This is a genomic window from Caballeronia pedi (assembly GCF_001544915.2).
GTDB lineage: Bacteria > Pseudomonadota > Gammaproteobacteria > Burkholderiales > Burkholderiaceae > Caballeronia > Caballeronia pedi.
In genome coordinates, this window is sequence record NZ_FCOE02000023.1 from 1 (window position 1) to 57208 (window position 57208).

The following is a 57208-nucleotide window of genomic DNA, read 5'->3' on the forward strand; positions in this document are numbered from 1 at the left end:
GAACGGACGCTTGGTTTCGCGACGCCGCGTTCTACGCGTGCGAGACGCTTTCCGGACATGTCGCGGGCGCATCGATCTCGGCAGCGCGCCAGCGGCTCGCGGCGACCGTCAACGGGCTCGAACTGCTGCTGAGCCAGCTGACCTACGATCACACGCGGCCCGACATCATCCGCCGGGCGCGCGCATTGCAGGGCCGCATGCAGATCTTTCTGCCGCTGATTTCGTCGATGGCGGATCCGCTCATCGAACTCATCGACAAGCACGGCACGCATCCGGAAGGGCTCGAAGCGCTGCTCAAGGACGTGGCCGCGTGGGTGGGCTCGCCGGTGCCGCGCGCCGTGCAGGACATCGAGAACGATCGCGCGCCGGATGCGCTGCGCGAACGCATCCATGCGATGCGTCCGTCCGTCGAGGCGCTGGCAAGCGCGGACGGCGCGCTGCTGTCGAATGCGTTGTGGCGTCTCGGCCAGGTCATCGACGTCTGGCAGGACATTCGCGCGTTGCGCGCCGCGATTCTCAACGAAACCAGCGAATGGCGGCCGCATTTCCGCCACTGGCGTCTCGGCGGCACGGCGCGCTTTTTCGATCGCGGCATGATGCTCTTTTCGACGGGCGTCGCGGTGAGTGCGATCATCGTCGCGTGCGGACTGTGGATCGAATCGGGCTGGAACGATGGCGCCGGCGCCGTGACGCTCGCCGCCGTCGCGTGCTGCTTCTTCGCCGCGCTCGACGAGCCCGCGCCGCAAGTGTTCACGTTCTTTCTCGCGACCTGCATGAGCGTCGTGTTCGCCGGCCTCTATGTGTTCGCCGTCCTGCCGCACGTACACGACTTTCCAATGCTCGTGCTGATTTTCTCGGTGCCGTTTCTGATCATCGGCACGCTGATTCCGCGGCCGCGCTTCACGCTCGTGACCATGTTGACGGCCGTGAACACCGCGACGTTCATCAGCATTCAAAGCGCCTATGAAGCGAACTTCTTCGTGTTCATCAACAGCAATCTCGCGGGCGTCGCGGGGCTGCTGTTCGCGTTCATCTGGACGCGCATGACGCGTCCGTTCGGCGCGGAACTGGCCGCCGCGCGGCTCACGCGTTCGGCCTGGGCGGATATCGTGCTGAGCGCGTCGTCGGCGGAAGTGATCGAGGATCAGCGCAATCTCTATGCGCGCATGCTCGACAGACTGATGCAACTCCTGCCGCGACATGCCGCGACGGACTCGCATCGTCATCCGTCGATCGAGAGCTTCCGCGATTTCCGCGTCGCCCTCAATGCGCTCGATCTGCGCCGCACGCGCCGCAAGCTGCCGGTCGAATTGCAGAGCTCCGTCGACATCGTGCTCGACGCATTGCGCCATTACTTCGAGATGTGCATCGCGCGGCGCGCGCGTCAGCCGGTGCCTGCCGAACTCATTCGCAACATCGATACGGCGAGCGCGCAGGTCACGTCGCGCGCCATCACGAACGCGCAGGATGTTATCGCGGAGAAATGGCTGCGCGATACCTTGCACGCGCTGGTCGGCATGCGCCTGTCGCTGCATCCGCCCGCAACGCCACCTTCACCGGACAGCCATACATGATCGGCGAAATCGACATTCTCGGCGTGTTCGTGCCCGCCGTGCTCGTGCTGATGTTCATCGCCTATCTGGTGAATCTGGCGATCCGCACCGTGCTCGCGCGCGTCGGTTTCTATCGCTTCGTGTGGCACCGTTCCATTTTCGATCTCGGCATCTATGTTCTGGTGCTGGGTGTTGTCGTCATCGTTTCGCAGCGGCTCATCTCGTGAAAAAAACCTGGTTCTCTCTCGGGCAGATTCTGCTTACGCTCATCGTCGTCGCGATTGCGTGCGTCGTGTTGTGGAAGCTCGTCGACTACTACATGTTCGCGCCGTGGACGCGCGACGGCCACGTGCGCGCCGACGTGATCCAGGTCGCGCCCGACGTGTCCGGCCTCATCACCGACGTAAAGGTGGTCGACAATCAGCAGGTCAGGAAAGGCGACGTGCTCTTCGTGATCGATCAGGCGCGCTATGCACTGGCGTTGCGCAACGCACAGGCCACCGCCCAGCAACGCCGCGCGACGCTCGATCAGGCACGCCGCGAAGATGCGCGCAATCGCGCGCTCGGCAATCTCGTCGCGCGTGAAGTCGTCGAGGAAACGCATTCGCGCGTCGAGCAGGCGACCGCCGCGCTCGCCGATGCCGATGTCGCGATCGATACCGCGCGTCTCAATCTGCAACGCACGGAGATTGTCAGTCCCGTCGATGGTTATCTGAACGATCGCGCGCCGCGCGTCGGCGAATTCGTGTCGGCGGGGCGCGCGGTGCTCTCGGTCGTCGACATGCATTCGTTCCGCGTCGATGGCTACTTCGAGGAAACGAAGCTGGGCGGCATCGATATTGGTCAGCCTGTCGATATCAAGGTGATGGGCGAACCAGGCATTCTGCGTGGACACGTGCAGAGCATCGTCGCGGCGATCGAGGATCGGGATCGTCAGCAAAGCGCGAGTCTGCTGCCGAACGTGAATCCCGCGTTCAGTTGGGTGCGTCTCGCGCAGCGCATTCCGGTGCGCGTGACGCTCGATGAAATTCCGGCGGACTTTCGCATGATCGCGGGCCGCACGGCGACGGTGTCGGTGCGCGGCATCGGGCCGAAGATCGGCAAGCGCGCGGCGTCGGAGACGTCTCCGGCATCCGCGCCCGCACCGACTTCGAGCGTGTCGGGCGCGTCGCAATGAAAGCCATCGCCATCGCTGCTTCGTCGGCTATCGCGCTGATCGGCTGCACGACCGTCGGACCGAACTACACGCTGCCCGAAAACGCCGCGCGCAACGCGCCCTATGCGAACGCCGCCATCGACGGCGCGGATCAGGCGCCCGTCACGCAGGGCACGGTGCCTGCGAAATGGTGGCGTCTCTATGACGATCCCGTCGTCGATCAGCTCGTCACTCAGGCGCTCGCATCGAATACCGATCTGCGCGTGGCCGCCGCGAATCTCGCACGCTCGCGCGCCGAAGTCGAATTCGCGAATCAGCAAGGCGGTTTCTCGGGCAAGACATCGGCGGCGTTTCAGCGCGCGCAGGAATCGGCGGAGCAGTATCTGTTGACGGAGAAACTTCCAGTCGTCAATGAAGGCGTGCTCGATCTTTCGATCTCCTACGAAATCGATCTGTTCGGCAAGCTCAAGCGCGGCGCCGAAGCGGCGAACGCCGACGATGAAGCCGTCGAAGCCGCGCAGGATCTCGCGCGCGTCACGGTAGTCGCGGATGTCGTACGCGCGTATGTCGAATCGTGCTCGGCGGCGGAAGAACTGGAGATCGCGCGCAAGTCGCTCAACCTGCAGAAGCAGCGCGTGCAGCTCACGCAACGTCTGCGCGACGCGGGCCGCGGCAATCAGTCGGAAGTCACGCGCGGACAGACGCAAGCCGATACCCTCGCCGCCGACATCCCGCGCTTCGTCGCGCGCCGCCGCGTCGCGCAATATCGGCTCGCGATGCTGCTCGCGCGCGCGCCCGCCGACTTGCCGAAAGCCGCCCTCGCCTGCAAGAAGCTGCCGAAACTGCGCGCGCCGATCCCCGTCGGCGATGGCGCCGCGCTGCTCAAGCGCCGCCCCGACGTGCGTCAGGCGGAGCGTCAGCTTGCGTCATCGACGGCGCGCATCGGCGTCGCAACGGCGGCGTTGTATCCATCGGTGAGCCTCGGTGCGTCGGTGGGATCGGTCGGCATCGCGGAAGATCTGTTCGGCGCGAACACGAACCGCTGGGCGTTCGGGCCGCTCATCAGCTGGAGCTTTCCGATCAACGGTCAGCGCGCCCGCGTGCATCAGGCCGAAGCGGCGACGAGCGGCGCGCTCGCGCGTTTCGACGGCGTCGTGCTCAAGGCGCTGGAGGAAACGCAGAGCAGCCTCGCAACCTATGCATCCGACACCACGCGCGCCGACGCGTTGCGCACCGCCTACAAGTCCGCGATTCAATCGGCGGATGAGACCAATCGTCTGTATCGGGCGGGCCGCGAGTCCTTCCTCAACGATCTCGACGCGACGCGCACGTTGACCGGCGTCGCGGCGCAGGTGGCGGCGGCCGAAAGTCAGGTCGCGATCGATCAGGTGAACCTGTTCCGTGCGCTCGGCGGCGGCTGGGAAACCGACGAAGCCATCGCGCAGAATGCGAAGGAAAAATGAGGCGAAACGTGCGCGCCAGCGAATACCGGTTCGTTACCGTCTGGAGAATCGCAGCGCCGCTTCAATGCGTGTGGGACGCCATCCACGATCCGGCGGCGTGGCCGCAATGGTGGACGTGTGTCGAACGCGTGATCGAAGTGGAAAGCGGCCCGGACGATGGCGTCGGCGCGTTGCATCGATATACGTGGAAGGGACGCTTGCCGTATCGCGTGCGCTTCGACATGCGTGTCACGCGCGTCGAGCCGCTCGTATCGCTCGAAGGCGAGGCGAGCGGCGATGTCGAAGGCTTTGGGTGCTGGCGGTTTTCATCGCAGAATGATATTGCCATCGTGCGATACGAATGGCGCGTGCGTACCGGCCGTGGGTGGATGAATCTGCTCGCGCCCATCGCGCGGCCGCTGTTCAGATGGAATCACGATTACGTGATGCAGCAAGGCGGCGAAGCGCTTGCGCGGCGGCTCGGCGCGCGGCTCGTGGGCATCGATCATGGCGGCCCGGATAGCTGAGTTATCGCCCCTCAACCCCACCCTTCCAGCCGCAACGTCGAACGCACGAGCCGTTCTTCCTCTTTTTCGATTTCCGCGAGACTCTCGCGCACGCTCTTGACGTGCAGGCTCGCCGCGCGACGCGCCTGCTCCGGCAGCTTGCCGGTTACGGCATTGTATAAACGCGCGTGCTGACGATCGATCAGACGCTTCTGCGGCTCTCGGTGATAGAGATTGTTCACCGACGCGAACACGGCGCTCAGCATCAGATCGTTGAGCATGCCGAGCGTGTGCACCAGCACCGCATTGTGCGATGCCTCGCAGATCGCCAGATGAAACGCGTGATCGAGCCGCGCATGCGTCGATGCGTCGGTGTCGTGGATATCGGCGGCGGCGAGTTCTTCGTAGCGACGCCGGATCATGATGTGATCGGCTTGCGTGCCGCGCAGCGCGGCAAGACGCGCCGCCTCCGCTTCCAGCATCTCGCGCACTTCCAGCAGATCGTAGAGCGTGCGCGGTTGCGATCCGAGCAGATGCATCATCGGCGTCTGCGCAGGCTCGGCCGTCAGTCTCGCGACGATCGAACCCTTGCCTTGCGAGGTTTCGATCAGTCCCCTCGCCCGCAGAACCTTCAGCCCCTCGCGCAGCGCGGTGCGCGAGACGCCGAGCTTTTCGGTCAGCCGCCGTTCGGACGGCAGGGTCTGCCCGACCTTCAGCACGCCGTCGACGATCAGCGCCTCGATGCGCTCGACGACCACGTCCGCGAGTTTTCGTCTGCTTTCTTCCGCTTCCATCATTGCGCCCGTCACTGGTATTACCAGCTTGAAATGCTAGCACGGCGATGGTCAAAGCGCCTCAGTCTCCTGCAATAGCAGTCACGTTTCTGTCGATAAACACCAATCCTATCGATTCAAGAAACTGGTAATACCAGTGGAAAAACAATCGACATGGCTGCGCAGACCCGGAAGAATCGCCAAAAAACACACGTGGCCACGGAGACATCGCATGACCTACGCCTACGACGAACGGCTCGACGGGCCGCTCGCCGATCACGACAAATCCGTGATCGTGCGCGATCTGCACGCGCTGCTTCCCGATCTGCAATTGCTGCACGCGAAGGAAGACCTGCGTCCCTTCGAATGCGACGGCCTTTCCGCCTATCGCATCACGCCGATGCTCGTGGCGCTGCCCGCAACCATCGACGAGGTTCAGACGCTGCTCAAATACGCGAACGCGCATGGCGTGCCGGTGGTCGCGCGCGGCGCGGGCACGGGTCTTTCAGGCGGCGCGTTGCCGCTCGAAAAAGGCATTCTTCTGGTGATGTCGCGCTTCAATCGCATCCTCGATATCGACGCGCAAGCCTGCACCGCGCGTGTGCAACCGGGCGTGCGCAATCTCGCGATCTCGCAGGCAGCCGCGCCGCACGGCCTCTATTACGCGCCCGATCCGTCATCGCAGATTGCGTGCTCGATCGGCGGCAATGTCGCGGAAAACGCGGGCGGCGTGCACTGCCTCAAGTACGGGCTTACGGTCCACAACATCCTTCGCGTGGAGGTCGTGACGATCGACGGTGAACGTCTCACGCTCGGCTCCGAAGCGCTCGACGCGCCCGGCTTCGATCTGCTTGCGCTCATCACCGGATCGGAAGGCATGCTGGGCGTAGTGGTCGAAGTGACCGTCAAACTCCTGACGAAGCCACAAAGCGCGAAAGTGCTGCTCGCGAGCTTCGACGACATCGAGAACGCCGGCGATGCCGTTGCGCAGATCATCGCGGCAGGCGTGATTCCCGGCGGCCTGGAAATGATGGACAACCTCGCGATCCGCGCCGCCGAGGACTTCATTCACGCAGGCTATCCCGTCGATGCACAAGCGCTGCTGCTCTGCGAAGTCGATGGCGCGGAATCGGATGTCGACGAAGATTGCGCGCGCGTCGACGCATTACTGCGCACGGCGGGCGCGACCGAGATTCGCCTCGCCGCCAACGAAGCGGAACGTCAGCGCTTCTGGGCGGGCCGCAAGAACGCCTTTCCCGCTGTAGGCCGCATTTCGCCCGATTATTACTGCATGGACGGCACGATTCCGCGCCGCGAACTGTCGCGCGTGCTGCGCGGCATCGCGGATCTGTCGGTGCAATACGGACTGCGCGTCGCCAACGTGTTTCATGCGGGCGACGGCAACATGCATCCCCTCATTCTCTTCGATGCCAATGCGCCCGGCGAGATGGACCGCGCCGAAGCCATCGGCGCGCGCATTCTCGAACTGTGCGTGGAAGTGGGCGGCAGCATCACGGGCGAGCATGGCGTCGGCCGCGAGAAGATCAACCAGATGTGCGCGCAGTTCAACAGCGACGAACTCACGTTCTTTCATGCCGTGAAGGCCGCATTCGATCCCTCGGGCTTGCTGAACCCCGGCAAGAACGTGCCGACGCTGCATCGCTGCGCGGAGTTCGGCGCGATGCATGTGCATCACGGCGCCCTGCCTCATCCCGAACTGGAGCGCTTCTGATGCGACGCGACCTCATTTCCATCGACGACAGCGCGCGACTCGTCGATCAAGTGCAATACGCGATCGCACGCAAGGCGCCACTGCGCATACGCGGCGGCGACAGCAAGGCGTCGCTCGGCACGCCCGTGCATGGTGACGAGATCGACACGCGCTCGCATCGCGGCATCGTGAGCTACGAGCCGAGCGAGCTCGTGATCACCGCACGCGCGGGCACGCCGCTCGCGGAACTGAACGCGATCCTCGACGAAGCCGACCAAATGCTGCCCTGCGAGCCGCCGACATTCGGCGAAACCGCGACGCTCGGCGGCGTCGTCGCGGCGGGACTGTCGGGACCGCGCCGTCCGTGGGCCGGATCGGTCCGCGATTTTCTGCTCGGGTGCCGCATCGTCACGGGCGAAGGCAAGCATCTGCGCTTCGGCGGCCAGGTGATGAAGAACGTCGCCGGATACGATGTATCGCGCTTGATGAGCGGCAGCTTCGGATGCCTCGGGCTGATCACGGAAGTCTCGTTGAAGGTACTGCCCAGGCCGCGCGAAATAAAGCACCTTTCTCTCGCGCTCGAAGCTGGCGAAGCGATGCGCGAGCTCGCAACATGGCGCAAGTCGGCTTTGCCGGTGACGGGTGCATGCCACGTCGATAACCGCCTGCATGTGCGTCTCGAAGGCGGCGCGGGCTCGGTGCGCGCGGCGGTGGACCGCATCGGCGGACAACATCAGGATGCGCAGTTCTGGTCCGATCTGCGCGAACAGCGTCTGCCCTTCTTCAGCGACGAGCGTCCGTTGTGGCGTCTGTCCCTGCCGAACGATACGGCGCTCATCGACATGCCCGGCACAGTCGTGCTCGACTGGGGCGGCGCGCAGCGCTGGCTCAAGAGCGATGCGAACGCCGACGTCATTCGCGGCATCGCGAGCGCGGCGGGTGGCCACGCCACGTGCTTCATGCCGACTGCCGCAGCCGATCCGTTTCATCCGCTCGCCGCGCCGCTCATGCGCTTTCACCGGCAACTGAAGCAACGCCTCGATCCGCACGGCATATTCAATCCCGGCCGCATGTACGCGGACTACTGACGCTTTCCCCGACAGGCACCCCATGCAAACGAATCTCAGCGACGAAGCCAGAACGCTCGCACGCGCGAAGGAAGCCGAAGACATCCTGCGTTCGTGCGTGCATTGCGGCTTCTGCAATGCAACGTGCCCGACCTATCAGTTGCTGGGCAACGAACTCGACGGCCCGCGCGGGCGCATCTATCTCATCAAGCAGATGCTCGAAGGCGAACCCGTCACCGACAAGACGCAGTTGCATCTGGACCGCTGTCTGACCTGCCGCAATTGCGAAACGACGTGTCCTTCGGGCGTCACGTATCACGCGCTGCTCGATATCGGCCGCGCGGAACTGGATCGCCGCGTGCGGCGTTCCGCACGCGAGCGCATGTTGCGCAAGGGTCTGCGTGTTGTGATACCGCGCCCCGTCGTGTTCGATACGCTCCTGAAGGCGGGTCGTCTCGCGCGTCCGTTGATGCCGCATGCGCTGCAGCAGAAGATTCCGGCGAAGACTATTGCGGCGAAGTCGCGGCCGACGGCAAGACATGCGCGCCGCGTGCTGATGCTCGAAGGATGCGTGCAGCCTTCGCTGTCACCCAACACCAATGCCGCAGCCGCGCGCGTGCTCGATCGTCTCGGCATCAGCGTCATCGATGCGCCGCGCGCGGGCTGTTGCGGCGCGACCGACTATCACCTCGACGCGCAGGAAGCGGGGTTGATGCGTGCGCGCCGCAATATCGACGCATGGTGGCCCGCCATCGAAGCAGGCGCGGAAGCGATCCTGCAGACCGCGAGCGGCTGCGGCGCGTTCGTGAAGGAATACGGACACTTGCTGCGCGACGATCCGCACTATGCTGCGAAGGCTGCGCGCGTGAGCACATTGACGCGCGATCTCGTGGAAGTGCTCGGAGCCGAACCGCTCGATGCGCTTCACGCCGGCGAGCGCCGCCGTATCGCGTTTCATTGTCCCTGCACCTTGCAGCATGCGCAGAAGCTCGGCGGCGCGGTGGAAGCGATTCTCGCGCGTCTGGGCTACGACCTCACCGCCGTGCCCGATGCCCACCTGTGCTGCGGATCGGCGGGAACGTATTCGATCACGCAACCCGCGTTATCGACGCAACTGCGCGACCGCAAGATGGATGCGCTCGAAAGCGGCGCACCCGAGATGATCGTCACCGCGAACATCGGTTGTCAGACGCATCTCGCGGGCGCGGGTCGCACGGGCGTGCGTCACTGGATCGAACTGGTCGAAGACGCGATGCGATAACGCGTTCACGTCGCAAACGGCGCGTCGCGATCGAGCAGCACGCTGCGCATGAAATGCAGGCGCGCAAGCATCCGGCGCATGTGCGGAATGTCGTGAGTCGAACCGCCCATCGTTTCGATGATTCGCATCGCATGCTCCGCCTGCTTGTCGATCGCGCGAATGGCTTCGTTGCGATGAGGTTTTGATGGCATGTCGAAGAGCATCATAAGAGTTCGCATCGTCGCCTCTGTGGATGCATGCCAGTCCGCGCGCACGATGCGGATCGCCTGTGCATCGCGACTTTCCGCTCGAAGCTCGATCGACGCATGCCCGACTTCGAGCACGGCCAGAATCCACGCCAGCGCTTCAAAATACTGCGCATTCGATTGCGGCAGGAGCGCGCGAATCTGCGCGGTGATATCGTGCGTGCCCGACTGGAAAATTTGCTTGAGGTCTTCCAGCGGCGCAGCACATGCAACATCGATCTGATGTCGCAAGTCGCGGATCAACGCCGCGATACGCCACGGCTTCTCGGCGGGATACACGAACGCGTACGCTACCGCGCAGGCCAGCATCGCAAGCGTGAGCGCGATGCCGTCGTTCAGCAGCGGCTCGGGCGCATAGCGGATCACGCGGTCCGGTCCGCCGAGCACGCAGAAGAAGATGCAGAAGCTCAGGCCGAAGCCCGTAAACTTCGGACGCGTGGCGAGAAACGCACCGAGCCCGAGCAAGGGTGTCAGCACGAAGCACAACAGCGGAAAGCCTTCGATCGCCGGATAGACGTAGCAGAGCACGAGATAGCCGGCCAACGTGGCCGTTGCCGCGCCCGAAGCCATCTGCAACGAGAACCTGATCGGCGTCGGTGAATTCGATCCCAATGCGCAGACTGCCGCCGCGCCGATGATCGAATAGCCGCCGCTCGGCCAGTCGCTCGACAGCCACAATGCGCCGATCGTGCCGAGCACGGCGCATGTCATCAGAAACGTCACGACGATGACGTTCCTGTTCGTCACGAAGACGCGCTTCAGTTCCGTCTCTTCAAATACATGCTTCTGGAAAACGAGCGAAACAAAGGTCTCGGCATAGTTCGAACACGCCGCCACATAGCCGGACAACAATTGAACCGCGGTATCGAAATCGAGCAGTTGTTGCTGGTTCGCCGTGCGTTCGAGCGCCTTGCGATCGGCTTCGACGCGTTCGACAAGCTGCACGCGAAACCTCGCAACGAGCGCGGCTCGACGAGAGAGGAAGGCATCATCGACGAGACCGGCATCGCACTTCACGATCAACAGATTCGCCAAATCCGCGCAATAAGACGCGACGAGATCGGTCGCGTGGCATCGACGACACGTCTCGACCATCGATACGAAGCGATGCAACGCATGCAGTCGCGTGCACAGTTCCATGAACGCGTTGTTGAGTCGCGCAAGACGCCGAGAGCGTGAACGCACCTCCGGGTCTTCGAACGAAGCGAACGCGCGCGTCGCTTCGAAGCCGACCACGCTGTCGATGAACTCGCCATACTTCAGCCGAAATCGGTCCCGGTCGATTTCACCGCGCAACGCCTGCGCCGCGAAGTTGGAGAACGAAACGAAACGCTCGCGACGAATATGCTTCAGCCGCGTCGACGACCATTGCGGCAGCACGATCGCACTGATCACGCCGCAGCAGACGATGCCGAGCAGCACCGCAACGGAGCGATTCAGCGCAGCGATGAAGAGCCCGTTCGGATCAGACACGCTCGGAATGCCGATGAGCGCCGCCGTGTACCCCGCCAGCACGAACGCATACCAGCGAAAGTTTCGATAGCGCAGCGCTGCGGCCGTACACAGCGAAACCCAGAGCGTCATCGCGCCGATATAGAGCGGCGGCTGTTGCGGAAACAGCGCCCCGAGCAAGACCGCGACGATCGTCCCGATGATCGTGCCGAGCATCCGGTACACGCTCTTCGACAGCACCATGCCGCTTTGCGGTTGCATCAGCACGAACACGGTCGCCATCGCGGTGCGTGGCGTGGGAATTTCGAGCTTCATCGCAATGCCCATCGCGAGGAAGGCTGCGCTCAGCGTCTTCGCGAGATGCAGCCACACGAGGCCATCGGTAGCGGCCCAATGAGCAAGGTGCACGCGCAGGCCGGAGCTTCGCGAATAGCTCGCGTCCATGTGTCGTGCCTCGCCTTACAGCGCGCGCTGCACGCGGGCCATGAAATGCCCCGGCGTCGCGCCTCGATCGACGACGACGGTGCATGTCGTGCCCGCAGTCAACTCGACGCCTTGTGGCACGCTGTCGATACCGATACGCACCGGCACGCGCTGCGCGAGACGCACCCAGTTGAACACGGGATCGACGTTGGCGGTGAGGTCCATGCTCTGCGGATTCTCGCGATCGTAGATACCGCGCGCGATGCTTTCCACATGACCTCTCAGCAACGTACCGCTCATCAGACGGATAGCCACTGCGCGGCCGACTTTCACTTCCGGCAGTTTCGTTTCCTCGAAATAGCCATAGACCCAGAAGGAATTGCGATCCACGACCGCGAGCTTCGGCGTGGCGATGGTCGCGTAGTCGCCCTGCCATGTGTTCAGGTTCGTCACGTAACCATCGACTGGAGACACGACGCGCGTGCGCGAGAGATTCAATCTGGCCGCATCGAGCGCGGCAAGCGCCTGATCGTAAGCGGCCTTTGCCGCGTCCGCCTGAAAGCCCGAATTCTGCTTCACTTCCTCGGAGACGACTTCGTTCTCCAGCGCCGCGCGGCGCTTCGCGTCATCGCGGCGGAGCGCCAGTTCCGCCCTGCTCGCGGCGACTTTCGCCTCGGCCTCGTCCACCGCGATCCGATAGTGCGACTGATCGATCTGCATCAGGAGATCGCCCTTTCTGACGAACTCGTTGTCATGCACCGGCACGCCGACGATCATGCCCGATACATCCGGCGCGATGGTGACGACGTCCGCGTGGATGCGCCCATCGCGCGTCCACGGCGCATACATGTAGTGATCCCACAAGGTCTTGCCGATGAACGCGGCCATCAGAAAGAACGCCATCGTCGCGAAGACGCTCCAGATTCGCTTGACCTTCATCACGCCCTCTCATCGATGACACATGCGAAGCCACGCCGCACAGCGATGCGCGCGGCGCGGCTCATCACGGAAGACTCACACGCTCAAAGCCCGAGTTCGCTCAGGCCCGGATGATCGTCAGGCCTTCGACCGAGCGGCCAATGAAACTTGCGCTCGCTTTCGGTGATCGGCACGTCGTTGATGCTCGCGTGACGATGATTCATCAGGCCGTCGAAGCCGAATTCCCAGTTCTCGTTGCCGTAGGAACGAAACCAGTTGCCAGCATCGTCGCGCCATTCATAGGCGAAACGAACGGCGATGCGATTCCCGCCGAAGGCCCACAATTCCTTGATCAACCGATAGTCGAATTCCTTGCGCCATTTCCTGTCGAGAAACGCGCGCACATCCTCGCGGCCGTGCACGAACTCCGCGCGGTTGCGCCATTGCGTGTCGCGCGCATAGACGTGAGACACGCGATCTGGATCGCGCGAATTCCAGCCGTCTTCAGCCTGCCTCACTTTCTCGATGGCCGTCTCGCGCGAGAACGGAGGAAGCGGCGGACGAGACTCCGAAGTGTTGACCATGACGCCGCTCCCTTACTTGCGAATGAATGAGAGCAGGTTCTCGTTGACCGCATCCGCGTGCGTCGTGCACATGCCGTGCGGCGCGCCGGGGATGATGGTGAGCGAGCCATCGGGAACGATCTTGGCGGAGAGCTTGCCGGAATCGTCGATCGGCACGATCTGGTCCGCGTCGCCTTGCAGCACGAGCGTCGGCACGGTCATCTTCTTCAGATCTTCGGTGAAGTCCGTTTCCGAGAATGCCTTGATGCAGTCGTACGCGCTCTTGATCGAGCATTGCATGCCCGCGAGCCAGAACCACTCGATCGTGCCTTGCGAGACTTTCGCGCCCTCGCGATTGAAGCCGAAGAACGGCGTCGCCAGTTCCTTGAAGAATTGCGAGCGGTTTTCGATCACGCCACGGCGAATGTCGTCGAACACGGAAAGCGGCAGGCCGCCGGGATTCGCTTCGGTCTTGAGCATCAGCGGCGGCACCGCCGAGATCAGCACGGCCTTCTTCACGCGCTTCGTGCCGTGACGGCCGATATAGCGCGCCACTTCTCCGCCGCCCGTTGAATGGCCGATGAACACCGCGTCCTTCACGTCGAGATGATCGACGAGTTCGGCGAGATCGTCCGCATAGCGGCTCATGTCGTTGCCGTCCCACGGCTGGCTCGAACGGCCGTGGCCGCGCCGGTCATGCGCGATCACGCGATAGCCGCGCTGCGCGAGATACATCATTTGCGAGTCCCACGCGTCCGCGTTGAGCGGCCAGCCATGAGAGAAGACGACGGGCTGGCCCGAGCCCCAGTCCTTGTAGAACAGTTCGGTTCCGTCTTTCAGTGTGAATGTGGCCATTGCTGATACTCCTTCGAGATGCTGGATTGACGCGGCGGGTCCGTCGCGTATGAGAGGAGTATTCACGGGGCCGGGAGACAGGTCTTTTCGATGCAACCGGTGTTTTAGCGTACGCACGGTGGCGCATTTTCACGCTATCGCGTCGTGCTGGCGCGCATCGACGCGTGGCTTTTCGAAACGCTTGGTGCGCGTCCGAAGCTAGAGTGCGATGCAGACAACTCCACGCTATTCATCGCCAACATGAAGGTCGACCAGGACGACAACAGCGCTTCAGACCGCGATCATCTGCGCTTTCAATTGCCGTATCTGCATCTGACGAGCGCGTTCGGCAACGACTGGTTCGCGTTGAAGGCCGAAGCGTTCGCACGCTTCTTCGGCACGCCGACGTTCCTGCTCGCGCAGACGTTGATCGTCGTCGTGTGGATCGCGCTGAACGTGATGCGCGTCATTCATTTCGATCCGTATCCGTTCGTGTTGCTGAATCTCGCGTTCAGTCTTCAGTCGGCCTATGCCGCGCCGATGATCCTGCTCGCCCAGACCCGCCAGGCCGATCGCGACAAGGCATTCTCGGATGCGGATGCGCGGCACCGCGAAGCGCTCGCACTGGCCTCGCAGCGGCGCGACAAGGCGCTCGCGCGTCAAACGGCGCAGATCGAAACGCTGTTACGACAGAACACCGAATTCACCGCGCTTACGCGCGAACTGGCGGAGCAGATCGCCGCATTGGTGAAACACAACGTGAATTAACCGCGCTCATAAGGCGGGCGCCGTGCAAGCGCGCTCGGCCACGACGCCCCGCATCACCGCGCCGCTCAGAAACCCTGGAACGTCTGCCGCAGGCATCGGGCGGCTCAGCAGGAAGCCCTGCATCTGATCGCAATCGAGTTCGCCGAGCGTGCGGAATTGCGACTCCGTTTCGACGCCTTCCGCGACCACTTCTATCTGCAAGGCGCGCGCGAGCGTCACGACGGCGGAAAGCAACGCGCTGCCGCGATTGCCCGCGGAATCGAGATCGCGCACGAACGAACCGTCGATCTTGATCTGGTCGAAGCGAAAGCGCTGAAGATAACCGAGGCTCGAATAGCCGGTGCCGAAATCATCGACGGCTACGGCATAGCCGCGCGACTGCAACGCTTCGATCGTGCGGCTCGTCCTTTCGATGTTCTGCATCGCCGTGGTTTCGGTGATCTCGAACATGAGGCGCGACGGCGCCACGCCCGCCGCGACGATCAGCGCATCGATGCGCGCGACGAGATCCGGCACGTTGAACTGGATCGGCGAGAGATTCACCGAGACCGGCACCGCAGGCAGCCCTTGCGCGTCCCATAGCGCGATGTTGCGGCAGACCTCGCGCAACACCCAGTCGCCGATCTCGACGATGAGACCCGAGCGCTCCGCAATCGGAATGAATTCGAGCGGCGCAATCTCGCCGAGTTCCGGATGACGCCAGCGAATCAGCGCCTCGACGCCCGTCACCGATTGCGACGCGACGCTGAACTTGGGCTGGAACGACAGGCTCAGTTCGTCATCGCTCAGTGCGCGATGCAGGTCGCGTTGCAGGATCAGCGACTTGAGCGCGGTGTGATTCATCTGCGGCTCGAACACGCGGAACGTATTGCGCCCGCTCTGCTTGGCGGCGTACATCGCGGCGTCTGCGCTATGCAGCAGTTCGTCGGCATCGGCCCCATCGCACGGATGAAACGCGATGCCGATGCTCGCGCTCACGCGCAGCGGCAAGCCGTTGACGACGATCTCCTGCGACAGCCGCCGCAACACGCCATTGGCGACCGCCACGGCGGACGACGTCTCCGCCGCGTTCTCGACCACGATCACGAACTCGTCCCCGCCGAGCCGCGCGACCATGTCCGTATGGCGCAAATCCTGACGTAGTCGCTCCGCGCACACTTGCAGCAAGTCATCGCCGACGCCGTGGCCGAGCGAATCGTTGATCGACTTGAAGCCGTCCAGGTCGATGAACAACAGCGCGAACGCCGATTCGGTGCGCGCGCTGTCGGCCACCGCTTGTGCGATGCGCCGCGAGAGTTGCTGACGGTTGGGCAGGTTCGTCAGCGCATCGTGCGTGCCGAGATAATGCAGTTGACGGTTCGCGCGTTTCAGCGAGATCGACAGGCTGCTCGTATGGAAGCCGAGCAAGGCGAGCGTGCCGACCAGCACGATGAACGACATGGCCGTGACGGCGAGCGCGAGCCAGTTCGCATCGAGCTTCGCATCGGCGAGACACAGGCTGCCCGCCGCGAAATTGGCGGCGCTCATGCCGAGATAGTGCATGCCGGTGATCGCGATCGCCATGATGAAGGCCGCGCCGAGCCGCTTGACGACGAGATTCTCCACGTCCGATGCGCGCAGCGTGAACGCGAGCCAGAGCGCCGCCATCGACGCGAGAATCGCGACCGCCACGGAAAGCGCGAGCTTCCAGAACGTGTAGTCGATGCCCGGCGACATCTGCATCGCCTGCATGCCGGTGAAATGCATCGCGGCGACGCCGACGCCCATGATCGTTCCCGCGACGACGAGACGCGCCCACGACAGCGCGCCCCGGCTCGCCGTGGCGAGCGCGATGAACGACACGCCGATCGCGAGGACGAGCGAGGCCGCTGTGACGGAGACGTCGTAGCCGACTTCGATCGGCAGCGAGAACGCGAGCATGCCGATGAAGTGCATCGACCAGATGCCCACGCCCATCGACACTGCGCCGCCCGCAAGCCACGCAGGCCGGCGTTTCGCGCTCGCGAGCGCATTCAGGCCGCCGGACAGTTCCACCGCCGTATAGGACGCGAGGAACGCGACCACCAGCGACAGACAGACCAGCAGCGGGTTGTAGACACCAGTCATCGGCTCTCTCTCGTTTCGTATCAGTCTTTGGTGACTGCTTGTCCTTGCGCCCCGACTCGGCTTCGGCCCGCGTCGCGAAACTGCGCGACGCTTGGCTCCTTATGCGCTATCGGCCGGCTGGAAAAAAACTTTATGGTTGCGTGCGCATTGCATGCTGCTCATACCTTCGTATAACGCCGTCACCCAAACCTCTCGGGCCATCGACTCATACGTGCAATGGTCCGCGTCGCGCGCCTCGCTTATCTTGGACTTGCCTCGATCAAGCCAGGGAGCGCCCATTGAACACGATAGCGTTGCCGCCGCGACCGCTCGACACGCGTGGCCGCGCGTTGAAGGATCTCCGGCTATCGGTGATCGACCAATGCAATTTTCGTTGCTCGTATTGCATGCCGAAGGACGTATTCACGAACGACTATCCGTTTCTTTCGTCCGATGCGTGGCTCTCCTTCGATCAGCTCTTCGCGCTCTCTCGTGCGTTCGCGCAACTCGGCGTCGAAAAGATTCGCCTGACGGGCGGCGAGCCGCTTTTGCGCAAGGGAATCGAGACGTTGATCCAGCGGCTCGCAACGCTCGATATCGATATCGCCCTGACGACCAACGGTTCGCTGCTCGCGGCGAAAGCGCATCGGTTGCGGCACGCGGGCCTCAGGCGCGTCACCGTGAGCCTCGACGCGATCGACGACGATCTCTTCGGGCGCATGAACGGCGTCGGCTTTCCGGTTGCGCGCGTGCTGGAAGGCATCGACGCCGCCATCGATGCGGGTCTGCTCCCGCTGAAGATCAATGTCGTGATGGAGAAAGGCGTCAACGAATCGCAGATTCTGCCGCTTGCGCGGCATTTTCATCGACGGCCGGTGGATCTGCGCTTCATCGAATACATGGATGTGGGCGGGGCGCACGCGTGGACCAGCGACAAGGTCGTGCCTTCCGATCAAATTCTCGCGCTTCTTAAACGGCATTTCGCGCTCGAACCCGAAACGCGCGACGAACCGGAATCGACTTCCGTGAACCATCGCTTTGCCAACGGTCTCGCGCGCGTGGGTTTCGTGTCGAGCATGTCGAAACCGTTTTGCTCGTCGTGTTCGCGCGCACGCGTTTCCGTCGATGGACAGCTCTATTCGTGTCTGTTCGCCACGCAATCGTTCGATCTGAAACCGTGGCTCGGTCCCTCGCTCTCGCTCGATGAACTCGCGAACGCGATCCGCACGCGCTGGATGCAACGCGACGACCGCTATTCGGAGTTACGCAATGCGATGCACGCGCACGCTTCGCGCAAGCGCTATCCGACCGTGCGCATGTCGCTCGTCGGCGGCTGACGAATACACCGCGTTCGTGCGCATCGCAAACGAGGCGCGCATTTAAGCAAAGCCGCCTCACGCCGAACTACGATCATCACGATCGACCCACTCTACTCAATGCGAGGCGAAGGAAATGAGCGACAAGAAAGTTATACGCATCTATAGCGAGCCCGCTGGCGGCTGGGGCGCGCTCAAGGCCACCGGCGAAGCGCTGAAGGTTCAGGGCATTCCGTTGTCCGGCGCGCAGACGCTGCTGCACATGAATCAGCCGCAGGGTTTCGACTGTCCCGGCTGCGCGTGGCCCGATCCCAAGCACACGTCATCGTTCGAATTCTGCGAGAACGGCGCGAAAGCCGTTGCATGGGAAGCGACCGCGATGCGCTGCACGCCTGAGTTCTTCGCGCAACACAGCGTGTCGGAACTGAGATCGTGGAACGACTACGATCTGGAGATGGCGGGCCGTCTCACGCATCCGATGATGTACGAATCCGCGTCCGACCGCTATGTGCCGATCGAATGGACCGATGCGTTCGCGCTCGTCGGACGTCATCTGAACGCGCTCGATCATCCGGATCAGGCGGATTTCTATACGTCGGGACGCGCGTCGAACGAAGCGGCATTTCTGTATCAACTCTTCGTGCGCGAGTTCGGCACCAACAACTTTCCCGACTGCTCGAACATGTGCCATGAAGCGACGAGCGTGGGCTTGCCGCAATCGATCGGCGTCGGCAAGGGCACGGTACTGCTCGAAGACTTCGAGCACGCGGATGCGATCTTCATCTTCGGTCAGAACCCCGGCACCAACAGTCCGCGCATGATGAGCGACCTGCATTCGGCGTCGCGTCGCGGTGCGAAGATCGTCTCGTTCAATCCGTTTCGCGAGCGTGCGCTGGAACGGTTCGCCTCGCCGCAGAACCCGATCGAAATGGCGACGCTCGGCTACACCAACATCAGCTCCTTTCTCTATCAGGTGCGCGTGGGCGGCGACGTCGCCGTGCTCAAGGGCATGATGAAGGCAATCGTCGAAGCGGACGATGCCGCCATCGCCGCCGATATGCCGCGCGTGCTCGACGTCGAGTTTATCGCGGGCCATACGCACGGCATCGACGCATTGCTGGCCGATGTGCGCGCGACACGCTGGGACGCAATCGAGCGCCACGCCGGTCTCACGCGCGACGAGATCACCAATGCCGCGAACATCTACATGCGCGCGGAGAATGCGATTCTCGTGTACGGCATGGGTCTCACGCAGCATCGCCGTGGCACGGAGACCGTGCAGCAGATCGCCAATCTCGCGCTTCTGCGCGGCAACGTCGGGCGGCCCGGCGCGGGCATCTGCCCGGTGCGCGGGCATTCGAACGTGCAGGGCAATCGCACGGTTGGCATCACCGAGAAGCCGAATGCGCAACTCATCGCGGGCATCGAGCGCGCGTTCGGCTTCACACCGCCGGCGAAGCATGGCAACGATGTGGTCGCCACGCTCGAATCGATGATGCGCGGCGAAGCGAAAGTCTTCGTGGCGCTGGGCGGAAACTTCGCGGCCGCGATTCCCGACTGGGCGCGCATGCAGGACTCGATACGCGAGCTCGATCTCACCGTGCATATCGCGACGAAGCTCAATCGCAGTCATCTCGTGCATGGCAGGGACGCGCTGATTCTGCCGTGCCTCGGCCGCACCGAAATCGATATTCAGGCGGACGGCCCGCAGTCGATCACCGTCGAGGATTCGATGTCGATGGTGCATGCATCCGCCGGACGCAACGAGCCCGCATCTCCGCATCTGATGAGCGAGCCGGCCATCGTCGCGGGCATCGCGCGCGCGACGCTCGGAGATAAGTCGCGCGTGCACTGGGAGCATCTCGTCGCAAGTTACGACCGCATTCGCGACGCGATCGAAATCGTGTTTCCGATCTTCCAGGCATACAACGCACGCATTCGCGTGCCGGGCGGTTTTCATTTGACCTCTTCCGCACGCGAGCGCGTGTGGGATACGAGCACGGGCCGCGCGAACTTCCTCGTCTTCGATGGCCTCGACGCGGACCCCGCATCCAACGATCCCGATTCGCTCTCGCTCACCACGATGCGCAGCCACGATCAGTACAACACCACGCTCTATTCGCATTCGGACCGTTATCGCGGCGTGTTCGGCCAGCGCGATGTGATCTTCATGAACACGCGCGAGCTGAAGAAGCGTCATCTGCAGGCGGGCGATCGCGTCGATATCTTCGCCATTGCCGACGATGCCATCGAACGCGTGATCCGCAATTTCAAGGTCGTCGAATACGCGCTGCCCGACGGATGTTGCGGCGCTTACTACCCGGAAGTGAATCCGCTCGTGCCGCTTTACGCGTTCGATCCGCAAAGCCGCACGCCGTCCTACAAGTCCGTGCCCGTGAGAGTCGTGTCCACGGCCACCGCGCCCGACGCCGTCTTGCACGCCATCGATCTTCAACACGAGGATGCACACCATGCTTGATCACGTACTCGACCTGTCGCGCGCACAGTTCGCGATGACCGCGATCTTTCACATTCTCTGGCCGATTCTGACCATCAGCCTGTCCGCGTTTCTCGTACTCGTCGAAGTGCTGTGGATTCGCACCGGCGATCTCGCGTATTACCGGCACGCGCGTTTCTGGAGCAAGCTGCTGGTGCTGAACTTCGCCGTCGGCGTGGTGAGCGGCATTCCGATGGAGTTCCAGTTCGGCACCAACTGGGCGGGCTTCTCGCAATACAGCGGCCAGTTCATCGGCAATATCCTCGGCTTCGAAGGCGCGATGGCCTTCATGCTCGAAGCGGGCTTCGTCGGCGTGATGTTGCTCGGCTGGGGACGCGTGTCGCGTGGCGTGCATCTGTTCGCCACCTCGATGGTCGCGCTCGGTTCCAGCATCTCCGCGTTCTGGATCATGGTCGCCAACTCGTGGATGCAAACGCCCGCGGGCTATGCCGTCGTCGATGGCAAGATCATCGTGACGGATTACCTCGCCGCGATCTTCAATCCCGACATGGTTTGGGGCGTTTCGCACATGTGGGTCGCGGCGATCGAGACCGGCATGTTCGTGATTGCCGGCATCTCCGCGTGGAACCTGTATCGCCGCCGGCACGCCGAGTTCTTTGCGCGTTCGTTTCGTCTCGCGCTGCTGGTGCTGGTGTTCGTCGCGCCCTTGCAGATCTGGCTCGGCGATTCGAGCGGCGTGAGCGTATTCGAAACGCAACCGGCGAAGGGTGCCGCGATAGAAGGTCACTGGAAGACGAATGCGCCGGGCACGGGTGCATCGTGGTCACTGCTCGCGTGGCCAAACCAGAACGCGCAACGCAACGACTGGTCGATCGAAGTGCCCGGCATGTTGAGCGTGCTCGGCACGCACTCATTGCATGGGCAAGTGAAGGGCCTCGCCGACTTCGCACGCGACGATCAGCCACCCGCCCTTCCGCTGCTCTATTACGCGTTCCGCGTGATGGCGGGCATCGGCTTCGCCTTCATGCTGCTTGCGTTCTGGACCACGTACGCGCTCCGGAAAACGCGTGGCAGTCTCGCGGCGCTGCTCGCGCAACGCAAGCTTCTGCTCGCATGGGTGCTCTGCATTCCGTTGCCGTATGTCGCCGTGGAAGCGGGTTGGATCGTGCGTGAAGTGGGACGTCAGCCGTGGGTCGTCTACGGTTTGCTGCGCACCCGCGATGCCGTGTCGACGATTCCCGCTTCGTCGGTCTCGCTCAGCATGGCGATGTTCCTCGCGTTCTATGTCGTGCTGCTCGTCACGTTCTTCGTGCTGGCGCGGCGCTGGTTGCGCGCCGGACCCGATCTGGACATCATGCCGCCCGCGAACCTCGCCGAACAAACTAAAGCGGCCAACACCATCGCCGGTTACTGAACTCTGGAGCTCGACTCATGGATAACGCAGTTCAAACGATGCTCGCCGACACCTGGTTCGGCCTGATTGGCCTGATGCTGGTCTTCTATGTCGTCACCGACGGCTTCGATCTCGGCGTCGGCATTCTTTCGCTGTTTCGCCGCAAATCGTCGGATCGCGACGTGATGGTGCAATCGATCGGCCATGTCTGGGACGCGAACGAAACCTGGCTCGTCGTGCTGGGCGGCGCGCTGTTCGGCGCGTTTCCCACGGCCTATGCGCTGTTGATGGAACATCTCTACCTGCCCGTCATGGCGCTCATCGCGGGGCTGATCATGCGCGGCGCGGCGATCGAGTTCCGCCATAGCGTGGATCATGGTCCGCTGTGGGACAAGGTATTCGGCATCGGCAGTCTGATTGCGGCGCTCTCGCAAGGCGTCGTGCTCGGCAAGGTCATCACGGGACTCGCGCCTGGCAAGGCAGCGCTTGCGTTCATCGTCGTCACGGCGATAGGTGTCGTCGCGGGATATTGCCTGCTCGGCGCGACTTATCTCGTCAAGAAGACCTCGGGCATGGTCGAACAATGGGCGCGGCGGATTTCATTGCTGAGCGCGATGTTCACTGTGGCCGCCGCCGCGTTGCTGACGCTCGCGACATGGTTCGACAGCGATATCGGTCACGGGCGCTGGACGCATCCGGCGGTCATGCATCTGCTGATCGCGCTGGGTCTCGCGTCTGTGCTTGCGTTTGCGTTCATCATGGCGTCGCTGTATCTCGGCAGCTCGCGCGGACCATTCCGTGCATCGGTGGCGTTGTTCGTGTTGTCGTTCGCAGGACTCGCGGTCAGCCTCTTTCCGGATTTCATTCCGGGCAGGCTCGGCATTCTCGAAGCCGCATCCGATGCGCCGACGCTCGCGTTCATGCTGATCGGCATCGGGCTCGTGTTTCCTGTGATGATCGGCTACAACCTTTATCAGTACCACGTCTTTCGAGGCAAGCTCGCGGGGAGTGCGCATGCGGGCGAGTGACTGATCGATTCAACTGCAACTGCGACGACGCCCGATCGGTCACGATCGGGCGTCGTTTCGTTTGCAGGCAACTCTGTCCACGTAAAAACACCGCCTCGCGGGCGGTGTCGCTTCAATGCATCTGAACCAACTCATAACGGCGTCGCCTGATCCAGCACCGACGCCAGAATCATCGAACCCGCATTGCGCGGAACGGGCCGCGGATTCGGCCCATAGACCTGATCGCCTGGACGAATCGCCGCGCCGCTCATCGCGCATACGCCTGCCGTGCGTGCGCGCATCGCACGCCATACCTGATCGCCATAACAGCAGCGCGTCGAGTCGCGCCATTCGATGGTGGCCGTCGTGGTCGACGGTCGCTCGATCAGCTTCACGGCGACGCGGCGCTCGCCCGTCTCCGCGAACGGACGCCTCAGCAACGGTGCTTCGAAACCCGCGCCATCATGCAACGACGTCAATCGAGAGATCGTTTGCGCCCACGGATCGAGGGCAATTGCAGCTTCAGCCATGTTCGGCTCCTTAGCGAAGAATTGCGTCGAGCGTGCTCGTCTGCCAGTGCTTCGGCGTAACGCCGGCAAGGCGCTTGAAGACGGTCGTGAAATGCGCCTGCGAACGAAAGCCGCAGCACAGCGCGACATCGAGAATGCTGTGTCTCGATGTGCGCAACAGCGCCTGCGCGCGTTCGATGCGCTTCTGCAGCAGATATTCGTGCGGCCGCATGCCCGTGGCGCGGCGAAACTGCGCAGCGAAGTGCATGCGCGTGAGTCCCGTGCTCGCGGCGATATCCGCGAGACTGATGTTTTCGGCAAGATGGGCATCGACGAATTCGGAGACACGATTGATGCGCCATTGCGGCAAGGCCGAAGGCTCGCGCCCGCGCGCGACGGGCGTCGAGAAATGACGCGCGATAAGCCGCGACACGATCGCAAGACTGATGCTTTCGATGAACACGCTGCCGAGCGCCGCGCCCTCGGTCTTGCACACGGCGAGCGCCTGGCCAAGCCGTTCGAGTGCCGGATCGCGAATCAGCTTCGGATCACCGAGAACGATATCGCCCGCATGCGGACGATGAAACAGATCCTCGTAGCACTCGGCCAGCGTCTGCTGCGAGACGAAGAGATGCAGCACATCCATCGCCGATTCGAAGACGGCGCTCACGCGCGTCGCCGGTGCGGTCACTTGCACGACGCCCGCGGGCAGGCGGCCATGCAGCAGCCTGCGCCCCGCGTGATGAAAAATCAGCGACGCGCACTTCAGGTTCAGGCTGATGCAATGAAACATGGCGTTGCCGTCGTTCGATGCTTCGAGCGGCGACTCGCCATGATGCAGCCAGCGCGTCAACGTGATCCGTCCGGGTCGGGCGCCAGTGTCTGGCTGACGCCATCGGTCTTCCAGTCCGATCAATGGCTGGCGCGTCGGCGTCTCGGGATGCGAAAGCAGGGTAAGCGTCATGATGGGTCCGTTATGAAAACTGAAGCCTGTTCGATGACTCCAAGTTAAACAAAGGGCACCCAACCGCCTAGCCGTACATACGGTTGACGCAACCGCCTGATGGTTGAGTCAACCTATATCAAGGTATGGGTTCGCGCGCCCCGAAACATTCGCAGAGCGCTAATACCTTCGTATGAGCACCTCAGTCGCACGCACGAGGCGGCTCATCCGCGCATCGTAGATGATGCAGCCGGACGGATCGATCGACGACGCAAACGCCATGCGAACGTTTGGCCGATGCACCGTTGGTTGGTGCACTTACGCTCTTTCGTAGGTGTAGTCGAGGCGCGTCGCGGCCTATACAGTTTCACCAAGGTCGCGATACGAATACAGACCAACGACCTTGACCACGGAAACCGAACCAACACATTCAATTCGGATACCGAATCAGAAGTACGTCACCATCCACCTTGGAGTCGAACATGAACAAGTATCTCGTCAGCCTCACCCTCGTCGCCGCCACGCTCGCAGCGCCCGCACTCGCATTCGCACAGTCGAACGGTCCCGTCACCCGTGCGCAGGTTCGCGCCGATCTCGTCGCCGTCGAAAAAGCCGGCTACAACCCCGCGATCGCAAGCGACGCGTACTATCCCGCCGATATCCAGGCGGCCGAGGCAAAAGTCGCCGCGCAGCACGCCGGCGCCGCGCAAGCCTATGGCGGCGCGCAGACCGGCACGAGCGCATCGGGCGCGTCGAAGCACGCCGCGATGAAAAACACGTGCGTCGGTCCGATCGACTTCTGCCAGCCGTACTTCGGCAGCTGATCTCTCATTCGCGCAAACGGAGTCTTTCATGAAGCGAATCTTGCAAGCAGCCTCGGTGCTGGCGCTGTCGGCCGGTCTGTTTTCGTCGGCTGGCGCGATGGCTCAGGATGCCCCGGTCAAAAACATCGTGCTCGTGCATGGCGCATGGGTCGATGGCTCGGGATGGAAACCGGTCTACGACATCCTGACCAAAGACGGCTATCACGTCACGATGGTGCAGGAACCCCTGACCTCGTTCGAAGCCGATGTCGCCGCGACCAGACGCGTCCTCGATCTGCAGAACGGCCCGACGATTCTCGTCGGGCATAGTTACGGCGGGTCGGTCATCACGGAAGCGGGCGTGCATCCGAATGTCGCCGGTCTCGTGTATGTCGCGGCGCACGCGCCGAACGTCGGCGAGGACGAAGGCGCGCTCGGCAAGAAGACGCCCAGCTTCCTCGCGAAGCAGAGCGGCGCAGTGGAAAAGACAGCGGATGGCTACACGTATCTGAACCCCGCCGTCTTCCCGAAAGACTTCGCGGCGGATCTGCCGCTCAGGCAGGCGCAGTTCGAATCGCGTTCGCAGATTCTGACGGCGGCGCAAGTCTTCACGACGCCACTGACGGCGGCGGCGTGGACCTCGAAGCCGAGCTGGGGCATCGTGGCGGGCAGCGACAAGATCATCAATCCGGATCTGGAACGCTGGTACTACGAGCGCGCGCATAGTCACATGACGGTCATACCCGGCGCGAGCCACTCCGTGTATGAATCGAAGCCGAAGCAGGTCGCGGCTGTCATCGAAGATGCCGCGAAGCATGCGGTGCAGTAAGTGAAGTAATCGCGCGGCTATCATGCAACATGCATGACGGCCGCGCATTTGTCTGTGGTTTGATTTTCCGCGCTTGCCGCTTTCCCCGTCATTGCCCTATAAAATGTGTGACCGCGCGGGTCCCGCACAAGGCATCGAATGATCGGACGGAGGAAGCAATGGTTCGGCTCGTGATGATTCTTCTCGGCGTCGACTATCTGCGCACCCGCTGGCGCTCGGTGATGATCATCGGGTTACTCAGCATCGCGCTCGGCGGCGTCATCTTCACCGACGCGCTCGACGGCTCGCTCTACTTTCCCATCATCCCCTTCGCGCTGATGATGCTGTTCGAAGGCCTCGCCACGCTCGCAGTCGCGTGGACCGGCATGGGCGGCCAGCGCAAGCTACGCTATGTGAAGGGCACGACGTTCTGCCTGTCGGCGCTGCTCGTGCTGTTCGGCGGCGAGCACGGCAACTTCGTGCTGTCGCTCATCTTCGGCACGCTCTTTCTGGTCGACGGCGCCTTGCAGATCGTCTCGGCGCGCCTGGTCCGTTTTCGCAAATGGCGTCTCGCGACGGCGGGCGGCGTGCTCGAAATCGCCATCGCAATCTTTTTTTATCAGCCGTATCCCGATCACTACGCGGGCACCGTCGCGTATTGCGTCGCGTTCGGGCTGTTCTTCGGCGGCTGGAACATGATCCTGCTCGCGGCGCGCGTGCGGCGCATGGCGGCGAATCCGGCCGTCGATGGCGCGGCGAACACGGCTACCGATGATGCTTCGACGCAAGCCGCGCCGTCATTCGCCGGCGCGGTCTGGGACGGCCCGCCCGCGCCCGATGAAGCGGCGCTGACCGTGCATGTCTGGACGCCGGTCGGCACGGCGAAGTCGCAGACGCGACGGCAACTGATCGTCGACCGCTACATCGCCGCGGTCGACAGGAACGGCACCATCTCGACCGGCCACGCCGCGCTGGAGACGCCTGAAGGCGTGTACATCAGCCTGTATCCGGCGGTCGAGATCGACCGTTCGCCGAACGAATTCACGCGCACGCTGCGCGCGACCCGCGAGAACGATGTGCCCGGCCTGTTTCAGCCCGACTATGCGACCGAATCGAAAGCATGGTGCCCGTCGACGCAGCAGGTGCGCATCCGCAATTACGATCCGGAGCGGCTCGCGCGCTTCTGGCAGGCGTATCGAAGCGACACGACCTACAACCTCACGTACCGCAATTGTTCGAGTTCCGTGGCGCGCGCGCTGGAAGCGGCGATCGAAGGGGCATCGGCGCGGGTCTGGGGAAAGGGCGGCGGGTGGAAGCCGCTCGTGCGCATCATGGCGACGCCGGAGCTGTGGGTTGCGGCGCAAGTGCGCAAGCGCGCCGCGACGATGGCCTGGACGCCCGGCCTCACGCTCGATTACGCGCGCGCGCTCAGCATGCTCGCGGACCCGCGTCATTCGGGCTGGGTGCGAATGGCGCGCATCGCGGTCGCGACCATGTACCGGTCGCGGCAGCGCTGGCGCGCCGAGGAAGACGCGGCGGCGCACGCCCGCGACGAAGCCGCGGTGACGGCGGAGCAGCGGCCGGGATGACTGGCCTACTGTTCGCTTGCCTTGTCGGCCGCCTTGCGTGAACGGCCCGAGCGCGACGACGACTTGCGCGGCGGCTTCACCGCTTCGGGTTCGGCAGCGGGCGCGCTTTCTGCAGCCGCTTCGTGAGGCGCGTCAGCGGCGCGTGCCTTCGCTGTCGTCTTGCGCGCGCGGCGCGGCGCGGCGGTCTTTTTCGGCGCGGGCGCGGGTTCGGCTTGCGGTTCGGGCGTTTGCGCTTCGACGATCGGCGGCGCTTCGTCGACGACCGTGACGGCTTCGGCCACGGGCATCGGCGCCTGCTTGCGGCCGCCGCGCTTGCTCCGGCGGTTTGCATTTCCCGCGCCGTCGCTCTCTCGCGCGGCTACCGGCGGCTCGGCGTGCCGCACGTCCAGCGTCGCTGACTGCGCGATCTGAGCCGATCGAAACACGAACGCGCCGGATTTATCGTCGCGGCCGACTTCCAGCAGCCCGCGCGATTGCGCTTCGTCGAGCAGATTGCCGAACGCGCGAAAACCGTATTGCGTTTCGCTGAAGCCGGGCTTGCGCCGCTTGATCGCGCTCTTCAAAACCGATGCCCAGATCTTGCCGCTTTCGCCACGCTCCGATGCGAGCGCCTCGAAGGTTTCGACGGTGATCGCGATCGCCTGCGACTTGCGCGATTCCATCTCGTGTTTCGGCTGGCGTTCCTCTTCGGACGGGCGCTTCGTTTCGCGCGCCTCGCGCTTGGCGATGGCGCGTTGCTGCTCGCGCACGAGGTCGTCATAGAAGATGAACTCGTCGCAGTTCGCGACGAGCAGATCGGAAGTCGATTGCTTCACGCCGACGCCGATCACCTTCTTCGCGTTCTCGCGCAGCTTCGAGACGAGCGGCGAGAAGTCGGAGTCGCCGCTGATGATGACGAACGTATCGACGTGCGCTTTCGTGTAGCAGAGATCGAGGGCATCGACGACGAGACGGATATCGGCGGAATTCTTGCCCGACTGGCGCACGTGCGGAATTTCGATCATCTCGAAGCTGGCCTCGTGCATCGCCGACTTGAAACCCTTGTAGCGATCCCAGTCGCAATAGGCTTTCTTGACGACGATGCTTCCCTTCAGAAGCAGGCGTTCGAGCACAGGTTTGATATCGAATTTCTCGTACTTCGCGTCGCGCACGCCGAGCGCGACGTTTTCGAAGTCGCAGAACAACGCCATGCTGACGCTTTCCTGAGGTCCAGCCATTTGGTTCTCCAGCCCGTGCGGCATGTTTGGAATGTGCACATGATAGCTTGTTGGGCTGAAGGCGCAGATCAAATCCAGAGATCGTTCGGCGCGGTGCGCTCGTTCTGCGTCTCGCCGGTATTCACGACGCCGCGCGGCTCGATGAGCATGATCTTCACTTCGCGCGCCGCATACGGCTTATGCTCGACGCCCTTCGGCACGACGCCGAACTCGCCCGCGCGCAGGACCATCGCGCCGTCGCGAAAGTCTATGCGCAATTCGCCCTCGAGCACGATGAAGGTCTCGTCGGTGTCCGCGTGACGATGCCAGATGAAGTCGCCTTCGAGACGCGCGACCTTGAACTGATAGTCGTTCATTTCGGCGATCACGCGCTGCTGCCAGAAGCCGTCGATTTTGCGCGCCTTGTCGAGCGGGTCGATCGCGACGCGCTGGCCGCGAGAGCTTTCGATGGATGTCATGATTGGGCTCCGTATCCGTGACGTTGACGAAGCCGAGACTAATGCTCGCGCGCGGCGCGCGTCTTGAACGATCGTGCAGACGCTCAGCGCGATGCGACGCCGCTCGCGATCGTCCGCCAGCGCGCGGGCGGAATGCCGAACGCGCGCGTGAACTGGCGCGTCATGTGACTCTGATCGGCGAAGCCCGCGTGCGCCGCGATATCCGCGAGCGGCGCGCCGGTCAGCATGAGGCGGCGGGCGAGATCGAGGCGGCGCATCGTCAGATAGCGATACGGGCTCGTGCCGTAGAACTTGCGGAAATCACGCGACAGCCCGAAGCGGTCGCGTCCAGTCACGCGCTCCAGTTCGTCCAGCGTGATGATGCGATCGCAGTTCGCACGCAGATAGGCGTGAGCGCGCGCGGCGCTCGTGTAATCGCCGCTATCGGAGACCGTTGGCGCGCCGGCCGCTTGCGCGAGCGCAAGCGCCAGTTCGGTCAGCGCGTCATGCTGTTCGAGCGGCTCGAATGGCTGCTGCGCCTTTTCGGTGCGCTGCAGCAGGGCTTCCGTCGCGCGCGAGACGCGCAGATCCGTCGTCACGCCGCCTTCGACGAAAGGCAGTGCGCGGCCGCCGAGTATCGCCTGAATCAGCGCGGGATCGACATACAGCATGCGATAGCGGAAGCCGTCGCCGGTGCCCGCCTGTCCGTCATGAAGTTCGTCGGGATGCAGGACCATTGTCTGGCCCGGCACGCTGTGACGCAGCCCGCGCCGGTAGTTGAAGCTCTGCACGCCCGCGAGCGTGCGGCCGATCGCATAGGTGTCGTGCCGATGCATGCCGTAGGCCTTGCCGCCGAACCAGGCTTCGATGCGTTCGATGCCTTCGGTCGGCGCGGCCCTCAGTACCCAGTCCGACGCGGTTTTCTTCATCTCGGCCACGGCTCCCCGCCTTCATCGAAGGCGTTATCGGAATACGGCGATTCGGCGTGCGCTCTCAGCCCTTCCCATACCGCCCGGCAAGCGCCGCCAGATCGCGCCGAACCCACTGCGCATCCGCAGCGAATTTTTCATCGCTCATGCCGGGCTGGCGGAACAGCGTGAGCGCCACCTCAGCGCCCGCGCCGTTCTGATAGACGCGCAACGGAACATAGACCTCATCACCGTTAGACAGATACACCCGATGATCCATCACGCCGAACGCGTTGTGCTCCGTGAAGCGGATCGTCACTTCGCCTTCCGGTCCACGGGCGCGCCAGTGATCGCCCATGTCTTCGAGCGCCGACTGCGCGAGCCCCGACGCCCACGTCGGAAACACCTCAGGACGCCAGATCGCGTCGTAAAGCTCGCGCCAGTCGCGCGCGATCGTCACAGTGATGGTCTGCGTTTGCATCGTCACGTGCGCTTCAGGATTCGATCTTCGACATCACCGCAGTCGCCGGATCGTAGCGATAACCCTTCTGCGCGAGCTGCTGCGCCATCTTGTCGCCGATCAGCTTCTGCTGCGCCTCGCGCAGCACGAGTTCGTGGTCCGGCTTCATGCGCTCAAGTTCAACCGCGAGCCTGCGCATCAGCGCGACTTCGCCGGTGCTGCGGGCATCGATGAAAAGGATCTTCTCGTTGGCCACGTCGAGCCGCTGGCGCAAGTCCTTCGCGTACGTCACCCATTGTTCGGCGTTGGCGCGAAGGTCATCGTACGCTTTCGAATGCGACTTGGCCTGCGCCGAAACCTGACGCTGCAACGACGCGAGCTCGGACTCTTCGCCCTGCTCCTTCTCGACGAGACGCTTCGCCAGGTCCGTCGCGTTCCTCTCGGCGGCCTCGGCGCGCTCGCGCAAGGCGTGGACATCGTTCGATACGCGCGCGAGTTCCGCGCCCTGCTCGGCCTTTTCTTCCATCAACGCGCTGATGCGCTTGCGGGTTTCCTCCAGCTCGCCGCCCACGCGCTCGACGTGATCGCGCTGCGCCACGACTTCCGCGTTGCGCGCAGCCGCGCTTTCGCGCTCCGCCGCCAACGCGCCGCGCACTTCGTTCAACTCGGCTTCCAGCGCGGCCACGCGCGCGAGACTTTCGCTCGCCTGTGCTTCGGCGGCTTGCGCGCGCGCCTGCGCGGCGTTCGCATCCTGCGACGAGCGCTCGACCTGCGCCGAATTGTCATGCGCAATCCGGGTCAGCGCCTCGTGCTCCTGCCGAAACTGATCGCGCTCGTGCGCGATGCGCGCGAGTTCATCGTCCTTGCCCGACAGCAACGCATGCAGATCCGCGTGATCCTGACGCGCCTGATCGCGCTCTTCAACGATACGCGCGAGATCCTGGTCCTTGCCGGCGATCAACGCGTGCAATTGCTCGTGCTGCTGTTGCGTCTGATTGTGCTCGTCCGCGATGCGCGCGAGTTCTTCATCCTTGCCCGCGAGCGCCGCGTGCAATTGCTCATGCTGCTGGCGGGTCTGATCCCGCTCCTGCGCGATGCGCGCGAGTTCGTCGTCCTTGCCCGCGAGCGCCGCCTGCAATTGCTCATGCTGCTGGCGCGTCTGATCCCGCTCATGCGCGATGCGCGCGATGTCTTCATCCTTCGCGGACAACGCCGCGTTCAACGCGTCTTTCGCACGCCGCTCTTCTTCGAGCGACGCCGACACGGCTTCGCGCTCGGCCTGTTCCATCGATGCGCGCCGCGCCGCTTCCTCGATCTGCGTCTCGGCGTTCTGCGCGCGCGCCGTGGCCGTCCCGACCTCTTCGTGCAGGCGCGCGACCGACTCTTCCGACGCGCGCAACGCGCTCAGCGTTTCCGTCATCTGCTGACGGTTCTTTTCGGCTTCGCTGCCGGTCTTCTGGAACTCGGCGAGCGCCTCGTCGCGTTCCGCGAGCGCCGTCGAAAGCCGCTGGTTCAGCGCGGAGAGGCGCTGGCCGGCAAGCCGTTCGGTGTCGTCGCGCGACACGGTCCAGAGCCGCCGCGCGACGTTCACGAGCGTCTCCGCCAGATCGTCGGGAAGCCCGGTCAGCGCCTGCTGCTGCGGCATGTCCGGCGAACGCGCCTCGCGCCAGCGCTGCAGGCCGGCCGCGATGGCGAGGAGCGAACCGCCGCCGGCCGCCTCCCAAACAGTCAGTGGGGAGACCTTGCGGCCTTCTTCGGTCAGGCGATCGGCGATCGACGCGATCTGCTCGACAGTGATGATGTCTACGTCTGTGGGCATAAGCGCCTCGAAAATCAGTGGCGTCGCACTCAAAAAACTGCGATACGTTGTTACATTCGGCTCAATCCGCGCGGGGCGGACAGGGATGATACCCATTTTCCGCGCTCTTCCCTTTGGCCGGATGTCACATCCGGTCAAAAATTGGATTTTCCCGCAAGAGTGTATCGCCTGCATGGCGATAAGTTCGAAGCGTAATACGATATTCACAGAAACGTATCAAGCCCGGACGGTCGATCCGTCCGGGCGTGCGAACATGGCTGAAACCGCGCGCTTACGGCTTCGCGAAAACCGGTCCGAGACCGATGACGTCCGCATCTGTCGAGCGCGCGCCCGACGCGACGCTGCCGCCCGCCGGCGCGCCGTACGCGGTCAGGCCGTGGGCCGCATCGATACGCGCCTGCGCGGCCTGGATGTTGCGCGGGTATTGCGTCTGATCGCTGGCGGGGTCATAGCCCGCCTTTTGCAACTCGACGAGTTGCGCGCGCACTTCCGCGCGAGTAACCGGCTGGCTCGACTGCGCGAACGAAAGGGCCGGAATGGCGACAGCGGCAGCGACGATCAGCGATTGAATGACTTTCATGATTTACCTCCAGAGTTTGTGATGGAAGGCCGTCTTGCCGATCCGCCGTGTGTTTCGGATCGTTCGGGCTTGGAAGTATTAGAACCGCCGGACGTATCCGGCTTGTTTCGCGAAACGCGCGTTATGAAACGCCGTATGTCGGCATTCGTCGCAGATACAGTGCGATACAAAGTCGGCGCGCCGTCTACAATCGGCGGGCGCGTATCGCGACGGGAAACAATCGAGACCATCGACGGAGACAAACCATGCAGACCCCGCGCCCTTCGCTGAACGCCCTGCGCGCGTTCGAGGCCGTGGCGCGCCTGCGCAGCATGACGCTCGCCGCGCAGGAACTGTGCGTCACGCACGGCGCGATCAGCCGGCAGGTGAAGGCGCTGGAGGACACGCTCGGCCTCACGCTGCTGGTGCGCTCGGCGCAGTCGTCGGACCCGACGCCCGAAGGCAGGCGCCTCGCCGAAGGCCTCACGACGGCGTTCAATCTCATCGACGCGAGCATCGAGCAGCTCAAGCCCGAGCCGCTCACGCTGTCGTGCTCCGCGACCATCATGATGAACTGGCTGATTCCGCGCATCGCCGGCTTTCACCGGCGCTATCCGCAAACGGAGCTGAAGTTCAACATGAACTACGACCAGATCGATTTCGTGCGCGACAAGATCAGCGTCGCGATCCGCGCGAGCACGATCGAGCCGCCGAAGGACGCGCTCACGCGCACGCTCATCGACGAGTGGATCGGGCCGGTGTGCTCGCCCGATTACGCGCAGTCGATCGGCCTCGCGACGCCCGCCGATCTCGCGCGCGCAAAACTGCTTTCCGCGCGCACGCGTCCCGAAGCGTGGGCGGACTGGTATCGCGCGACCAGCATCGCGCCCGTTGCCGGCGCAAGCACGGATGCCTACGAACACTTCTATCTGCTGATCCAGGCCGCCGTGTGCGGGCTCGGCGTCGCGCTCGTGCCGCAGATGCTCGTGATGAACGACCTCGTCTCCGGCAAGCTCGTCGCGCCCTTCGGCTTCGCGCCCGGGCCGCGCCAGCTCGTGCTGTGGGTCGCGCCGCATCTGCGCGCGCACGCCGACGTCGCGCAGCTTGAGCGCTGGCTGATCGAGGAAATGAACGAGAGCCTGAAGGAGATGACCGCGTTCCCGCGCGTGCGCGAAGACGCGGCGCTCAGGACGTGATGAGCTTGCCGTATAGCGCGCTCGCGCGCGACAGATGCGCGTGCATCGCGGCAGCTGCCGCGTCGCCGTCGCGCGACGCGATCGCCTCCACGATGCGTTCGTGCTCCGCGAGCGTCAATGATTCGGCGCCGGGCGCACGCACCATCGGCCGATAGTATTCGGACGCCCAGTTGAAGATGGATTCGACGATCGACGGATAGATCGGATTGCCCGTGATATGCGCGATCTCGCGATGAAACGCCATGTCGCAGGCGAGGAATTCGTCGCGATCGTCGACCGCCGCGCGCTGCGCCTCGACCCGCTCGACGAGCCGCGCGATGTCCTCGTCCGACGCGTTCTCGGCCGCCATGCGCGCCGTGCCGGTTTCGAGAAAGAGCCGCGCCGCTTTCAGATGTTCGAGCATGTCCGGTTGCGTGCGCAGCAGATGCATCGTGCCGATCGCGATCTGCGCGATGAGGCTCTGCGCCGTCGGCACGACCACGCGCGCGCGCTCGCCATGCGCGATCTCGACGATGCCGGAGCGCTCCAGCGTCTGCAAGGCTTCGCGGATCGCGGGGCGTCCCACGCCATAGGCTTCCATCAACTCGCGCTCGGACGGAAGCTGCGCGCCGGGCGCGATTTCGCCCGAGCGGATGCGCTCCATCAACCGGTCCAGTACGTCCTGATACAGCTTGCGCCGCTGAATGATGTCCGCCATCGGAATTGCCCGTCTTCGATGATTCTTCGCGCCGACCTTATCACGAAGAAGCCGCTCGGGAAGCGCCGTCGCGCACGTTGCCGAAGAAAGACACGCCGCCGATCTGCCCGCCTTTCAGCACGATTTCGAGGCCGTCGCGGGCGGGATCGTCGGACCATGCGCGGCACAGCGGCGCGCCCGGCGCCATGCCCGCCGCGACGCTCAATGCGCTGATGCCCAGCGTGCTCGCCACTTCGCCCGAGCTGTCGCCGCCCGCAACGACGACGCGCCGCACCGGCGCGCGATCGAGCAAACGGCGCATGACGTCGGCGAGCGTTTCGCCGACGCGGCGCGCGGCTTCGGCGCGGCTCAGGCCGGCGTCCGATGCGATGTCGTCGAAAGTGAGCACGGCGGGATCGTCGGGGCCTTCGGCGCTGAACACGAGCGGGCTGCGACCTTCGCTCACGGCTTGCACTGCGACGCCGACCACGCGTTCGATCTCGGCTTCGCGCGAACGCGCATCGAGCGCGCGGCGCAGTTCAAGCCGCTCGACGCGAAAGCCGTGGTCGCGCGCCCAGCTAATCTGTCCCGCCGTCACCGGCGAGCAGCTTCCGCTGACGGCGGCGATCACATCGACGGCGGATGCGTCCGGCAGTCCGGGCGTCTGCGGCACGAGGCCTTGCGAGCGCCAGTGCGCCGCGAGCGCATATTGCAAGCCCGACGACGACGCCGTGAACACGCCCTCGCCGCGCCCTTCCCAGACGAGCTTGCCAGCGGCAGCAAGCGTCTCCTCGTCGAGCACGTCGATCATGACGACGGGCGCGTCGTCGTTCGTCAGCGCGTTCAGGCGTGCGCCGGCATCGGGCGAACGCAGCCGCACGAAATCGATCAGTTCGATGCGCCGCTGCGTTTGCTGCCGCAAATGCACGCGCAAGTCCGCTTCGTTCATCGGCGTGACCGGATGGCGCGACATCGTCGGATGACGGTCGAGACGGAAGCCTTCGCCGTCGACCGCCGCGAACAGATTGCCGAACGCCTGATAGCGCTTCAGACGCGGCGCGCCGACGATCATCGGCGACCACTTGCCGCGCATCCGCGTGACGCCGATATCGATCGCGCGGCCGATCGAGCCGGTGTGCGGCGATGAATCGAAAGTCGAACACACCTTGTATTGCAGAATCGGCGCGCCCAGTGCCGCGAGGCTCGCGAAAGCGCGCGGCAGTTCGTCGTCCATCCATTGCGGGCTGCGCCCGCGCGACGATCCCGCCAGCCCGACGCATCGCACATCGGGAAAGCGCGCGAGCAGCTCTGGCGTCGGCGCTTGCAGACAGAGCAGCGTCGGGACGCCGGCGGCGCTCAGCGCTTCCATCGCGTCGGTGGAACCCGTGAAGTCGTCGCCGTAGTACGCGAGCAGCAGGCCAGCGGGCCATTGCGTGCTCATTTCCAGAACTCCAGTGCGGTCTTCAATGCCGGATTGCGTTCGGCATGACGCGCGAGCGGCACGCCTTCGATCGCCGCGACCCACGCCTCGCGCAACGCCTCGACGCCCGCCGCCACGCCGCCCGGATGACCGAAGATGCCGCCGCCCGCCGTGTGGATCAAATCCGCGCAGCCGATCGCGGCATACGTATCCGCCGCCTGCAAACCGGTCTGGCCCGAACTGAACACGGGCATCGCGGTCAGCGGCGCTTCGTCCATCACCGGCGACAGGACCGCGCGCGCCGCCGCGATGACGCTTTCATCGGACTCGCTGAACTTGTTGCGCAAGCCATTCACGTGCAGATGGTCCGCGCCCGCGAGACGCCACAGCATCTGCCACGGCGCGTAGTCCCAGCCGAGCGCTTCGGCGCGCGTCAGATAGCCCCAGCCCGCGCGATGCGCGTGAATCGGCAACTGACTGTGCTTGCGCAACTCGGTCATGCCGACGAGACCGATCGAATTGAGGACCGCCATCACGCACGTGCCGCCCTGTTCGAGCACGAGATCGTGACGACGCCTCATCTGGTCGAGATCGCCGGTCACGTTGAACGCGACCATCACCTTCTTGCCGGTGCGCTCGGCGTGATCGTTCACGACGCGCATCACCGCGCGCACGCGTTCGTCGAACGGGCAATGCGAGCCGTCGGCCTGTAGTTCGTCATCCTTGATGAAATCGATGCCGCCCGCGACCAGCGCCTTCACCTGCTCCGCGGTTTCCTCGGGCGAGAGCCCGACGCTCGGCTTGATGATCGTGCCGATGAGCGGCCCGTGCGTCACGCCCGACAGCTTGCGCGTGCCTTCGATGCCGAACGCCGGACCCGGATACGCCGCCGCGAACGACGCGGGCAGGCGCAAGCCGGTGAGACGCAAGCCCGACACCTGCCGCAGCTCGAACAGATTGCCCGCGATGGTCGACATCAGATTCGGCAGCGACGCGCCGAAGTTTTCGATCGGCCACGACAGTTCGAGCACGCATTGCGTGTAGCGTGTCGATGCCGCGCCGCCCGGCAGGCTCGGCGTCTCGCTGTGTCCCAGCACGTCGAGCCGTTCGACGCGCGCGCCCGAACGCGCCTTCAGCTCGGGCGTCTCGTTGGGCAGCGCGATGAAAGTGCCGCTCGACTGCTCGCCCGCGATCGTCTCGGCGGCAATGCGCGGATCGACGCCGGTTTCGAGCCAGTAAGTTGCGTGGATGCGTTCGCTCACGGTCATTCCCTCGTTTCAGGTAATACGGCGAATGCTCTCCGCGATCTCCTCGCGGTCGAACACGTTCTTCCAGTCGTCGCGCATCAGACGCGGCTTGCCGAACTCGATCGCCTTGTTGCACGCATCGGAGAACGCGCCGGGAATCTCATTGAAGATCACCGCGCCGAGAATGTTCATGTGGCCGAGCAGAAAGTCGCGCGCGGCCTGTTCGGGCACGCCGCGCTTGATGGTCTCGTCCATCGCCTCGCGCATCACGTAGAGCAGCGTCGCGCAGATCGTTTCCGACAGACCCGGCTCCAGAATCGCCATCTGATCGACGGTCAGGCGATACGAACGCAGGATCGGCGCATAGATCACCTTCGCGACGGCCTCGCCGAGATCGAACGCTTCCTCCGGCCCTTGCATCAGCGCGCTGACGATAGACTGCTTCGCGTGCGCGCCGCCGAAGTGGTCGTGCACTGACTTTTCGTCGAGGTCGTAGTTGAAGATGATCGGATGGCACGGATGCGCGACGAAGTACGTCAGATCCTTGCGGTCCGGAAGGTGGCCGGCGAACGGCGCGGCGGCGTCGAGCGTCATGACCATCGTGCCGGGCTTGAGCTTCGGCGCGATCTCGTGCGAGAGCTTGCCGATCAGCGTATCGGGCACGGCGAGGATCACCACTTGCGCGCCGTCGAGCGCGGCATCGGCGGACACGCATTCGATGCCGAGTTCATCCTTCAGACGCTTCTGTCCGGCCGCGCCCGGTTCAACGTGCGCGACGCGATAATCCGACTTCAGCAGATTGCTGGAGAGGCGCACGCCCATCTTGCCGCCAGCTCCGAACAACGCGATCTTTTCCTTCATGTCGATATCTCCAATGTGTTTAGTGTGCGTTAGCGGCGACCGCTTCCGGCGTCCGCTCCTGGCTCGTGCGTCCGATGGCGAAAGCCAGCGCGGCGGACATGAGCATCATGGCGCCGACGATCAGCATCGGCAGTTGGTATGAGCCGGTCGCGTCCTTCGCCATGCCGGTGATGTACGGCGCGACGAAGCCAGCGAGATTGCCCACGGTGTTGATGAGCGCGATGCCCGCCGCGGCGGCTGCGCCCGACAGGAAGCGCGCGGGCAGCGCCCAGAAGTTCGGCAGCGCGGAGAAGATCGCGCAGGCCGTCACGGTGATTACGGCGATGGTCGCGGCGGGCGAGTTCATCTGCATGGCGAGCGGCACGCTCAACGCGCCGACGAGCGCCGGCACGCCGATATGCCACGAGCGCACGCCGCGTTTGGTCGCGTCACGACTCCACAGGAACAGCGCGAACGCGGCGGGCAGATACGGAACCGCCGTGATCAGGCCTTTCTGGAACACGTTGAAGTGCGTGCCGAAGCGCGCCTCGAAACCGCCGATGATGGTCGGCAGGAAGAACGCCAGCGCGTAGAGACCGTAGATCAGGCCGAAGTACATCAGCGCGAACAGCCACACGCGTCCGCTCATCAGCGCGGCCATCGGACTGCCGTGGCCCTTGGCCGATGCGCCCTTCGCGCGCTCTTCCTCGTCCAGACGCGTGACGAGCCAGTCGCGCTCGGCGGTCGTGAGCCACTTCGCGTCGGCGGGTTTGTCGGTCAGATAGAACCACGCGATCACGCCGACGAGAATCGCCGGAATCGCGACGCCGAAGAACATGATGCGCCAGCCGGCGAGATCGAACAGCCCGTTGGCCTGGATCAGCAGCGCGGCGAGCGGCGCGCCGATGACGATCGTGAGCGGCTGAGCGAGATAGAACAGCGCGAGGATATGGCTGCGATGCTTCGCCGGCACCCACATGCTGAGGAACAGGATCGCGCCGGGAAAGAAACCCGCTTCAGCGACGCCCAGCAGAAAGCGCAGGGTATAAAGCCCGTTGATGCTGCTGACCCATGTGAACAGCAGCGCGACGACGCCCCACGTGACCATGATGCGCGCGAGCCAGCGGCGCGCGCCGAACTTGTGTAGCGCGAGATTGCTGGGAATCTCCAGCACGATATAGCCGATGAAGAACACGCCCGCCGCGAATCCGAATTGCGCGGCGGTGAGACCGAGATCCTTGGTCATCCCGTTCGGGCCGGCGAAGGAAATCGCGGTCCGGTCGAGAAAGTTGATGAAGAACATCAGTGCGACGAACGGCACGAGCCGCCACGACACTTTTCTGATCGCCGATTGCTCGACGGACTGCGTTTCTGCAACGTTCATGTCTCCTCCAGACGTAGCGCACGAGTGTGGTCAACTGGTGTGATGAGTAGACCACTGCTGGAGGGGTGGAAATATAGGTGGAAACGCCGAAGTTATATGATTTTTTCTCACACCCGCCCTACGATTAATCACCGCAAGGCGCTATTTATAGGACTTTTGAATGATTAAATCTCACAGACGAAACGAGGCTACCCACCCAGCCTGAACTCAGCGGCCTCCCGCGTAACGCCTTCGCATTCCGACGAAAAACTCATCCACATTTCGCCGAAATCCCGCTCAAGAAGCTTGCAGTGAATCTGATAGAGCATCGAATTGCGTAGCCGCTGCATGTCCCGCTCATCGTAGGAGCACAGCAAGCTATGCAATTTCACCTCGATGTCCCGATACGCCTGCGCATCGGGGCAGGCGTCGACTTTCATGGCGATGAAATCGCCCGGATACGCATCGATGAATTCCGCGACATCCGGATAGTGTTTCCGATCGTCGAATCGGAACACGTTGTCCAGTTCATTGAAGAAGTGATATTCGACGAACGGATGGTCATACGTGTTGTACTTCCATCGGCCGGGCTCGATCCCGAAGCACACGCACAGCATTCTTCCGGCGATCTCGTGTGTGTCGCCGTCCTTGAGTTCCTCGATCAGCTTCTCGCGAAAGCCATTCCGATAACCGAGCGTGACCAGATTCGCATGTTCGAGCTCGCGTGCGATTTCTGTCGGGAATTCGTTGGCCTGTTGTTCGTCGAGCCGTTTCGCTTCCAGAAGGTCCTGCAACGCTTCGAAATGCCTGATTCGCTTGCCGAAAAGATTCGCCCGGTTGATGTACGGCGCCGGATTCGCGCTTGCCTCGATGGAACGCGTGTAGCAATCGATCGCTTCCGTGGATCTGAATTGCAGCGCATGGCGCATTCCCTGTTCGAAGAGCGCCTTGCCTTTTTCATGTGCAGCGTCGTGATCGCCCTTTTCTTCGCGTGCATCGTTCGCTGCGTGCAGGTGCGCGCGCGCGAAATCTTTCGTGAAATCGGCGGCGCCCACGATCTGCGCGGAACGGCTGAAGCCTTCCTTTTCGAAGCTGGCGGCGGCGGTCATCACCGCGTTGGCCACGTTCTGCTGCGAAAACCACGCCTTCGCCTGTTCCGCCGACATGCCCGCATCGACGGCCGCCCTGGTCGTCTCGACCACGAGTTGCTTTTGAAACGCCGGGTTGAGAATCGATGTCGGCAGCGTGGCGCTGCCCGCGCGCGCGGCTGCGTGAGCACTGGCTTGCGCGTCCAGATAAGCGGCGCGCGTTTTGGCCGCCTTGCCTCGCAGATAACCGCGACCGAGAAGAATGGCGACCCAGGCGATCAGGGACAGGCCGGTCGTCGGCCAGGCGAGGAACAAGGCCACGAGAAAAAGCAACGCCATGAAAGAGCGAACTCCATTTGCAAATATCCGTAGACGTCGATATCGGCATGTCAGCGGATAGCTTTAGGTTTTTTCACAGCGCCTTGCTTTATCGGCTATCGCGAAGGCCGCTTTCATAGATTTAATCGAATGCCTGCAATGTATATTTAGATTATCGGTACCAAGGACGACGTTTCTGAAATTGCCTCGCCAAGGCTCCACGCGTGTCTGAATCAGGAAAGGCAGTTGGAATTATTCATTTGGTATCCGAAAGCAATTCATACGAACAAACGCAATTTCCGGGATGCGTAGATGATTGCTGAATTGCTCAGGTCTCAGCCGGAAATTGCGTTGTTCGCAAGTCTTGCACTCGGATATCTGATTGGTTCTCTCAAAATCGGCCCAATCCAGCTGGGCGGCGTGTGCGGCACGCTGATCGTTTCGCTGCTGCTCGGTCAAACGGGCGCGCGCCTGTCGCCCGACCTCAAGAACGTCGCGTTCGCGCTCTTCATCTTCGCGCTCGGTTTCACGGGCGGCCCGCAGTTCTTCGCCAATGTCGGGCGCGGCTGGCGCTATGGGGTTCTGTCGATCGTCGAGATCGTCTCGGTGCTCATTCTCGTGATGCTCGCCGTCGCGCTGCTGCATCTCGATCCCGGCACGGCGGCTGGGCTGCTGGCGGGCGCGGCGACCGAATCGGCCGTGATCGGCACGGCGTCGGAAGCCGTCGCGAAGCTCGGCTTGCCCGATGCCGACACGCTGCGCCTGCAGGCGAACATCGTCACCGCGTACAGCGTCAGCTATCTGTTTGGGCTTATCACCATCGTGCTCTTCACGAGTCAGTTCGCAGCGCTCCTGTTGCGTGTGAATCTGCGCGAGGAAGCCGAGCGCGTATGGCGCAAGCTCGGCGGCGGCGATTCGCTGGGCGAAGGCGAGCGGCTCGCCGCGCCCGCGCTCGTGGGACGCGCGTTTCGCGTCGGGCGGGCGGCGGGCGTCACGGTCAGCGGGTTCGAGGCGCAATACGGCCACAGCCTGACCGTCGAGCAGATCGAGCGTGGCGGCGCGCCGCTTGCCGTCGCGCCCGGCGTGATGCTCGCGGCGGACGATCTCGTGCTGATCGGCGGGCGGCGCGAGGCGCTGATCGAAGCCGCGCCGTCGCTCGGTGAAGAGGTCGCGTCGGGCCACCATTTTTCGACAGCGCTCGCCGAGATGGTCGACGTCGTGCTCACGCGCAAGGACGCCCACGGCGCGACGATCCGCCAGTTGCGCGAGCGCGCCGACCCCGAGCAGGGACGCGGCATCTACATCGCGGCCGTGACGCGGCTGGAGAACCGCGTGCCCGCGCTGCCCGGCACCGTGCTCAATCGCGGCGACGTGCTGACGCTGGTCGGCGCGAAGGCCGACGTGCTGCGCGGCGCGCAGCGGCTCGGCTACCTGCTGCCGGCCACCTTGAAGACCGACTTCGTGTATCTCGGCCTGGGCGTGCTGGTCGGCATGGCGATCGGCCGGCTGTCGGGCACGTTCGGCGGCGTCACGCTCGCGCTCGGCACGGGCGGCGGATGTCTGCTGTCCGGACTGCTGTTCGGGTGGGTCCGCTCGTTCCATCCGATCGTCGGCTCGCTGCCGCCGGCGGCGGCGCAAATTCTCAAGGACTTCGGGCTCGCGACCTTCATCGCGGCTGTCGGCCTGTCGGCGGGGCCGGATGCGATCAAGCTCGTGCATCAGTACGGCCTTGCGCTGCCTGTCGCCGGAATTCTCCTGGTGCTGGTGCCGGGCCTGTTGTCACTGTGGATCGGCCGGATGTTCCTGAAACTCGATCCGCCGATGCTGCTCGGCGCAATCGCCGGCCAGCAGTGCAGCACGCCCGCGATCAGCGCGCTCGTCGGGGTGACGGGCAATTCGACGCCCGTCATCGGCTACACGATCACCTACGCGTTGTCGAACATTCTGCTGCCGCTGATGGGGCCCGTGGTCGTCGGGCTGGCCGCGCACGTTCGTGGCTGAAGGCGCCGCATCGCGCACGCAAGAAAACGGGAGGCCAACGAACCAACATCGAATGACTGCGTAAGTCGGAACCGAATCGCGTTTTCATTGAGAGGGCACGATGGACTGGATACACAACATCTTTCACAAGTCACCCGAGATAGCGTTGTTCCTGTCGCTGGCCGTGGGGTACTTCATCGGCCAGATCAACTTCGGCAAGTTCCAGCTCGGCGGCGTGGGCGGCTCGCTGCTGGCGGCCGTCGTGATCAGCCAGGCGGGCGTGTCGATCGACAACGGCGTGAAAGCGGTGATGTTCGCCGTCTTCATCTACGCGGTCGGCTACGACTCGGGGCCGGGCTTCTTCAACTCGTTGAACCGCAAGACGCTGCGTGAAATCGCGATGGCGGTGTTTCTGGCCGTATCGGCGCTCGTGACCGTCATCATCTGCGCGAAGATTTTCCATCTGAACAAGGGGCTCGCAGCAGGCCTCGCGGGCGGCGCGCTCACGCAGTCGGCCATCATCGGCACGGCGGGCGATGCCATCGCGCGTCTCGGCCTGCCCGCCGAAGAAGTGAAGTCGCTGCAGTCGGACGTCGCCATAGCGTACGCGGTGACCTACGTGTTCGGCTCGCTCGGCGCGATCATCGTGTGCGTGAATATCCTGCCGAAGTTCATGGGACGCGACCTGCGCTCGGCCGCGCTCGATGCCGAAGCGAAGCTTGCGGGCGGCACGCCGTCGCGCGGACCGGGGCAACTCGCGGCGCTGCCCGAACTGGTCGGGCGGGCGTTCAGGGTCGGACCGGCGGCGGGGCGCAAGGTCTCCGAGATCGAAATGGCGGCGCAGGATTTCGTGTCGGTCGAGAAGATCCGGCGCGCGGGCAAGGAGATCGAGCCGGGGCCGGACGTCGTGCTCGCCGCCGATGACATCGTGCTCGTGGTCGGGCGGCGCGAAGGCATGGTGCCCGTCGCGCCCAGGATCGGCACGGAAATATCGGACGTCACCGATGTCAGCGCGGTCATGCAGACGCGCCAGGCCGTGTTCACCGCCAAAGGCCTGAACCACACGACGATCCAGAAAGTGCGCGAGACCGTCGACCGCGATCTGCGCCACGGCGTTTTCCTCGAAAGCATCACGCGCGTCGGGCAGCCGGTGCCGATCCTGCCCGAAACGCAGCTCGAACACGGCGACGTGCTCACCTACTTCGGCTCCGCGAAAGACACGAAGCGCGCGGTGGAGGCGACGGGCTACGAGCTGCCCTACTCGATCAAGACCGACTTCATCTACATGGGCGTCGGCATGGTCGTGGGGCTGTTGATCGGGCTGGTCGTGGTCAACATCGGCGGCGTGCCGCTCACGCTCGGGTCGGGCGGCGGCTGCCTGCTCGCGGGCCTCGTGTTCGGCTGGATGCGCGGCAAGCATCCGATGTACGGCGTGATGCCGCCCGCCGCTTCGCGCCTGTTGCAGGACTTCGGGCTGGCGGCGTTCGTCGCGGTGGTCGGTCTGAACTCGGGACTGCAGGCCGTGACGACGATCAAGCAGCTCGGCATCACGATCTTCCTGCTCGGCGTGGTCGTGACGATGGTCCCGCTGCTGCTCACGATGCTGTTCGGCCGCTACGTGCTGCGCTACGACAACGCGGCGATTCTGGCGGGCGCGCTGTCCGGCTCGCGCAGCGCCAACCCGGCGTTCGGCGGCGTGCTGGACAAGGCCGAAAGCGCCGTGCCGACCGTGCCGTTCGCGATCACGTATGCAATCGCGAACGTGCTGCTCACATTACTGGGACCGCTCGTCGTCGGTCTGGTTTGAATCTTTCACTGGAGAACGCATCATGGCAAAGGCCAACAAGAGCAAGGATCAGGCAGCGCTGCAGGCTTTGAGTCCGTTCGAACTGAAAGACGAGCTGATCAAGGCGGCGGGCGGCGGAGCGGTCGAACGTCCGGCCAATATCTCGATGCTGAACGCCGGACGCGGCAACCCGAACTTTCTCGCGACGATCCCGCGCCACGGCTTCTGGCAGCTCGGCCTCTTCGCGATGCGCGAGTCGGAGCGCTCGTTTGCGTACATGCCCGAGGGCGTCGGCGGTTTTCCGAAGCGCGAGGGACTGTCGGAGCGCTTCGAGTTGTTCCTGCGCGAGAACAAGGGCGTGCCCGGCATCGCGTTTCTCGCGGGCGCCGTGTCGTATGTGCGCGATCAACTCGGACTCTCGGGCAACGATTTCCTCTATGAGATGTGCGAAGGCATTCTCGCGTCGAACTATCCGGTGCCGGACCGGATGCTCAAGCTCTCGGAAGTCATCGTCGGGCAATATCTGCGGCGCGAGATGATCGGCAAGTATCCGTTCGTCGGCGAGTTCGACATCTTCGCGGTCGAAGGCGGCACGGCCGCGATGACGTACATCTTCAACACGATGAAGCAGAACCATCTGATCAAGGCGGGCGACACCATCGCGCTCGGCCGCCCGATCTTCACGCCGTACATCGAGATTCCGACGCTCGGCGAGTACGACCTGAAAGTCGTGAATCTGGATGCCGATGTCGAGAACAACTGGCAATACTCGAAGGCCGAACTCGACAAGCTGCGCGATCCGAAGGTCAAAGCGTTCTTCCTCGTGAACCCGAGCAATCCGCCTTCGGTGAGGATCAGCGACGAGAGCCTCGAATACATCGCGCAGATCGTCAAGGAACGCCCCGATCTGATCCTGCTGACGGACGACGTGTACGGCACCTTTGCCGACGACTTCGTGTCGCTGTTCGCGCTCGCGCCGAAGAACACGATTCTCGTCTACTCGTACTCGAAGTATTTCGGCGCGACGGGCTGGCGGCTCGGCACGATCGCGACGCACAAGGACAACATCCTCGACAAGCTGATTTCCGAGTTGCCGAAGGACACGAAGAAGATCCTGCACCATCGCTACGAGTCGATCACGACCGAGCCGGACAAGCTGAAGTTCATCGACCGGCTGGTTGCGGACAGCCGCACTGTCGCGCTGAATCACACCGCCGGCCTGTCGACGCCTCAGCAAGTGCAGATGGTGCTGTTCTCGCTCTTCTCGCTGATGGACACGCCGGATGCCTACAAGGACGCGCTCAAGCGCCTGATCCGCAGCCGCAAGCGCGCGCTTTATGAAGAGATCGGCATTGCGTTCGACGAGAAGGACGCGAACCAGGTCGACTACTACTCGATCATCGACATGGAGTATTTCGGCGAGCGTGCGTACGGACGCGAGTTCGTCGACTGGCTGCTCAAGCACACGGAGGCGTCGGAACTGCTGTTCCGTCTGGCGACCGACGCGCGCGTCGTGCTGCTGCCGGGCATGGGCTTCGGTACGAAGCATCCGTCGGGGCGCGTGTCGCTCGCGAATCTCAACGAGTCCGATTATCGGAAGATCGGACGCGCGATCCGCAAGCTCACCGACGAGTATGTCGAGCGCTACAACAAGGAGACGGGCAAGAAGATCGAGAGAAAAGAGGTCAAGTAAGGACGACCGTGCCAGGACTGCCCGCTGCATGCGGCGGGCAGCCGCCCTCACGCCGCGACGCGCAACGCCCCCATCCCGCCCTTGCCCCGGCTCACCGCAGCCAGCGCCGCGAGACTGATCATCGCGGTAAACATCATGTAGAAGCTCGGCGCGGCCTTGCTGCCGGTCGCGCTCAGCAGCCAGATGATGATCGCGGGCGTGAAGCCGCCGAACACCGTCACGCCGATGTTGTAGCCGATCGACATGCCCGTCGCGCGCGTCGACACGGGAAAGATCTCGGACATCAGCGCCGGCAACGCGCCGAAGTAGATCGCCTTGAGCAGCGCCAGCCACGCGACGAGCGCGAACAGCGCCGGCACAGACACATGCCCGACGACATACGCGAACGCCGGATACCCCGTCACGAAGAGCAGCAACGCGGCGGTCGACATCTGCTTCACGCGCCCGATCTTGTCCGACAGATGGCCCGCGAACGGCGTGACCAAGGTCAGCATCAATCCCGCGACTGTGCTCGCCGCGAAGCCCGTCGAGGCATCGAGATGCAGCTCGCGCATCGCGAACGTCGGCACGTACTGCAGCAGATAGTTCACTGCCGTCGATACCGTCAGCGCGCCGATCGAAATCAGCAGCAAGGTCTTTTGCCGCGCGAACACATCGCGCACGGGCGTGGCCGTGTGTTCGGCTTCGGTGTAATCGGTCGCGTCTTCCAGATAGCGGCGCAGGAACAGCCCCGCCGGCCCGATCAGCAAGCCGAAGAAGAACGGAATGCGCCAGCCCCACGCGGCGAGTTCGGCGGCGGGCATCAGCTTGGCGAGCGCGAAACCGAAGAGCGACGCGAGCAAGGTCGCGAGCCCTTGCGTCGCGAATTGCCAGCTCGCGAGCAGGCCGCGCCGGTCGGGCGCGTGCTCGATCAGCATGGCCGTGGACGCGCCGAACTCCCCGCCCGCCGAAAAGCCCTGGATCAGACGCGCGATGAACACGCCCGCCGGCGCGATCAGCCCGATCGATGCGTAAGTCGGAATCACCGCGATGATCGCCGTGCCGATCATCATCAGGCCGACCGACATCATCAGCGCCGCCTTGCGTCCGCGCTTGTCGGCATAGGCGCCGAGCACCATGCCGCCGATCGGCCGCACCAGATACGACGCGCCGAACGAGCCGAAGGTGAGCAGCATCGACGCTGTCTCGTTGGCGGCCGGGAAAAAGTTCTTCGCGATATACACCGCGAAAAACGCATAGATCGCGATATCGAACCATTCGAGCGCGTTTCCGACCGAAGTCGCGAGCACGATCTGCGTCAGACTCAGAGGCTTTTTGTTCATGATGTCCGCGTGTGAGTGAAGTCGTCTGTCAACGGGCGTTGCGCGTGGCGACGATCGCCTCGCCCGCTTCGCCGAGATCCCACCAGAGGCCCGCCATCAGGCCGAGCGATTCGCGCATGACCGGCGCGAGCACGTGCTCGTTCGGCGCGTGCTGATTGCAGGCGGGGTATGAATGCGGCACCCAGAGCGTCGGCAGGCCGAGCGTTTTGGCGAAGACGTCGTTGGGCACGGTGCCGCCGAGATTCGGCAGCAAGGCCGGCTTCTTGCCGGTGGTCGCGCGCATCGAATCGAGCGCCCAGTGGACCCACGGATCGTCGAGTTCGAGACGCGTCGCGGGCGTGCCGCGCGTCGCCTTCACGCTCACTTCGGTGAAGCCGTGTTCCGCGAAATGGCGTTCGAGATGTGTCTGCAAGTTCTCCCAGTCCGTGCCGACGACGAAGCGCAACTGGCACACCGCTTTCGCGGCGGGCGGAATTGCGTTGACGGGGGCATCGGCGTTGCCCGATTTCATCGCGAGCACTTCGAGCGCGTTCCAGCCGATCACGCGTTCGGTCGGCGTCAGGCCCGGTTCGCCCCACGTCGGATCGATGTCGGGCGAGCTTTCGTCGCGGCCCAGTTCGATATCGGCGAGCGCGGCGCGGACCGCATCGGAAATCGGCGGCGGCCGCAATCCTTCCACAGCGATGCGCCCGTTGCGATCGACGAGACTCGCGATCGCATGCGACAGCACGACCGCCGGATTGCGCAACACGCCGCCCCAGTTGCCCGAGTGATGCCCGCCTTCGCGCAGATCGACCGTCAGTTCGAACGGCACGCCACCGCGCGAACCGAGAAAGAGCGTCGGACGCTCCGCCGAGACGCGCGGCCCGTCGGACGCAATGAACACGTCGGCTGCGAGCGCGTCCTTGTGCGCGGCGCAGACTTCGTCGAGACCCGGCGAACCGATTTCCTCGCCGGTCTCGAAGATCACCTTCACGTTGTAGCCGAGCCTGCCGTCGCGCGCCTGGAGCACCGCTGCGAGCGCCGCGAAGTTGACCGAATGCTGGCCCTTGTTGTCGGCGGTGCCGCGCCCGTACCAGCGGTCTTTGTCGACGACGATCTCCCACGGCTTCAGGCCCGCGCGCCATTGCTCGTCGTAGCCGCGCACGACATCGCCGTGGCCATAGGTCAGCACGGTCGGCGCGCGGTCCGACTCGTGCCGTTCGGCGATCAGAAACGGCGGCCCGCCCGCGACGGGGTTGTCGACGACGCGCGCCGTGAAGCCGAGACGCGCGAGCGTGTCGCTGACTTCATCGGTCAGATAGGCGTTCAGCGCGGCGTTCGGCCCGTTCTGGCTCTCGGTGCGAAACGCGACGCGACGCTGCAAATCGGCGAAAAACGCGCCCGAATCGAACGATTTGCAGGCGAGATCGATGGCGGTTTTTCGAGTGTTCAGGGGCTCTTTCACGACGTCTCCGGATGAATGATCACTGCAATTCCGGCCAGTCTAGAAACGCCATAAATTCGCGACAATTTCAAAATTTGCGGATAGCATTGCCGAAAAGGCAACGCTCAACCCGCGAGGAAAGCATCGTGCTGCATGGCATCGCACTCAAATACTTCGTGGAAGTCGCGCGTGCCGGCTCGCTCGCGGCGGCGTCGGAACAGCTTCACGTGGCGGTGTCGGCGATCAGCCGGCAGATCGCGAAGCTGGAGGAGCAGGCGGGCACGCCGCTATTCGAGCGCATGCCGCGCGGCATGATCCTGACCGAAGCGGGCGAACTGCTGGTGCAGCACGCGCGTCGCGCGCTGATGGATGGCGACGCGGTGCTCGACGAAATTTCGGACATGCATGCGCTCGGGCGCGGGATCGTGCGCATCGGCTGCACGGAGGGTTTCACGCGCTGCTTTCTGCCGAGCGTGATGGCGACGCATTATCGCGAGCACCCGCGCACGCGCTTCGTGATGCGCTCCGGCACGCCCGGGCAGGTCGAACATTGGGTGGCGAGCGGCGAAGTGGATGTGGGGCTGGCGTTTTCGACCTCGACATCGACGGCGCTGAGCATCGAATACAGCGTGAAGGCGCCGGTATGCGCATTGCTGCCGCCGACGCATCCGCTCGCGGGCAAGCCGAGCGTCACGCTCGACGATATCCTTCAGTACCCTACTGCCGTGCTCGATCGCGGCACCACGGTGCGCCAGTTGATCGACTGGTGTTGTTCGGCGCGCGGCGTGCATCTGGAGCCGGTGCTCACGAGCAACAACTCGAGCGCCATGCATCATTTCGCCGCGCTCACCGGCGCGATCACGCTGGGCAGCGCGGTCGCGCTCGAAGGCGATCCCGGCCCGCCGACGCTCGTCGCCACGCCTATCGACGAGCCTTTGCTCAACGAGCGTCTGCTGCAGGTGACGGTGATGCGCGAGCGCCGTCTGCCGCCCGCGGTCGATCAGTTTCTCAACACGCTGACGGACGCGTTGCGCGAGAGTCTGGGCAAGCCCGAGGCGCGCGCGGCGAAGCGAAAAAAGCGTTAGCCGGTTATTGCGTCGCGACCCACCAGGTCGTACCGGCGGCATCGCGGAAGCCGCCACGGAGGTCGTCATCGGCGCGTTTGCGCTCGGGCGCCTGCACGCTTTGCGCGCCATGTTGCAGCGCGCGGTCGTAGACGGCTTGCGCGTCGGGCACGTAGACGTGGATGTGCGGTCCGGACGATTGCTGATCCGTCGCGCCGCCGCCGATCATCACGACACTGTCGTCGATGCGCACTTCGGCGTGCATCAGCGAACCATCGGGACGATCGAAACGGCGGATCAAGGCGCCGTCGAAGACGCGTTCGAGAAACGTGATGATCGCTTCGGCGTTTGCGCAGACGAGATAGGGGCTGATGGACGGATAGGTGGCGGGTTTCCAGTCGGGCATGACGTTACTCGAAGTCGTGACGAGTCGATCAGCGTAATGGAATCCCGCGCCGGCTTCAAACCCCTTCCGCCACATCCACATCGTCCAGCTTCTGCTCCACTGCCCTCGGCATCTCGGCGGTCGCCTTCGGCGCAGGTTCGAATCGATGCACGTCATGCGTCACGAAGCCCAGATCATGACTCGGCACCTCGAACCACTCCGGATGCCCGAACGAACGGCGAATATCTTCGAGCCCGCTCGCCCAGTGTTCGTCCATCGTGTCGTTGCTGAACTCGTAGTCCTTGTAGTGCCCTTCGAAGAACTTGTTCTTGTAGATGAGATGCACGACGTTCACCGCGCCGCCATCCGCGACCTGCCGCGCTTCGCGCAACAACGGATGCGTACGGCGCACTTTCTCGGGAACGTGCTCCAGCAGTTCCTTGATGAGCCGCGCATGCTTCTGGTTATGCGAAACGAAGTCAGTGATCGCGCGCGTTCTGCTCGAATACTGAATGTCCTTCGTGCGCTCGCTGATATCGAGAAAATCGCCGGGCAGCGTGCCGCGCGCGCTCCACAGATCCACCTGAAACACGAGCGTGTCCTTGTGCTGGCTTTCGCGGATGATTTCCGTCAGCGGCGTATTCGATACGAGGCCGCCGTCCCAGTAGAACTCGCCATCGATCTCCACCGCCGGAAAGCCCGGCGGCAACGCACCCGAGGCCATGAAATGCTCGGGCGCGAGGCGCATCTTCGTATTGTCGAAGTAAATCAGATTGCCGGTGCGCACATTCACCGCGCCCACCGACACGCGCATCGCGCCATCGTTGATGCGGTCGAAATCGGCAAACTGCAGCAGCGTTGCGCGCAGCGCCGACGTATCGTAGAAGCTCACTTCGCTCGGGCGCTTGCTGTTCGTCTGGATCGACGGCACCTGCACGCGCGGCGAGAAGAAGCCTTTCTGTCCTTCGGTCAGCGCGCGCGCCGCGGCCCACATGCTCGAAAACTTGCGGCCGATATTGGCGAACCCGAACGCGGCGGGCACGAACGCGCCCACATGCCCGATCAGATCCGCGGGCTGACAGATCGTGTTCCAGAAACCGCGCAGCGCGGCCACGCGGTCTTCCGGCGCATTGCCCGCGATGATCGCGGTATTCAGGGCACCAATGGAAATGCCCGACGTCCACGTCGGTTCGACGCCGACTTCGGCAAGCCCTTCGAACACGCCGGCCTGATAGGAACCCAGCGCGCCGCCGCCTTGCAGCACGAGGCAAACATCATCGTAGTCCGGCAGCGCGACATCGTTCGGCTGCGTGAGTGTGTTGCGTTGACCGCGGCGCATGGATTCTCCTTATTGCATGAACCAGCCGTGGCTCACGACGACCGACTGCCCCGTCAGCGCATTCGATTCGAAGCCCGCGAGGAAGGCAACCGTGTTCGCGACATCGGCGACGGTCGTGAATTCGCCATCGACCGTTTCCTTCAGCATCACGTTCTTCACGACTTCCTCTTCCGAGATGCCGAGCGCCTTCGCCTGCTCGGGAATCTGCTTCTCGACGAGCGGCGTGCGCACGAATCCGGGGCACACCACGTTGGCGCGCACACCGCGCGGACCGCCTTCCTTCGCGACGACGCGCGCGAGTCCCAGCAAGCCGTGCTTCGCCGTGACATACGCCGACTTCAGCTTCGACGCCTCATGCGAGTGCACCGATCCCATGTAGATGATCGAGCCGCCCTTGCCCGACGCGTACATATGCTTGATCGCGGCCTTCGTCGTCAGGAACGCGCCGTCGAGGTGGATCGCGAGCATCTTCTTCCAGTCGGCATACGCGTACTCTTCGATCGGCGCAACGATCTGGATGCCCGCGTTCGATACCAGCACATCGATGCCGCCGAGCTTCGCCACCGTTTCTTCGATGCCCGCGTTCACCGCGTCTTCGCTGGTCACGTCCATCGACACGGCGATGGCCTTGCCGCCCGCCGCGACGATGCTGTCCGCGACCTTCTGCGCATTCGCGAGATTCAGATCGGCGATGACGACCGCCGCGCCATCGGCCGCGAGCTTTCGCGCGGTCTGTTCGCCGATGCCGCTCGCTGCGCCCGTGACGAGCGCGACTTTTCCTTGCAGTGCCATGTGTTTGTTCCTTGATCGAATTGATGCGAAGTTATTGATTGACGGCGAGCTTGAGCGCGTCGGGCGGTGCGAGATAGTCGTAGGCGACTTCGCCGATATCGAGCGTGAGATTCGCGATGACATGCCGCGCGCCGACGACCTTGCGCACCGGCAGATCCGCAACGGGCGCGAGCGCGTGCGCGTGCAGTTCGAGCGCGGCGGGCCCTTCCCATGCACCGATCACGCTCACGTCGCGCAGAAAGAAGCGAACCAGTTCGCACACGCGCGCGGTGCCGTCGACGTGCGGGATCACCTTCAGCAGATAGTTCGGCGTATCGGCGAGCTTCTTGCGCTCGGCTTCCAGATCGAGCGGACGATACTTGTAGCCCATCGTGCCCGTCGCGATGCGTTGCGTGCCGTAATCGAGCGTGCCGAGCAACGTGTCCTTGCCATCGACGCCAAGACGCGGCGACGCGAGCTTCTTCGGAAAGCCCCAGATCTCGCGGCCGCCCGCGATCGGGCCTTCGTCGTCGAGATACATTGCATGCGTGTAGCTGCCCTGGTTGCCATCCGGATCGATGACGGAAATCACCTGACCGCTTTCGGTGTAGTCGCCGAAGCCCGATGAATCCGGCATGCGAATGAATTCGTAATGCACCAGACCGTTGTCCACCTTGAGCGGTTCGGGCACGACCGCGCGCAAGGCGTCGAGGTCGGTCTCATAGGAGATGATGAAGTACTCGCGCTCGAGAAAGCGAAACGGCGGACGCGGGTAGGCGGGATTGTGCACAGGCATGGCGAAGGCATTCCTGCGGATGTCGTCTTCTTTCACTGGGTCGTCCCTGAGTTGAGAACAGGCACGATAGTAGATGCAGTCGATGACATTTGTCGCGGACCATCCTGTGCGCGAACGCAGCTATCGAAGCAACGCGAAGCGACAAAATCTTGCTTGATCAGGCACTTGAGTACCCCTTCTGCCAAATTGCACTTTTTTGTGCAATATACTGTTGCCTCAGCGGCGTCACGCGAAAGCGGAACCGCAGCGCTACCCGCTCGGCTCTCACAAATGCATGAACGCGAGCGCGCCGTTGTGTTTATCGAGTCTCATGTTACGTACAGTGCGAAGCGGCGACTCACGCGTTGCTTTGCGGTTTCCAAGGCCATCTCCTCCAAGCGAGTCTCCGATGAAAACGTCCCTGAAGAAATCTCTCGTGCTTTTGGTGCTGACGGCGTTCGCCGCGCCGACACTGTCGTTCGCGGCTGCGGACTACCCGTCCAACAAGTCGCGTCCCGCGTATCACAAGAAGGGCCAGAAACATCACAAGAAGTCTTCGTCGACCACGACGCCGCCTCCAGCCGCACCTGCGCAGTAAGGCTTCTTCATCGATAAAAGCACGCGCGTCCCTCGCCGGACGCGCGTGCTTTTTCGTTTTTTGGAAGTTATCTGTAAGAAAGCGCGCGCATCGCTTCGATGCGCGCGGTGTCGATATGCCCGCGCGTGGCCATCGCTTCGAGCGCGGCCAACGCCGATGCCGCACCGCAGATCGACGCGGCTTTCGCGTCGGCATCGAGTTCGAGTGCGGCCGAACGGCTGGCACCGTGCGCGCGCCAGATCTTCCAGCACGCGAGGTACGCCAGCACGAAACCCAGGCCGGGCGCGCTCACGCGCCAGAGGTCTTCATCAAACGAGCTGGCGAAGAACACGCACGGTATGGCGAAGAGCATGGCGACGCAGAGGCTCGTCCACGCGAAGTCGATGAGCATCGTCCGGCGTTGCGTCGCATGGCCGACTTCGTGCGCCACGACGATGCACAGCAGCGGCTCCGGCAACGCGAGCGTGGCGCGGTCGATCTCGATGCGGTTGAACAAGGCCTCATAGCACGCTCCGGCGGACGTCGCGACGAAGCGCACGTGTGGCGGCGCGACGTGGAGCGCCGCGGCGTCGTCCGCGACGAGCGAGAGAATATGCCGTTCCTCCGCGCACAGCGGCCTCATGATGATCACGGCTCCGGGCTATCGGTCCACTCGCTGCGCGCCTGCCAGGCATCGATCTCGGCGTCGAGCTTCGTGAGCTTGGTGCGCACCAGTTCCAGCCCCGGCGCACCGAGCACGAGATGCCCCGGCGGCTCGGCCGACGTGACCGCTTCGATGATCACCTGCGCGGCCCGCGCGGGATCGCCCGGCTGCTTGCCGCTGCGCTGCGCGATCGCCGCGCGCCGCACGCCCGAGGTCTGCGCGTAATCGTCGATGACATTGCGCGTCTGCTTCAGCGACCGCCCCGCCCAGTCCGTACGAAACGGCCCCGGCTCGACCGCGGTCACCTTGATGCCGAGCGTTTCGGTTTCGCGCGCGAGCGCTTCGCCGAGGCCTTCGAGGGCGAACTTCGTCGCCGCGTAATAGCCGCTGCCTGGATTGCCGACGAGCCCGCCGACCGACGTGATGTTGACCACGTGCCCCGAGCGACGCTCGCGCATGCGCGGCAGCACGGCCCTGATCATCGCGGCGGCGCCAAAGAAATTCGTTTCGAACATCGCGCGCACTTCGTCGTCTTCGCCCTCTTCCACAGCCGACAGATAGCCGAAGCCCGCGTTGTTCACGAGCACGTCGATATGACCGAAGACGGCATAAGCATTGTCGATTGCGGAGCGGATTTCATCGGCGCGCGTGACGTCGAGACGCACCGCGATTGCGCGATCCTTTGCGCGTTCGACGAGATCGGCGACGCTGTCTGGATCGCGCGCGGCCACGACCGCGCGCCAGCCCTTCTCGATCACCGCCGACGCCAGTTCGCGGCCGAAACCGGTCGAGCATCCGGTGATGAACCAGACAGGCGCGTCATTGGAAACGGTCATTACGGTTCTCCATGGAAAACGCGCGGCGTGCCGATCGCTGCGACCGTGACGCGCGCACGTATGTTCGTTCGTAATCGGGATCTCACGCCATGTTGCAACAAATCTCGCGCGCATGCAGCGCGTGCTCGAGCTACCGCAACGCCGGCATGCGAATCGCGCGATGCTGCCGCGGCTCGACCAGAACCGCCTGCTCGATGCGGGCAGCGACCTGCCTCCATCCGGCGAGTTCGTCGTCGAGCACGGCGAGCGTCAGAAGAATGCGCTCGCGGTCGTGTTTCGTCTGCGCATGCTCCGCGCTCGCCCGCAACGACACGAGCGACGCCTCGCGCTGCGCGATCTGCCGCGCGATTCTCTCTCTCAGGCGTTTCAGCGATTCGTCCATTTCCGTGTGACAGGATGATGTCACTGACCCTTGAGCAAACACCGCGCCCGGCCCGTCCGACGCACAATGCCGCCTGCGTGCAAGGCGATGTCGCTCCCGTGCTACACGCCCGCGCTGTCCCGTCCTTATAGTGAGCCGTCGATCCGGCGCGCATTCATTCGAGGCGAAAGCGTGAGCACTGAAGAACTGGGCAGCATGAGTCCGGCGGGCGGATGCCATCAACGCGATGACACCGGGCCTCCTTTTGGCCGCATCGTTTCGTCGATCGCCAGCCTGTTGCTCGGCTTCGCGCTGCTCGTGATGGGCAATGGCCTGCTCGGCACGCTGGTCGCGCTTCGGATGGTCCACGCGAACTTTCCTGCTGCCACCATCGGCTTCGTTCAGGCCGCTTATTACACTGGTTTCATGCTCGGCGCATGGCGCGGGTCGGCGATCATCGTGCGCGTCGGGCATCATCGCGCGTTTGCGGCCTTCGCGGCGCTTGCCGCGTGCAGCGCGCTCGGTTATGCAGTCAGTTCGCAAGCGCCCGTCTGGATGGCGTTGCGCTTCATGACGGGCTTTTCACTCGTCGGCATCTTCGCCGTGATGGAGAGCTGGCTCAATGGCGTCGCGCCCAATGCCTTTCGCGGACGCGTGTTCTCCGTCTATCTCATCACCACGTATCTGTGCGTGGGCGCGGGGCAGTTTCTCATCGGCGTCGCGAGTCCGAATGGCTTCGAATTGTTCAGCCTCGTGGCGGCCCTCTTTGCGTTGTCGCTCGTGCCCGCGAGTCTCGCGCGTGCTTCCGTAGCGGATAGCGATGAACGGCCCGCGCCGGCCGGTCCGCTCGAATCGCCGCCGAAGACAAAGCTCAAGGCATTGCCAACACTATGGCGCGACGCGCCGCTCGCGTTATGGGGATGCTTCGCGTCGGGTCTGCTCAACAGCACGTTCTATGCGCTCTATCCCGTGTACATGCGCGGCGCGGGTTATGCCGTCGAGGAGATATCGCATTTCATGGGCGTCGCGCTGATCGCCGCGCTGCTGCCGCAATGGCCGCTCGCTCATCTGTCGGACAGGCTCGACCGCGCGCGCGTG

Annotated in this window: 52 protein-coding genes (1 of these 52 cut by a window edge); 23 read left to right on the forward strand and 29 right to left on the reverse strand. The window is 63.8% G+C overall.

Annotated features, from left to right (window positions below):
• The 5 genes from AWB80_RS27355 to AWB80_RS27375 form a co-directional block, all read left to right on the forward strand.
• The coding region (locus tag AWB80_RS27355; protein ID WP_061177807.1) for an FUSC family protein at window positions 1-1574 on the forward strand (1574 nt) is incomplete at its 5' end.
• Entirely contained in the window at window positions 1571-1780 is a 210-nt protein-coding gene (locus AWB80_RS27360; protein WP_061159180.1) for a DUF1656 domain-containing protein, read from the forward strand. The genes AWB80_RS27355 and AWB80_RS27360, both read left to right, overlap by 4 nt.
• Window positions 1777-2730 (forward strand): efflux RND transporter periplasmic adaptor subunit, encoded by a 954-nt coding sequence (locus AWB80_RS27365; protein ID WP_061177808.1) that lies wholly within the window; start codon window positions 1777-1779, stop codon window positions 2728-2730. Before AWB80_RS27360 ends, AWB80_RS27365 begins: the two co-directional genes overlap by 4 nt.
• A complete protein-coding gene (locus tag AWB80_RS27370; protein ID WP_061177809.1) occupies window positions 2727-4172 on the forward strand; it encodes an efflux transporter outer membrane subunit in 1446 nt (481 codons plus the stop codon). Before AWB80_RS27365 ends, AWB80_RS27370 begins: the two co-directional genes overlap by 4 nt.
• An 8-nt stretch (window positions 4173-4180) precedes the next feature.
• Window positions 4181-4678, forward strand: a complete 498-nt coding sequence (locus AWB80_RS27375; RefSeq protein ID WP_061177904.1) for an SRPBCC family protein — start codon at window positions 4181-4183, stop codon at window positions 4676-4678.
• 11 nt (window positions 4679-4689) lie between these two features.
• Here the strand turns inward: AWB80_RS27375 and glcC are convergent, their stop codons facing one another.
• Window positions 4690-5454, reverse strand: a complete 765-nt coding sequence (glcC, locus tag AWB80_RS27380; RefSeq protein WP_087131639.1) for a transcriptional regulator GlcC — start codon at window positions 5452-5454, stop codon at window positions 4690-4692.
• 208 nt (window positions 5455-5662) lie between these two features.
• Between glcC and glcD the strand changes: the two genes are divergently transcribed.
• The 3 genes from glcD to glcF are packed head-to-tail and all read left to right on the forward strand — an operon-like array spanning window position 5663 to window position 9469.
• Window positions 5663-7162, forward strand: coding sequence for a glycolate oxidase subunit GlcD (gene glcD, locus AWB80_RS27385; RefSeq protein ID WP_061177811.1), 1500 nt, complete (start codon window positions 5663-5665; stop codon window positions 7160-7162).
• A complete protein-coding gene (gene glcE, locus AWB80_RS27390; protein WP_061177812.1) occupies window positions 7162-8229 on the forward strand; it encodes a glycolate oxidase subunit GlcE in 1068 nt (355 codons plus the stop codon). The genes glcD and glcE overlap by 1 nt, the downstream gene beginning before the upstream one ends.
• Window positions 8230-8251: 22 nt before the next feature.
• Complete coding sequence (gene glcF / locus AWB80_RS27395; RefSeq protein WP_061177813.1) at window positions 8252-9469, forward strand: glycolate oxidase subunit GlcF; 1218 nt, start codon at window positions 8252-8254, stop codon at window positions 9467-9469.
• A gap of 5 nt (window positions 9470-9474) precedes the next feature.
• On the opposite strand, the gene AWB80_RS27400 is transcribed toward glcF, so the two are convergent.
• The 4 genes from AWB80_RS27400 to AWB80_RS27415 all read right to left on the reverse strand — a co-directional run bounded on the left by AWB80_RS27400 (window position 9475) and on the right by AWB80_RS27415 (window position 13925).
• Window positions 9475-11610, reverse strand: a complete 2136-nt coding sequence (locus AWB80_RS27400) for an FUSC family protein (RefSeq protein WP_061177814.1) — start codon at window positions 11608-11610, stop codon at window positions 9475-9477.
• A 15-nt stretch (window positions 11611-11625) separates the two neighbouring features.
• Window positions 11626-12528, reverse strand: coding sequence for an efflux RND transporter periplasmic adaptor subunit (locus AWB80_RS27405; RefSeq protein ID WP_061177815.1), 903 nt, complete (start codon window positions 12526-12528; stop codon window positions 11626-11628).
• Window positions 12529-12611: 83 nt separating this feature from the next.
• Entirely contained in the window at window positions 12612-13091 is a 480-nt protein-coding gene (locus tag AWB80_RS27410) for a nuclear transport factor 2 family protein (RefSeq protein WP_061177816.1), read from the reverse strand.
• Between the two features lie 12 nt (window positions 13092-13103).
• Window positions 13104-13925 (reverse strand): alpha/beta fold hydrolase, encoded by an 822-nt coding sequence (locus AWB80_RS27415; protein ID WP_061177817.1) that lies wholly within the window; start codon window positions 13923-13925, stop codon window positions 13104-13106.
• A 144-nt stretch (window positions 13926-14069) separates the two neighbouring features.
• Between AWB80_RS27415 and AWB80_RS27420 the strand changes: the two genes are divergently transcribed.
• Complete coding sequence (locus AWB80_RS27420; protein WP_244206757.1) at window positions 14070-14672, forward strand: DUF1003 domain-containing protein; 603 nt, start codon at window positions 14070-14072, stop codon at window positions 14670-14672.
• Window positions 14673-14678: 6 nt separating this feature from the next.
• Here AWB80_RS27420 and AWB80_RS27425 read toward each other — a convergent pair whose 3' ends face one another.
• Window positions 14679-16778, reverse strand: a complete 2100-nt coding sequence (locus AWB80_RS27425) for a putative bifunctional diguanylate cyclase/phosphodiesterase (protein ID WP_061177818.1) — start codon at window positions 16776-16778, stop codon at window positions 14679-14681.
• A 278-nt stretch (window positions 16779-17056) separates the two neighbouring features.
• On the opposite strand from AWB80_RS27425, the gene moaA reads away from it, so the two are divergent.
• From moaA to AWB80_RS27450, 4 genes are all read left to right on the forward strand, one after another.
• Window positions 17057-18094: a GTP 3',8-cyclase MoaA gene (gene moaA / locus AWB80_RS27435; RefSeq protein ID WP_061177820.1), complete on the forward strand. Its 1038-nt coding sequence runs from the start codon at window positions 17057-17059 to the stop codon at window positions 18092-18094.
• Between the two features lie 115 nt (window positions 18095-18209).
• The gene (locus AWB80_RS27440; RefSeq protein WP_061177821.1) at window positions 18210-20552 is read left to right on the forward strand and encodes an FdhF/YdeP family oxidoreductase; all 2343 of its coding nucleotides are present in this window, start codon (window positions 18210-18212) and stop codon (window positions 20550-20552) included.
• Window positions 20545-21945: a cytochrome ubiquinol oxidase subunit I gene (locus tag AWB80_RS27445; RefSeq protein WP_061177822.1), complete on the forward strand. Its 1401-nt coding sequence runs from the start codon at window positions 20545-20547 to the stop codon at window positions 21943-21945. Before AWB80_RS27440 ends, AWB80_RS27445 begins: the two co-directional genes overlap by 8 nt.
• A gap of 17 nt (window positions 21946-21962) precedes the next feature.
• Window positions 21963-22952 (forward strand): cytochrome d ubiquinol oxidase subunit II, encoded by a 990-nt coding sequence (locus AWB80_RS27450; RefSeq protein ID WP_061177823.1) that lies wholly within the window; start codon window positions 21963-21965, stop codon window positions 22950-22952.
• A 131-nt stretch (window positions 22953-23083) separates the two neighbouring features.
• On the opposite strand, the gene AWB80_RS27455 is transcribed toward AWB80_RS27450, so the two are convergent.
• Both AWB80_RS27455 and AWB80_RS27460 read right to left on the reverse strand, forming a co-directional pair.
• Complete coding sequence (locus AWB80_RS27455) at window positions 23084-23461, reverse strand: DUF3331 domain-containing protein (protein WP_061177824.1); 378 nt, start codon at window positions 23459-23461, stop codon at window positions 23084-23086.
• 10 nt (window positions 23462-23471) lie between these two features.
• Complete coding sequence (locus AWB80_RS27460; RefSeq protein WP_061177825.1) at window positions 23472-24404, reverse strand: helix-turn-helix domain-containing protein; 933 nt, start codon at window positions 24402-24404, stop codon at window positions 23472-23474.
• Window positions 24405-24865: 461 nt separating this feature from the next.
• Here AWB80_RS27460 and AWB80_RS27465 point away from each other — a divergent pair, with 461 nt between their 5' ends.
• The 3 genes from AWB80_RS27465 to AWB80_RS27475 all read left to right on the forward strand — a co-directional run bounded on the left by AWB80_RS27465 (window position 24866) and on the right by AWB80_RS27475 (window position 27583).
• Entirely contained in the window at window positions 24866-25207 is a 342-nt protein-coding gene (locus AWB80_RS27465) for a DUF4148 domain-containing protein (protein WP_061177906.1), read from the forward strand.
• Window positions 25208-25235: 28 nt separating this feature from the next.
• Complete coding sequence (locus AWB80_RS27470; RefSeq protein ID WP_061177826.1) at window positions 25236-26015, forward strand: alpha/beta hydrolase; 780 nt, start codon at window positions 25236-25238, stop codon at window positions 26013-26015.
• 158 nt (window positions 26016-26173) lie between these two features.
• A complete protein-coding gene (locus AWB80_RS27475; protein WP_061177827.1) occupies window positions 26174-27583 on the forward strand; it encodes an HdeD family acid-resistance protein in 1410 nt (469 codons plus the stop codon).
• A 5-nt stretch (window positions 27584-27588) separates the two neighbouring features.
• Here AWB80_RS27475 and AWB80_RS27480 read toward each other — a convergent pair whose 3' ends face one another.
• The 6 genes from AWB80_RS27480 to AWB80_RS27505 all read right to left on the reverse strand — a co-directional run bounded on the left by AWB80_RS27480 (window position 27589) and on the right by AWB80_RS27505 (window position 33004).
• Window positions 27589-28800 carry an NYN domain-containing protein gene (locus AWB80_RS27480; RefSeq protein WP_061177828.1) on the reverse strand — a complete coding sequence of 404 codons (1212 nt, stop codon included), beginning with the start codon at window positions 28798-28800 and terminating at the stop codon, window positions 27589-27591.
• 68 nt (window positions 28801-28868) lie between these two features.
• Window positions 28869-29258, reverse strand: coding sequence for a cupin domain-containing protein (locus tag AWB80_RS27485; RefSeq protein WP_061177829.1), 390 nt, complete (start codon window positions 29256-29258; stop codon window positions 28869-28871).
• A gap of 83 nt (window positions 29259-29341) precedes the next feature.
• Entirely contained in the window at window positions 29342-30166 is an 825-nt protein-coding gene (locus tag AWB80_RS27490; protein WP_061177830.1) for an AraC family transcriptional regulator, read from the reverse strand.
• A gap of 64 nt (window positions 30167-30230) precedes the next feature.
• On the reverse strand, window positions 30231-30626 hold the full coding sequence (locus AWB80_RS27495; RefSeq protein WP_061177831.1) for a hypothetical protein: 396 nt from the start codon (window positions 30624-30626) through the stop codon (window positions 30231-30233).
• Between the two features lie 13 nt (window positions 30627-30639).
• Window positions 30640-32424, reverse strand: a complete 1785-nt coding sequence (locus tag AWB80_RS27500) for a DNA-binding protein (protein WP_061177832.1) — start codon at window positions 32422-32424, stop codon at window positions 30640-30642.
• Window positions 32425-32695: 271 nt separating this feature from the next.
• A complete protein-coding gene (locus AWB80_RS27505) occupies window positions 32696-33004 on the reverse strand; it encodes a DUF4148 domain-containing protein (RefSeq protein ID WP_061177833.1) in 309 nt (102 codons plus the stop codon).
• 245 nt (window positions 33005-33249) lie between these two features.
• Here AWB80_RS27505 and AWB80_RS27510 point away from each other — a divergent pair, with 245 nt between their 5' ends.
• On the forward strand, window positions 33250-34179 hold the full coding sequence (locus tag AWB80_RS27510; RefSeq protein WP_061177834.1) for a LysR substrate-binding domain-containing protein: 930 nt from the start codon (window positions 33250-33252) through the stop codon (window positions 34177-34179).
• On the opposite strand, the gene AWB80_RS27515 is transcribed toward AWB80_RS27510, so the two are convergent.
• The 6 genes from AWB80_RS27515 to AWB80_RS27540 all read right to left on the reverse strand — a co-directional run bounded on the left by AWB80_RS27515 (window position 34169) and on the right by AWB80_RS27540 (window position 41152).
• Window positions 34169-34876, reverse strand: coding sequence for a transcriptional regulator NanR (locus AWB80_RS27515; RefSeq protein WP_061177835.1), 708 nt, complete (start codon window positions 34874-34876; stop codon window positions 34169-34171). The two genes, AWB80_RS27510 and AWB80_RS27515, sit on opposite strands and share 11 nt — an antisense overlap.
• Before the next feature lie 40 nt (window positions 34877-34916).
• The gene (gene oiaK / locus AWB80_RS27520) at window positions 34917-36296 is read right to left on the reverse strand and encodes a 3-oxo-isoapionate kinase OiaK (RefSeq protein WP_061177836.1); all 1380 of its coding nucleotides are present in this window, start codon (window positions 36294-36296) and stop codon (window positions 34917-34919) included.
• Window positions 36293-37543 carry a ribulose-bisphosphate carboxylase large subunit family protein gene (locus AWB80_RS27525; protein WP_208635696.1) on the reverse strand — a complete coding sequence of 417 codons (1251 nt, stop codon included), beginning with the start codon at window positions 37541-37543 and terminating at the stop codon, window positions 36293-36295. Before AWB80_RS27525 ends, oiaK begins: the two co-directional genes overlap by 4 nt.
• Before the next feature lie 9 nt (window positions 37544-37552).
• Complete coding sequence (locus AWB80_RS27530) at window positions 37553-38383, reverse strand: phosphogluconate dehydrogenase C-terminal domain-containing protein (RefSeq protein ID WP_061177837.1); 831 nt, start codon at window positions 38381-38383, stop codon at window positions 37553-37555.
• A gap of 19 nt (window positions 38384-38402) precedes the next feature.
• Complete coding sequence (locus AWB80_RS27535; protein WP_061177838.1) at window positions 38403-39746, reverse strand: MFS transporter; 1344 nt, start codon at window positions 39744-39746, stop codon at window positions 38403-38405.
• A gap of 188 nt (window positions 39747-39934) precedes the next feature.
• Window positions 39935-41152 carry a tetratricopeptide repeat protein gene (locus AWB80_RS27540; protein ID WP_061177839.1) on the reverse strand — a complete coding sequence of 406 codons (1218 nt, stop codon included), beginning with the start codon at window positions 41150-41152 and terminating at the stop codon, window positions 39935-39937.
• 291 nt (window positions 41153-41443) lie between these two features.
• On the opposite strand from AWB80_RS27540, the gene aspT (AWB80_RS27545) reads away from it, so the two are divergent.
• The 3 genes from aspT (AWB80_RS27545) (at window position 41444) to AWB80_RS27555 (ending at window position 46590) form a co-directional block, all read left to right on the forward strand.
• Window positions 41444-43132: an aspartate-alanine antiporter gene (aspT, locus tag AWB80_RS27545; protein WP_061177840.1), complete on the forward strand. Its 1689-nt coding sequence runs from the start codon at window positions 41444-41446 to the stop codon at window positions 43130-43132.
• Between the two features lie 100 nt (window positions 43133-43232).
• Window positions 43233-44918 (forward strand): aspartate-alanine antiporter, encoded by a 1686-nt coding sequence (gene aspT, locus AWB80_RS27550; protein ID WP_061177841.1) that lies wholly within the window; start codon window positions 43233-43235, stop codon window positions 44916-44918.
• Between the two features lie 22 nt (window positions 44919-44940).
• Window positions 44941-46590, forward strand: a complete 1650-nt coding sequence (locus AWB80_RS27555; RefSeq protein ID WP_061177842.1) for a bifunctional aspartate transaminase/aspartate 4-decarboxylase — start codon at window positions 44941-44943, stop codon at window positions 46588-46590.
• 47 nt (window positions 46591-46637) lie between these two features.
• Here AWB80_RS27555 and AWB80_RS27560 read toward each other — a convergent pair whose 3' ends face one another.
• Both AWB80_RS27560 and AWB80_RS27565 read right to left on the reverse strand, forming a co-directional pair.
• Window positions 46638-47915, reverse strand: coding sequence for an MFS transporter (locus AWB80_RS27560; RefSeq protein WP_061177843.1), 1278 nt, complete (start codon window positions 47913-47915; stop codon window positions 46638-46640).
• A gap of 25 nt (window positions 47916-47940) precedes the next feature.
• Window positions 47941-49359, reverse strand: coding sequence for a M20 family metallopeptidase (locus AWB80_RS27565; protein ID WP_061177844.1), 1419 nt, complete (start codon window positions 49357-49359; stop codon window positions 47941-47943).
• A 125-nt stretch (window positions 49360-49484) separates the two neighbouring features.
• Here AWB80_RS27565 and AWB80_RS27570 point away from each other — a divergent pair, with 125 nt between their 5' ends.
• Window positions 49485-50423 carry a LysR family transcriptional regulator gene (locus AWB80_RS27570; protein WP_061177908.1) on the forward strand — a complete coding sequence of 313 codons (939 nt, stop codon included), beginning with the start codon at window positions 49485-49487 and terminating at the stop codon, window positions 50421-50423.
• A 4-nt stretch (window positions 50424-50427) separates the two neighbouring features.
• Here the strand turns inward: AWB80_RS27570 and AWB80_RS27575 are convergent, their stop codons facing one another.
• From AWB80_RS27575 to AWB80_RS27590, 4 genes are read right to left on the reverse strand one after another with little or no spacing between them, the layout of a single operon-like run.
• Window positions 50428-50808 carry a VOC family protein gene (locus tag AWB80_RS27575; protein WP_061177845.1) on the reverse strand — a complete coding sequence of 127 codons (381 nt, stop codon included), beginning with the start codon at window positions 50806-50808 and terminating at the stop codon, window positions 50428-50430.
• A 55-nt stretch (window positions 50809-50863) separates the two neighbouring features.
• Window positions 50864-52126: a DUF3734 domain-containing protein gene (locus tag AWB80_RS27580; RefSeq protein ID WP_061177846.1), complete on the reverse strand. Its 1263-nt coding sequence runs from the start codon at window positions 52124-52126 to the stop codon at window positions 50864-50866.
• A gap of 9 nt (window positions 52127-52135) precedes the next feature.
• Window positions 52136-52918 carry a 3-hydroxybutyrate dehydrogenase gene (locus tag AWB80_RS27585; RefSeq protein ID WP_061177847.1) on the reverse strand — a complete coding sequence of 261 codons (783 nt, stop codon included), beginning with the start codon at window positions 52916-52918 and terminating at the stop codon, window positions 52136-52138.
• Window positions 52919-52949: 31 nt separating this feature from the next.
• Window positions 52950-53729, reverse strand: a complete 780-nt coding sequence (locus AWB80_RS27590; RefSeq protein ID WP_087131641.1) for an acetoacetate decarboxylase — start codon at window positions 53727-53729, stop codon at window positions 52950-52952.
• A gap of 352 nt (window positions 53730-54081) precedes the next feature.
• Here AWB80_RS27590 and AWB80_RS27595 point away from each other — a divergent pair, with 352 nt between their 5' ends.
• Window positions 54082-54270, forward strand: coding sequence for a hypothetical protein (locus AWB80_RS27595; protein WP_061177848.1), 189 nt, complete (start codon window positions 54082-54084; stop codon window positions 54268-54270).
• A 67-nt stretch (window positions 54271-54337) separates the two neighbouring features.
• On the opposite strand, the gene AWB80_RS27600 is transcribed toward AWB80_RS27595, so the two are convergent.
• The 3 genes from AWB80_RS27600 to AWB80_RS27610 form a co-directional block, all read right to left on the reverse strand.
• Entirely contained in the window at window positions 54338-54892 is a 555-nt protein-coding gene (locus tag AWB80_RS27600) for a hypothetical protein (RefSeq protein ID WP_061177910.1), read from the reverse strand.
• 5 nt (window positions 54893-54897) lie between these two features.
• Window positions 54898-55749, reverse strand: coding sequence for an oxidoreductase (locus tag AWB80_RS27605; protein WP_061177849.1), 852 nt, complete (start codon window positions 55747-55749; stop codon window positions 54898-54900).
• 130 nt (window positions 55750-55879) lie between these two features.
• A complete protein-coding gene (locus AWB80_RS27610; RefSeq protein ID WP_244206759.1) occupies window positions 55880-56155 on the reverse strand; it encodes a hypothetical protein in 276 nt (91 codons plus the stop codon).
• A 147-nt stretch (window positions 56156-56302) separates the two neighbouring features.
• On the opposite strand from AWB80_RS27610, the gene AWB80_RS27615 reads away from it, so the two are divergent.
• Window positions 56303-57208: the 5' portion of an MFS transporter gene (locus AWB80_RS27615; protein ID WP_160147476.1), read on the forward strand. It continues 354 nt past the right edge of the window; only the first 906 of its 1260 coding nucleotides appear in the window; its start codon is at window positions 56303-56305; its stop codon lies beyond the right edge, outside the window.

What these genes read in the sequence shown, in the direction of transcription:
- AWB80_RS27575 (WP_061177845.1), bottom strand. Translation starts at nt 50,808, where the DNA reads ATGCCCGACTGGAAACCCGCCACCTATCCGTCCATCAGCCCCTATCTC.
- AWB80_RS27540 (WP_061177839.1), bottom strand. Translation starts at nt 41,152, where the DNA reads ATGGCGTTGCTTTTTCTCGTGGCCTTGTTCCTCGCCTGGCCGACGACC.
- AWB80_RS27400 (WP_061177814.1), bottom strand. Translation starts at nt 11,610, where the DNA reads ATGGACGCGAGCTATTCGCGAAGCTCCGGCCTGCGCGTGCACCTTGCT.
- AWB80_RS27535 (WP_061177838.1), bottom strand. Translation starts at nt 39,746, where the DNA reads ATGAACGTTGCAGAAACGCAGTCCGTCGAGCAATCGGCGATCAGAAAA.
- AWB80_RS27555 (WP_061177842.1), top strand. Translation starts at nt 44,941, where the DNA reads ATGGCAAAGGCCAACAAGAGCAAGGATCAGGCAGCGCTGCAGGCTTTG.
- AWB80_RS27485 (WP_061177829.1), bottom strand. Translation starts at nt 29,258, where the DNA reads ATGACATCCATCGAAAGCTCTCGCGGCCAGCGCGTCGCGATCGACCCG.
- AWB80_RS27595 (WP_061177848.1), top strand. Translation starts at nt 54,082, where the DNA reads ATGAAAACGTCCCTGAAGAAATCTCTCGTGCTTTTGGTGCTGACGGCG.
- AWB80_RS27415 (WP_061177817.1), bottom strand. Translation starts at nt 13,925, where the DNA reads ATGGCCACATTCACACTGAAAGACGGAACCGAACTGTTCTACAAGGAC.
- AWB80_RS27495 (WP_061177831.1), bottom strand. Translation starts at nt 30,626, where the DNA reads ATGCAAACGCAGACCATCACTGTGACGATCGCGCGCGACTGGCGCGAG.
- AWB80_RS27470 (WP_061177826.1), top strand. Translation starts at nt 25,236, where the DNA reads ATGAAGCGAATCTTGCAAGCAGCCTCGGTGCTGGCGCTGTCGGCCGGT.
- AWB80_RS27425 (WP_061177818.1), bottom strand. Translation starts at nt 16,778, where the DNA reads ATGACTGGTGTCTACAACCCGCTGCTGGTCTGTCTGTCGCTGGTGGTC.
- AWB80_RS27460 (WP_061177825.1), bottom strand. Translation starts at nt 24,404, where the DNA reads ATGACGCTTACCCTGCTTTCGCATCCCGAGACGCCGACGCGCCAGCCA.
- AWB80_RS27580 (WP_061177846.1), bottom strand. Translation starts at nt 52,126, where the DNA reads ATGCGCCGCGGTCAACGCAACACACTCACGCAGCCGAACGATGTCGCG.
- AWB80_RS27455 (WP_061177824.1), bottom strand. Translation starts at nt 23,461, where the DNA reads ATGGCTGAAGCTGCAATTGCCCTCGATCCGTGGGCGCAAACGATCTCT.
- AWB80_RS27510 (WP_061177834.1), top strand. Translation starts at nt 33,250, where the DNA reads ATGCAGACCCCGCGCCCTTCGCTGAACGCCCTGCGCGCGTTCGAGGCC.
- oiaK (WP_061177836.1), bottom strand. Translation starts at nt 36,296, where the DNA reads ATGAGCACGCAATGGCCCGCTGGCCTGCTGCTCGCGTACTACGGCGAC.
- AWB80_RS27605 (WP_061177849.1), bottom strand. Translation starts at nt 55,749, where the DNA reads ATGACCGTTTCCAATGACGCGCCTGTCTGGTTCATCACCGGATGCTCG.
- glcF (WP_061177813.1), top strand. Translation starts at nt 8,252, where the DNA reads ATGCAAACGAATCTCAGCGACGAAGCCAGAACGCTCGCACGCGCGAAG.
- glcD (WP_061177811.1), top strand. Translation starts at nt 5,663, where the DNA reads ATGACCTACGCCTACGACGAACGGCTCGACGGGCCGCTCGCCGATCAC.
- aspT (WP_061177841.1), top strand. Translation starts at nt 43,233, where the DNA reads ATGGACTGGATACACAACATCTTTCACAAGTCACCCGAGATAGCGTTG.
- AWB80_RS27445 (WP_061177822.1), top strand. Translation starts at nt 20,545, where the DNA reads ATGCTTGATCACGTACTCGACCTGTCGCGCGCACAGTTCGCGATGACC.
- AWB80_RS27585 (WP_061177847.1), bottom strand. Translation starts at nt 52,918, where the DNA reads ATGGCACTGCAAGGAAAAGTCGCGCTCGTCACGGGCGCAGCGAGCGGC.
- AWB80_RS27525 (WP_208635696.1), bottom strand. Translation starts at nt 37,543, where the DNA reads ATGACCGTGAGCGAACGCATCCACGCAACTTACTGGCTCGAAACCGGC.
- AWB80_RS27515 (WP_061177835.1), bottom strand. Translation starts at nt 34,876, where the DNA reads ATGGCGGACATCATTCAGCGGCGCAAGCTGTATCAGGACGTACTGGAC.
- AWB80_RS27530 (WP_061177837.1), bottom strand. Translation starts at nt 38,383, where the DNA reads ATGAAGGAAAAGATCGCGTTGTTCGGAGCTGGCGGCAAGATGGGCGTG.
- AWB80_RS27480 (WP_061177828.1), bottom strand. Translation starts at nt 28,800, where the DNA reads ATGGCTGGACCTCAGGAAAGCGTCAGCATGGCGTTGTTCTGCGACTTC.
- AWB80_RS27450 (WP_061177823.1), top strand. Translation starts at nt 21,963, where the DNA reads ATGGATAACGCAGTTCAAACGATGCTCGCCGACACCTGGTTCGGCCTG.
- AWB80_RS27410 (WP_061177816.1), bottom strand. Translation starts at nt 13,091, where the DNA reads ATGGTCAACACTTCGGAGTCTCGTCCGCCGCTTCCTCCGTTCTCGCGC.
- AWB80_RS27465 (WP_061177906.1), top strand. Translation starts at nt 24,866, where the DNA reads ATGAACAAGTATCTCGTCAGCCTCACCCTCGTCGCCGCCACGCTCGCA.
- AWB80_RS27440 (WP_061177821.1), top strand. Translation starts at nt 18,210, where the DNA reads ATGAGCGACAAGAAAGTTATACGCATCTATAGCGAGCCCGCTGGCGGC.
- aspT (WP_061177840.1), top strand. Translation starts at nt 41,444, where the DNA reads ATGATTGCTGAATTGCTCAGGTCTCAGCCGGAAATTGCGTTGTTCGCA.
- AWB80_RS27360 (WP_061159180.1), top strand. Translation starts at nt 1,571, where the DNA reads ATGATCGGCGAAATCGACATTCTCGGCGTGTTCGTGCCCGCCGTGCTC.
- AWB80_RS27500 (WP_061177832.1), bottom strand. Translation starts at nt 32,424, where the DNA reads ATGCCCACAGACGTAGACATCATCACTGTCGAGCAGATCGCGTCGATC.
- glcC (WP_087131639.1), bottom strand. Translation starts at nt 5,454, where the DNA reads ATGATGGAAGCGGAAGAAAGCAGACGAAAACTCGCGGACGTGGTCGTC.
- AWB80_RS27405 (WP_061177815.1), bottom strand. Translation starts at nt 12,528, where the DNA reads ATGAAGGTCAAGCGAATCTGGAGCGTCTTCGCGACGATGGCGTTCTTT.
- AWB80_RS27370 (WP_061177809.1), top strand. Translation starts at nt 2,727, where the DNA reads ATGAAAGCCATCGCCATCGCTGCTTCGTCGGCTATCGCGCTGATCGGC.
- AWB80_RS27475 (WP_061177827.1), top strand. Translation starts at nt 26,174, where the DNA reads ATGGTTCGGCTCGTGATGATTCTTCTCGGCGTCGACTATCTGCGCACC.
- glcE (WP_061177812.1), top strand. Translation starts at nt 7,162, where the DNA reads ATGCGACGCGACCTCATTTCCATCGACGACAGCGCGCGACTCGTCGAT.
- AWB80_RS27505 (WP_061177833.1), bottom strand. Translation starts at nt 33,004, where the DNA reads ATGAAAGTCATTCAATCGCTGATCGTCGCTGCCGCTGTCGCCATTCCG.
- AWB80_RS27600 (WP_061177910.1), bottom strand. Translation starts at nt 54,892, where the DNA reads ATGAGGCCGCTGTGCGCGGAGGAACGGCATATTCTCTCGCTCGTCGCG.
- AWB80_RS27490 (WP_061177830.1), bottom strand. Translation starts at nt 30,166, where the DNA reads ATGAAGAAAACCGCGTCGGACTGGGTACTGAGGGCCGCGCCGACCGAA.